Origin of the sequence: Enterobacter cloacae complex sp. P29RS, from assembly GCF_014893445.1 — a bacterium.
GTDB lineage: Bacteria > Pseudomonadota > Gammaproteobacteria > Enterobacterales > Enterobacteriaceae > Enterobacter > Enterobacter intestinihominis.
This window is the reverse complement of the sequence record NZ_JADBPZ010000028.1, coordinates 1-57,671: the sequence shown is the minus strand read 5'-3', so window position 1 is coordinate 57,671 and position 57,671 is coordinate 1. Positions and strand designations below refer to the sequence as shown.

Sequence of the window (57,671 nt, the reverse complement as noted above, 5' to 3'; positions counted from 1 at the left end):
GGGACAGAGGAGCACCCGGGCTGTGTGGTGGTGCTGTCGAATGGTGATAACGGTGAGAAGACGATCTGCCTCGGCGAGAATTACGGCAATAAGACCTGGCGGGATTTTTTAGGCAACCGCGAGGAAACCGTGACCACGGCGGCGGATGGCGAAGGGACGTTCTTCTGTAACGGGGGAAGCGTCAGCGTCTGGGTGATTGAGGACGCGCTGTAGTGCTGGAACAGTGCGGTCTTAAAGTGAACGGAATGACCACCAGAGCCGTATGTTCCCCCTCACCCCAGCCCTCTCCCTCCAGGGAGAGGGGGCCGACGGTGAAGGCATTATTTTGTGGAGATCCCTCAGACCACGGGTAGAGGGCGCAAACTCCAAAACGGTTACGGAAGCTTACTCTCCAGCGGATTCTTGCTCAGGTAATCTGCGCATTCCACCGTTGGGCGGTCAACCTTGTACAGTTCCATGCCGTCATACTCCAGCGCCGCCCCATCACGATCGAGCGGATAGACGTCTCGTTTTTCGGTCACGTTATAATAATCAGCTGAACGCAGCATGATCTTACCCGGCACCGCGATAACGCGCTGCCACTGACGGCAGTCCAGGGTATCACCCTCTGGCGTCACCACCAGCGTGGCAATCGCCTCCGGGCTCACCATCGCGCTCTGCGGCCCTTTCGACTGCCAGTAACCTGCCAGATTCGAAGGTGCCGGATGCTTAACCACTTCCTGATAGTTTTCGACCTGAACGCATCCCGCTAACGTCAGCATTGCAGCCACAATTGCTACTTTTTTCATCATCTTTCCTGCATGCGAAGAAAAAAATATTGTGGCATTAAAGCCATCAGGCTGCCAGCGTAAGATTGGAAGGTTTCACACCTGCATCGACATCACGTCCTGATACGCCGACACCAGCTTGTTACGCACCTGCAACCCCATCTGCAATGACACCGACGCTTTTTGCAGATCGGCCATCACATCGTTGAGCGCCACGCCGGGTTCACCGAGGGTAAATCTCTCAGCCTGGGTACGGGCCGCGTTTTGCTTATCGCTGATCCGGTCCAGCGCCGCATGCAGTTGACCGGCGAAGCTAATGCCCTGCGGCTGGTCAGCCACGCTCTGATTACGGGCGGTCATCGCCGTTGCCTGTAACTGACTGAGTACCCCTTCAATGCCCTGTATAGCCATGACTCTCCCCTGGATGGTTTTTTACGAGGTCAAGACTAACAGCTTGTCAATAAGATAATGGCGGTAAATAGCGTTAAAAAACCAGGTTATTTGACGCATAGAAAATCCCGAATCATCAAATAATGGCAGGGCCATCAGTATGGAACTTTTGTCGTGTTTGCCGACCCGGGAGTCAGTTTTGTTTCTCTACACGAATAACGTAAACCACCAGGATTTAAGAGGTGCGCAATGAGTGCGACAGCAGCATCGACAGCGCCGCAGAATAAATCACTCGAGTGGATGAACCGCCTTCGCGCCAACCCTAAGATCCCGTTGATTGTGGCAGGCGCTGCCGCCATTGCGATCGTTGTCGCGATGGTCTTATGGGCAAAAAGCCCGGATTACCGCACGCTCTACAGCAACCTTTCCGACCAGGATGGCGGTGCCATCGTCACCCAGTTGACCCAGATGAACATCCCGTATCGCTTTGCCGATAACGGCGGTGCGCTTGAAGTGCCGGCAGATAAAGTGCACGAGCTTCGCCTGCGTCTCGCCCAGCAGGGACTGCCGAAAGGCGGCGCGGTTGGGTTTGAACTGCTGGATCAGGAAAAATTCGGCATCAGCCAGTTCAGCGAGCAGGTTAACTACCAGCGCGCGCTGGAAGGTGAGCTGGCCCGTACGATTGAAACCTTAGGCCCGGTGAAAAGTGCCCGCGTGCACCTGGCGATGCCAAAGCCGTCCCTGTTTGTTCGCGAACAAAAGTCCCCTTCTGCCTCTGTGACGGTTAACCTCGAACCCGGTCGTGCGCTGGATGAAGGGCAGATCAGCGCCGTCACGCACCTGGTCTCCAGTGCGGTAGCCGGTCTGCCGCCGGGTAACGTTACGCTGGTGGATCAGAGCGGTCACCTGCTGACGCAGTCCAACACCGCCGGGCGCGATCTCAACGACGCCCAGCTGAAATACGCTGCCGACGTGGAAGGCCGTCTCCAGCGTCGCATCGAAGCGATTCTGGGCCCGGTGGTGGGTAACAGCAACGTGCATGCGCAGGTCACCGCGCAGATTGATTTCTCGAATAAAGAACAGACCGAAGAGCAGTACGCCCCGAACGGGGATGCTTCTCGCGCCGTGTTACGCTCGCGTCAGATCAATGAGACGGAACAGGTCGGTGGCCAGTATCCTGGCGGCGTGCCGGGTGCGCTCTCTAACCAGCCTGCGCCTGCCAACGCCGCGCCAATCTCCACGCCGCCGGCCAACCCGCAGAACGGTCAGCAAACGAATCAGCAGACGACCTCGACCGCGAACAGTGCCGGCCCGCGTAACAGCAGCCGTAACGAAACGACCAACTACGAAGTCGACCGGACTATCCGCCATACCAAACTGAACACGGGAGATATTCAGCGTCTCTCTGTTGCCGTGGTGGTGAACTACAAAACGCTGCCGGACGGTAAACCGCTGCCGCTCACGGCGGAGCAGATGAAGCAGATCGAAGATTTGACCCGCGAAGCGATGGGTTTCTCTGAAAAACGTGGCGATACCCTCAACGTTGTGAACTCACCGTTCAACCCGATGGATGAGACCGGTGGCGAACTGCCGTTCTGGCAACAGCAGGCGTTCTTCGATCAGCTGATGTCCGCAGGCCGCTGGCTGCTGGTGCTGATTGTCGCGTGGCTGCTGTGGCGTAAGGGTGTCCGTCCTCAGCTTCAGCGTCGCGCTGAAGCCGAAAAAGCCGCGCTGGAACAGAAGAACGCGCGTCCGGACGAGGAAGAAGCGGTTGAAGTTCGTCTCAGCAAAGATGAACAGATGCAGCAGCGCCGTGCTAACCAGCGTATGGGCGCAGAGGTGATGAGCCAGCGCATTCGCGAAATGTCAGATAACGATCCGCGCGTCGTCGCGCTGGTCATCCGCGGTTGGATGGGTAACGAACATGAGTAATACGCTTACAGGCACCGATAAGAGCGTCATCCTGCTGATGACCATTGGCGAAGATCGCGCGGCGGAGGTGTTTAAACACCTCTCTCAGCGAGAAGTGCAGATCCTCAGCGCGGCGATGGCCAACGTGCGCCAGATCTCCAACAAGCAACTGACCGAAGTGCTGGCGGAGTTTGAGCAGGAAGCCGAGCAGTTTGCTGCGCTCAACGTCAACGCCAACGAATACCTGCGCTCCGTGCTGGTTAAGGCGCTGGGCGAAGAGCGCGCCGCCAGCCTGCTGGAAGATATTCTCGAAACGCGCGACACCGCCAGCGGGATCGAAACGCTCAACTTTATGGAACCGCAAAGCGCCGCCGATCTTATTCGCGACGAGCACCCGCAGATTATCGCCACCATTCTGGTCCACCTCAAACGGGGCCAGGCGGCCGATATTCTGGCGCTGTTCGACGAGCGCCTGCGCCACGACGTGATGCTGCGTATCGCCACCTTCGGCGGCGTCCAGCCAGCCGCGTTGGCGGAGCTGACCGAAGTGCTGAACAACCTGCTCGACGGCCAGAACCTCAAGCGCAGCAAAATGGGCGGCGTGAGAACGGCAGCGGAAATCATCAACCTGATGAAAACGCAGCAGGAAGAGGCGGTTATTACGGCGGTGCGCGAGTTCGACGGCGAACTGGCGCAGAAAATTATCGACGAGATGTTCCTGTTCGAAAACCTGGTCGAAGTGGACGATCGCAGCATCCAGCGCCTGCTTCAGGAAGTGGATTCGGAGTCCCTGCTTATCGCCCTCAAAGGCGCCGAGCAGCCGCTGCGCGAGAAGTTCCTGCGCAACATGTCCCAGCGTGCGGCCGATATCCTGCGCGACGACCTGGCCAACCGTGGCCCGGTGCGTTTGTCTCAGGTGGAGAACGAACAGAAAGCGATCCTGCTTATTGTTCGTCGTCTGGCAGAAACCGGCGAGATGGTGATTGGCAGCGGAGACGACACCTATGTCTGATGAACTGTCGTGGAAGCGCTGGACGCCTGACGACCTCTCCCCTCCCACCGCAGAGTTCACCCCTGCCATAGTGTCGTCCGATGAGGGCGACGCCGGGGCGGGCGTGCCCGAGCTGAGTGAAGAGGAACAGCGCGCCCAGATGCTGGCCCAGATGCAAATGCAGGCGCACGAGCAGGGCTTCAACGCCGGGATGAACGAAGGCCGTCAGACCGGGCACGCACAGGGTTATCAGGAAGGGCTGGCGAAAGGTTTAGAGCAGGGCATTGAGCAGGCGCGCCAGCAGCAGGCGCCGCTGCATGCCCGCATGCAGCAGCTGGTGAGCGAGTTTCAGCACACGCTGGATGCGCTGGACAGCGTGATTGCCTCGCGCCTGATGCAGATGGCGCTGGAGGCGGCCCGTCAGGTGATCGGCCAGACGCCGGTCGTGGATAACGCCGCGCTGATTAAGCAAATCCAGGGGCTGCTCCAGCAGGAGCCGCTGTTCAGCGGCAAACCGCAGCTGCGCGTGCATCCTGATGATTTGCAGCGCGTGGAAGAGAGCCTCGGCGCGACGCTGAGCCTGCACGGCTGGCGGCTGCGCGGCGATCCGTCGCTCCATCACGGAGGCTGTAAGGTCTCGGCGGATGAGGGCGATCTGGATGCCAGCGTCGCGACCCGCTGGCAGGAACTGTGCCGCCTGGCGGCACCGGGAGTCGTCTGATGACCGCTCGCCTTACGCGCTGGCTTAACACGCTCGATAATTTTGAAACGAAGATGGCGCAGCTGCCATCCGTTCGTCGTTATGGACGCCTGACGCGTGCCACCGGTCTGGTCCTGGAAGCCACGGGTCTGCAACTTCCGCTCGGCGCCACCTGCGTGATTGAGCGTCAGGACGGGAGTGAGACGCGTGAAGTGGAAAGTGAAGTGGTCGGGTTTAACGGCCAGCGACTGTTCCTCATGCCCCTTGAGGAAGTGGAAGGGATTTTGCCCGGCGCCCGCGTCTACGCGAAAAACATTAGCGGTGACGGCCTGCAAAGCGGCAAACAGCTCCCGCTCGGTCCGGCGCTGCTGGGCCGCGTGCTGGACGGGAGCGGCAAACCGCTCGATGGCCTGCCCTCCCCTGATACCACCGAAACCGGCGCGCTGATCACCCAACCCTTTAACCCGCTGCAACGCACGCCAATCGAGCACGTACTGGATACCGGCGTGCGGCCAATTAACGCCCTGCTCACCGTGGGACGCGGCCAGCGTATGGGGCTGTTTGCCGGCTCCGGCGTGGGTAAATCGGTCCTGCTCGGCATGATGGCGCGTTATACCCAGGCGGACGTTATCGTCGTCGGCCTGATTGGTGAGCGTGGTCGCGAAGTCAAAGATTTCATCGAAAACATTCTTGGTGCGGAGGGTCGCGCCCGCTCGGTGGTGATCGCCGCCCCGGCGGACGTGTCGCCGCTGCTGCGTATGCAGGGTGCCGCCTACGCCACGCGTATCGCGGAAGATTTCCGCGACCGGGGCCAACACGTGCTGCTGATTATGGACTCCCTGACCCGCTACGCGATGGCGCAGCGTGAGATTGCGCTGGCCATCGGCGAGCCGCCCGCCACCAAAGGTTACCCGCCGTCGGTCTTCGCCAAGCTCCCGGCGTTGGTTGAGCGCGCGGGGAACGGCATCAGCGGCGGAGGCTCCATCACCGCGTTCTATACGGTACTGACCGAAGGCGATGACCAGCAGGACCCGATTGCCGACTCCGCGCGCGCGATCCTCGACGGCCATATCGTGCTGTCGCGCCGTCTGGCCGAAGCCGGGCACTACCCGGCGATTGATATTGAAGCGTCGATCAGCCGTGCGATGACGGCCTTGATCACTGAGCAACACTACGCCCGCGTGCGTAACTTCAAACAACTGCTCTCCAGCTTCCAGCGCAACCGCGATCTGGTAAGCGTCGGGGCGTACGCCAAAGGCAGCGATCCGATGCTCGATAAAGCGATTGCCCTCTGGCCGCAGCTGGAGGCATTTCTGCAACAGGGTATTTTTGAACGCGCCGACTGGGAAGATTCCCTCCAGGCACTGGAGCTGATTTTCCCGCAGGTGTAACACAGGTGGAGGGCGAAGGTCATGGCGCAGAACAGCGCGTTATCAACGCTGAAAGATCTGGCTGAAAAAGAAGTTGATGATGCCGCATTGCAACTTGGCGCAATGCGACGCGGGTGCCAGCAGGCTGAAGAACAGTTGAAGATGTTAATCGACTATCAGCATGAATATCGCACCAACCTTAACACCGACATGACGCAGGGCATTGGTAGCCAGCGCTGGATTAACTATCAGCAGTTTATCCAGACGCTGGAAAAGGCGATTGAGCAGCATCGCCAGCAGCTTAACCAGTGGACGCAAAAAGTCGATACCGCGCTGAATTTCTGGCGCGAGAAAAAACAGCGGTTGCAGGCCTGGCAAACCTTACAGGACCGGCAGATTGCAGCCTCGACCCTGGCGGAAAACCGTCTGGATCAGAAAAAAATGGATGAGTTTGCCCAGCGCGCATCAATGAGGAAACCAGAATGATCACACTGCAACAACTGCTGATGACCGACAGCGACCCGTCCGGCGGCACACTGACCGGAAAAGGCGCTGAGGGCGCGCAAGATTTTCTCTCTCTGCTGGCGGGCGCGCTGACCGAGACCACCGGCAAAGGCAAAGATGCTCCGCTGACGCTGGCCGATCTGAAAGCGGCGGGAAGCAAGCTGTCGACAGCGGCACAGCAAAAAAACGGTGATACCACGCTCCAGGCCAAAATCGCCGAGCTGCTCTCCCGCCAGGAGACCCTGACTGATGAAGATACCGCCGTCTCCCTGCAAAGCCTCGTCTCCGGTCTGAAACCCGCAGCGAATACGGATGCGCTGAAGGCGCTGACCCGGATGGACGCGAAAGCAAACAGCGAGACCACGACTGAAGAAGAGGAGCTGGCCGGGTTAAGCGCGCTGATGGCAATGTTACCGCACCAGCAGACTACCACCCCAATGGCGACGCAGCCAGCAAGCACCGGGGAGGTCGCCCCCCGTGCCGCCCTCCCCTCTGCGCTAGCCCAGACGGACAACGGCCAGCATCAGCCGCTTAGCCATGCGTTAACGGGTCAGGAAAAAACGTCGGTTCAGGACAGCGACACGTCGCTGCCCGCCACGGCAGCCGTTACGCCAGCTGTTGCCGCCGTCGCGGAGAAACAGGACGTAGTGAGCACGGCGTCGTCTGCCGTCAGCCCAACCGCGACGCTGGCACCGATCATCAGTCACCTGGCAACCCCCCAGTCTGCCGCTACCGTTGCGACCGCGCCGGTGTTAAGCCAGCCGCTGGGCACGCACGAATGGCAGCAGAATCTAAGCCAGCACATCACCCTGTTCACCAGACAGGGCCAACAGACCGCAGAGCTACGCCTGCACCCGGAAGATCTGGGTCAGGTGCAAATTTCGCTTAAGCTGGATGACAACCAGGCGCAGTTGCAGATGGTTTCGCCCCACAGCCACGTTCGTGCGGCGCTGGAAGCGGCTCTGCCGATCCTGCGCACGCAGCTTGCGGAAAACGGCATACAGCTTTCCCAAAGCAGCGTCAGCAGCGAAGGCTTTGCCGGGCAGCAGCAATCTTCATCCGGGCAACAACAGCACGCTTCGCGTTCAGGCCAGCATGGCGGGTTTAACGAGGAGAGCGAAGAGTTATTGCCAACCCCTGCCGCCCTGCAATCCGCCGCGCGCGGCAGCCGTGCCGTAGACATCTTTGCCTAAACGCCAGAGGTAACGTGATTATCCCCGTCTTTTCCACGCTTTGACCTAAGCCGGACACGGGATAATCACCGTATTAAGCTGTACCGAAACAGGAAGCTCGTATCAGATGACAGACTCCGCTATCACCAAAAAAAGCAAGCGTTCCATCTGGATCCCGCTGCTGGTGTTGATTACCCTCGCGGCCTGCGCCACCGCAGGCTACAGTTACTGGCGTATGCAGCAGGAACCCTCCAGCGCAGCCGCCAAAGCTGAAGCGCCGCCTCCACCGGCGCCGGTCTTCTACCCGCTGGATACATTCACCGTGAACCTCGGCGATGCGGATCGCGTGCTTTACGTGGGCATTACGCTGCGTCTGAAAGATGAAGCGACCCGTGCACGTCTGAACGACTACCTGCCAGAAGTGCGTAGCCGTCTGCTGCTGCTGTTTTCTCGTCAGGATGCCTCCGCGCTCGCCACCGATGTGGGCAAGCAAAAGCTGGTCGATGCGATCAAACAGACGCTGGCGACCCCGCTGGTCAACGGCCAACCTAAGCAGGAAGTCACTGACGTTCTGTATACAGCCTTCATTCTGCGGTAACGACATGGGCGACAGTATTCTTTCTCAGGCAGAAATCGATGCGCTGCTCAATGGCGACAGCGATAAGAGTGACGATCCGAAGCCGGGTCTGACCGGCGACGATAATATTCGTCCCTACGATCCCAATACCCAGCGTCGCGTGGTGCGCGAGCGTTTACAGGCGCTGGAGATCATCAACGAACGTTTCGCACGTCAGTTCCGAATGGGGCTGTTTAACCTGCTGCGTCGTAGCCCGGATATCACCGTCGGTGCGATCCGCATTCAGCCGTATCATGAGTTTGCCCGCAACCTGCCGGTGCCAACCAACCTTAACCTGATCCATCTGAAACCGCTGCGCGGTACCGGCCTGGTGGTGTTCTCGCCAAGCCTGGTGTTCATCGCGGTGGATAACCTGTTCGGTGGCGATGGCCGTTTCCCGACCAAAGTGGAAGGCCGCGAGTTTACCCATACCGAACAGCGCGTTATCAACCGCATGCTGAAGCTGGCGCTGGAATCCTACAGCGACGCGTGGAAAGCGATTAACCCGCTGGAAGTGGAGTACGTCCGTTCCGAGATGCAGGTGAAGTTTACCAACATCACCACTTCACCGAATGACATCGTGGTGAACACCCCGTTCCACGTCGAAATCGGCAACCTGACGGGCGAGTTCAACATCTGCCTGCCGTTCAGCATGATTGAACCGCTGCGCGAACTGCTGGTGAACCCGCCGCTGGAGAACTCACGCCATGAAGATCAGAACTGGCGTGAGAACCTGGTGCGCCAGGTTCAGCACTCGCAGCTGGAGCTGGTGGCTAACTTTGCCGACATCTCCATGCGGTTATCGCAGATCCTGAAATTACAACCCGGCGACGTTTTGCCGATAGATAAACCCGACCGCATTATTGCCCATGTGGATGGCGTACCCGTGCTGACAAGCCAGTACGGCACAATTAACGGCCAGTATGCGTTACGCGTTGAGCACTTGATCAACCCGATTTTGAATTCGCTGAATGAGGAACAGCCCAAATGAGTGAAATGAACAATCCGTCCGATGAAAACAGCGGAGCACTGGACGATCTGTGGGCTGACGCGTTAAACGAGCAAAAAACGACGCCGACGAAAAGCGCGGCAGACGCGGTCTTCCAGCAGTTAGGCGGCGGCGACGTCAGCGGGACGTTACAGGACATCGACCTGATTATGGACATTCCGGTCAAGCTGACCGTTGAGCTGGGCCGCACCCGCATGACTATTAAAGAGCTGCTGCGCCTGACGCAGGGTTCCGTGGTAGCCCTGGACGGTTTAGCGGGTGAGCCACTGGATATTCTGATCAACGGCTACCTGATTGCACAGGGCGAAGTAGTGGTGGTGGCCGATAAATACGGCGTACGTATCACCGACATCATTACCCCTTCCGAACGTATGCGTCGCCTGAGCCGTTAAGTATGAAAACCCAGGCAACACTGTCCGCGCCCTCCGCCGTACCCGGCTCCCCGCTGCTTCAGGTGAGCGGCGCGCTGTTCGGTATTATTGCCTTTATCCTTATCGCCGCCTGGCTGGCAAAGCGTTTCGGGCTGGCGGGGAAAACGGCCGGCACGCGCGGACTGAAGGTCAGCGCCAGCACCACACTCGGCCCACGCGAGCGCGTGGTCATTGTGGAAGTGGAAGATGCGCGACTGGTGCTGGGCGTGACCGCCTCCAGCATTAACGTTCTTCACACGCTGCCCCCTGCGCCTGTCACGGTGGAGGCTAACGCCCAGGCCCCTGCGGATTTTCAGTCCGTTATGAAGAGTTTGCTCAAGCGTTCCGGGAGATCCTGATGCGCCGTTTGTTATTGCTTACGCTGGCAGGTCTGGGCCTGTTCGCGCCTTCTGTGTATGCGCAGCTGCCGGGGCTGGTTTCCACGCCGCTGGCGAACGGGGGACAAAGCTGGTCCCTCTCCGTGCAGACGCTGGTGTTCATCACCTCACTGACCTTTATCCCGGCGATCCTGCTGATGATGACCAGTTTCACCCGCATCATCATTGTGTTTGGTCTGCTGCGAAATGCGCTCGGCACGCCGTCCGCGCCGCCCAATCAGGTGCTGCTGGGTTTAGCCCTGTTCCTGACCTTTTTCATTATGTCGCCGGTGATCGACAAGATTTACACCGAGGCGTACCAGCCGTTCAGCGAAGATAAAATTTCCATGCAGGTTGCCCTGGAAAAGGGGGCTCAGCCATTACGTGAATTTATGCTTCGCCAGACGCGCGAAGCGGATTTGGCCCTGTTTGCCCGTCTCGCTAACACGGGCGAGTTACAGGGACCGGAAGCGGTGCCGATGCGCATTCTGCTGCCAGCGTATGTGACCAGTGAGCTGAAAACGGCGTTCCAGATTGGCTTCACCATTTTCATTCCGTTCCTGATTATTGACCTGGTGATCGCCAGCGTCCTGATGGCGCTCGGGATGATGATGGTCCCGCCCGCAACCATTGCCCTGCCCTTTAAGATCATGCTGTTCGTGCTGGTCGACGGCTGGCAGCTGCTGGTCAGCTCGCTGGCGCAGAGTTTCTACAGTTGAGGAGCGCGCAATGACGCCTGAGTCGGTCATGATGATGGGCACGGAAGCGATGAAAGTCGCGATTGCCGTCGCCGCGCCCCTGCTTCTGGTTGCGCTGGTAACCGGTCTGATTATCAGTATTCTTCAGGCCGCCACGCAGATTAACGAAATGACCCTGTCGTTCATCCCGAAGATCATCGCCGTCTTCGTGGCGATTATCGTTGCCGGGCCCTGGATGCTCAATTTGCTGCTGGACTACATGCGCAACCTGTTCACCAATCTGCCTTACATCATCGGCTGACGGACGATGCTGCAATTCACCAGCGATCAGTTTGTTCAGTGGCTCGGGATCTATTTCTGGCCGATGCTGCGCATCATGGCGCTGATCTCCACCGCCCCCATACTCAGTGAAAAGTCGGTGCCTAAACGCATCAAAATTGGGTTGGGCATGGTTATCACCATTATCGTTGCCCCTTCCCTGCCGGCGGTGGATATTCCGATTTTTTCCCCGAATGCGATCTGGATTGCCCTGCAACAGGTGATGATTGGCGTGGCGGTCGGATTTACGATGCAGCTCGCCTTCGCCGCGGTACGAACGGCGGGCGAACTGATCGGTTTGCAGATGGGTCTGTCTTTCGCGACGTTCGTTGACCCGGGCAGCCATCTGAATATGCCCGTGCTGGCGCGTATTATCGACCTGCTGGCGATGCTGTTGTTTCTCTCGTTCAACGGCCACCTGTGGCTCATCTCTATGCTGGTGGACACCTTCCACACGCTGCCGATTGGCGACAACCCGGTGAACAGTAACGCTTTTCTGGCGCTGGTGCGGGCTGCCGGGCTGATCTTCCTCAACGGGCTGATGCTGGCGCTGCCTGTCATAACCCTGTTGCTCACCGTTAACCTCGCATTGGGTTTACTCAACCGAATGGCCCCGCAGCTGTCGGTATTCGTCATCGGCTTTCCGGTGACGTTGACGGTTGGCCTTTTATTAATGTCATTATTGATGCCACTTATCGCCCCCTTCTGCGAGCATTTATTCAGCGAGATATTCAATCTCTTAGCGGATATTGTCAGCGAACTTCCACACAAATAATAACCCGCAGTGTTTGCAATGTCTTTCTGAGGATATTCCTAAAAATAATCTTGAAAAACATCTACCAGGATATATCTGACGCGGTTTAAATGTTTCTAACCACCTCACAATACTTAATATTTACTTTACTTTAAGATGATTCCTGGCAAATTATACGTAACTTTACGGGATAGTGAGTTCGCCTGAAAGTCTTTGTCATGCTCACAGGTTTTATTAGATTTTTTCCATCCCGTATGGCTGTTTATGAGCTCTCAGGCAGGTGGTGAATTATCGTTACGCATTGAGTGAGGGTATGCCATGTCAACGATCATTATGGATTTATGCAGCTACACCCGGCTAGGGTTAACCGGGTACTTAGCAAGCAGAGGGGTAAGAAAGAGAGACATCAACGATGCACACACCGTTGAAGAACTCGCAGCCGCTTGTGAGACTCACAAGCCCGGCGTGGTGTTTATTAATGAGGACTGTTTCATTCACGACCCCGCTAACAGTCAGCACATTAAGCAGATCATTAATCAGCATCCCAGAACCCTGTTTATTGTTTTTATGGCGATCGCCAATATTCATTTCGATGAGTATTTGTTGGTGCGTAAAAACTTATTAATCAGTTCGAAATCGATTAAACCAGAGTCGCTTGATGACATTCTGGGCGATTATTTGAATAAAGAAGTTAAGAATGTAGGGGCGGTTAACTTACCCACTCTATCATTAAGCAGAACTGAATCAAGTATGCTAAGAATGTGGATGGCTGGACAAGGGACAATTCAGATCTCAGACCAGATGAATATCAAGGCAAAAACAGTATCGTCACACAAAGGAAATATTAAAAGGAAAATTAAAACGCATAATAAGCAAGTGATATACCATGTCGTACGCCTGACAGATAATGTGACGAATGGGATTTTCGTTAATATGCGCTAATTTGCACGGCCATGTTGTACCCTACCTTGATCTCTGGCCTGGCCAGAGATTTTGCTTTTCAGCAGCCGGGCCGGGGAGAAGACGCCCCGACGCCGCCCTATTCCGCCGTTTCCACAAAGATCCCATCCGGGTGCCCCAGTTCGTTGAAGAACCAGATGCCGAGCGGGTAATCTTCCAGCGACACCAGATACATTGTGCCTTCATTAAACTCTTCTATTGCCAGCACCACGCCCGGGCGGCGCGGCCCACCGTCCGTTTTGACGGTTACCCGATCGTTGACCTTCATACATTCCTCCTGTGGTTTTGAGCCAGTGTAGAACAAATTACCCTGGCTGGCATCGCCGCCTGACGCGAATGGCGTTTTTGTGTGCGGTCTATACTTAGCTGTTGAGACGGTTAAATGAGGAGCCCGCCATGAAGACTGACAAAGAGTACAGCGACACCATTAAGCGTGAGGTGGAAGTGGATGTCGATGCCCTGCTTGCCGCCATTAATGAAATCAGTGAGTCCGAAGTTCATCGCGCGGAGGATAATTCAGACCGTGTCGTGGTCAATGGTCGTGATTACCATACCTACCGTGAACTGGCTGAAGCATTCGAGCTGGATATCCATGACTTTAGCGTCTCGGAAACGAACCGCTAAGGCGAAAAAAATCCCGGTCATGGGGATGACCGGGATCAAACTTGCTTATGCAAGAAGCACTTGTAAATTCGTTACACCAGGAAATCTGATGCAGGTAAGACATTATCCCCAACAGATTTGTCTTACAAGCATATATTCTCTTAGCGAATATTATATTTTATACATGTGAATTTTGGTTATGAGTATAAACATGCGCTGCGTGTGGGTTTATCGGGATCGTTTCCACTTCAACGGGACATCAATGCTGAGTTTTTTTAAGACTTTTCTTAGATGAACATCATTATTCAGGAGACGTTATGCCTTCGCTAAAGGAGACTCTGCTCGTCTTTACCGATCTCGACGGTACGCTGCTGGATTTTCACACTCTCGACTGGCAGCCTGCCGCTTCCTGGCTGAAGAGATTACAGGATGAACAGGTACCAGTCATTCTGTGCAGCAGCAAAACCGCGTCCGAAATGCGTGACATCCAGCAGGAACTTGGCCTTGGCGGGCTGCCCTACATTGCGGAAAACGGCGCGGTGATCCAGCCTGACGTAAGGTGGGAAAACGCCGCACGGTTCATCTCAGAAAAGAAGCATGACGATATCTGGCAGTTTATTGCCCGGGTACGCCAGGAGATGCATCTGAAATTCACCACCTTTGACGATGTGGATGAGCGCGTGGTCGCCGAATGGACCGGGCTAAGCCGTCCCCGTGCGGCGCTTGCACGTAAACACGAGGCTTCCGTGACGCTGATCTGGCGTGACAGTGATGAACAAATGAAACGCTTCGCAGCCGAACTGGCCCGGCAGGGGCTGAAGATCGTCCCGGGTGCTCGCTTCTGGCATATTCTGGACACGAGCTGTGGCAAAGACGTGGCGGTGCACTGGCTTGTGGAACAGTATCGCCTGCACGACGGATTTGACCCGACAACGCTGGGCCTGGGCGACGGCCCCAATGATGCCCCTCTGCTGGACAGCGTAGCCTTCGCCGTGGTGGTGAAAGGCTTCAACCGGGAGGGGGTCAGCCTTAAGAACAACGATCCCACACGGGTTTATCGCACTCAGCACACCGGACCGGCCGGCTGGCGCGAGGGGCTTGATTACTTTTTAACGTGATCCTGCCAGATGACCCGGTTACGCCCGCGCTGTTTCGCCTCATACAGACGCGCATCGGCGGTGGATTGCAGATTTTCGAAGTGATAATTGCCCTTCTCCTGCGCGCCAGAGACGCCAAACGACGCGCTCACGCGCAGGGTAGTACTTTTCTTAATCAGGATCTCTTTGCTGTCGATACGCTCACGGATCTGCTCTGCAACTTCCGCCGCCTCTTCAAGCGTCATGCCGGGCAGCACCACACAGAACTCTTCGCCGCCGACGCGCCCGGCAATATCTTTAGTGCGCAGGGTACTGGCAATCAGCCCCGCAGCATGGGACAACACCTTATCACCCGCCTGGTGCCCGAACCGGTCATTAATGCTCTTAAAGCAGTCAAGATCGATCTGGATGACAGAGAAAGGCAGCGCCTGCTGTTCACACTGCTTCGCCAGTATTTTCGCCCGCTCAAACAGCGACCCACGATTATTCAACCGGGTCAGAGGGTCGTGCCAGGCCTGCCATTGCAGCGAATTCTGCAACGAATACATATTACTGACCATGCGCCGGATCACCAGCCATGAGATGAGCAGCATCGCGGTGAACAGCGCCCAAAGCAATGCCAGCACAATACTGATGCTGCCGAAATCGCCGCGCACCCCTTCTTCCAGGGTGTGCACGCGCAGGACGATGCCATCAAAGTGGTCGAGACGCTCCCAACTGACAAAACGACTCCCCAGGCGAATGCCGCCTTCGGAATCCGATTCTATTGCGTGCGCTATCTGCGCTAGTTCGGGCGCGTCAAAATGATTAACGTCCGCAGCAGATGATCCAGACGTCGCGAGCAGGGTGAGACGACTGTCATACAGCTGGTATTCCCCTTCCGGGTTATCGCCTACGGCCTCCACCAGCAGACGACGCAGGGTGGCAAAGGTGAAATCCATCGCCACCACGCCATACCAGACGTGATTGTAATAAACAGGCACACTGGCGGTGATCAGCGGCTTTTTGCCCACAAAGGAGGAAGGAGGCGAGATAAACCAGCGCACGGCACGCGCACGGTTCTCACGCTCGGACTGTTGGGTAAACCAGGGCTGAGTGACCAGATGGTAGTAACGCTGCACGATATCGCTGGCATTTTCCGGCGTATCCGTTTCCAGAAAGAATCCGGCGCGAGAGACATAAATCACGCGCTCTTCGTTGCCGGAAGAACTGGATGCCAGACGCAATAAATACCCCACTTCAAGCGCGGCGGACAGTTCATTATCAAGAAACTCATCATCGCGATTCAGAAGGGTGGTCTTTTCAACGAAGGCATCAGACACACCGTTGATCGGCAATGTGCGCTGTTTATCAACCTCAATTTGCCAGGTGGGGGATGCGCGCAAACGGGCAAAACGCTTTACCGCATCATGCAGCACGCCAAACGCCAGCGGCGTTTCCAGCGCATCACGCATGCTGTGGCGAAAAAACAGCATTTTATCGACGCTGAACTGGAGTTGTCTGTCCAGCGCACTGGCAACCGTTTCCAGATGGTTACGCTGACTGGAGATATAGGCATCTTCCAGTACCACAACTTCGCGCCAGGTCAGGAGGGTGGAAAAGATCAGGACAACGATAAAACAGAGGTTAACAACCAAACGGGGATTGCTACGCTTATGCAGCCACTGCAAAAAAGATTGTTTTACAACAAAGGTATTGTGCTGCACACGCACTCCCTGAGTGTCGCTCACCATCCGATATGATAAGTCTTCTGCCAGTAAAAACGCCCGGCAAGGCCGGGCGTTGTGTGATTAAGCCTTATCGCGTTTTTGCCTTTTATCACCAGGCTGAAGCTCATCTTCACGAAAAGCCTCCCGCTTAATGCCGTATCCGTCATGCCACCGACACTCCACCATTCCACTGGAATAACCGGTGACAATCATGCATGGACCACCATTCTTTGGCTTAACTTCATCACTGACCAAAAAGACCATACCTGCCTCCTGTATCAGGGTGAAACGTTTTCAATTTAGACGAGGAATGGTCTTTTTGCATCCGGGGTCAGCAAAAATTAATGCGATTTTCCGCGTACTTTTTCTACCAGCTTGACCACTGCCACCACAATGACACCTACGATAAAGCCCAACACAAGGTTAAGCAGCGTCGGCAGAATGGCGGCGATCACCGAACCATGTCCCGACGCCAGATGTTCAATTGCATGATGCAGCGAAGCAACGCCGTGCACGATAATACCGCCGCCGACCAGGAACATCGCCAGAGTTCCCACTATCGACAAACTTTTCATCAGCCACGGCGCCAGCACCAGCAGGCTTTTGCCGATAACGCGGGCAATGGCGCTGGATTTTTTTTCCAGCCAGAAGCCGATATCATCCAGCTTGACGATGAGACCGACCAGCCCATACACCCCAACCGTTACAAGAATGGCAATCAACGAAAGCACCATGACCTGATTCATCAGCGGTGCTTCGGATACGATCCCAAGCGTAATCGCCACAATCTCGGCCGAAAGGATAAAGTCAGTACGGATCGCACCTTTGACCTTATCGCGCTCGAACGTTTTTGGATCCTGCGCGGCCAGCGCTTCCAGACGCTGCTGGCGCATTTCCGGGGTGTCTTTCTCTTTGCGTGCGGCAAACATATGCAACACTTTTTCGGCACCCTCGAAGCACAGGAACGCCCCGCCAATCATCAGCAATGGCGTAATGGCCCAGGGTATAAAGGCGCTAATCAGAAGCGCCAGCGGAACAAGGATCACCTTGTTAATAAAGGACCCTTTCGCTACGCCCCACACCACCGGCAGCTCACGGTTCGCCCGCACGCCGCTGACCTGCTGCGCGTTAAGCGACAAGTCATCCCCCAGTACCCCGGCGGTTTTTTTCGCCGCCAGTTTTCCCATGACTGAAATGTCATCCAGCAAGGTGGCGATATCGTCCAGTAATGTTAATAAGCTACTTCCTGCCAAAATCTCTATCCTTCTTTTTTTGCTAATTAAGTGAATAGTATGGAACAAAACTCAGCGCCCGGAAACAGGCACCTCACGTCAACAAAAATTTCACATTAACAACACAATTAAAGCACTCGCCAGCCCGATAGTTTTGGCGTTAACTATGAGCGAACTTTTTATTTCGTCGTGAGGGACTATGCGTTTTCGGCATTTATTACCGCTCATTGGAGCACTTTTTTCCCTGTATATCATCTGGGGATCCACCTACTTTGTCATTCGTATTGGCGTGGAAAGCTGGCCCCCGCTGATGATGGCCGGTATTCGTTTCCTTACGGCTGGCGTGCTGCTGATGGCGTTTTTATTGCTGCGCGGCCACAGGCTACCGCCACTGCGTCCCCTGCTTAACGCCGCCATGATTGGCCTGCTGCTGCTGGCGGTGGGCAATGGCGCAGTAACCGTCGCCGAACACCAGAACGTGCCGTCGGGCATCGCCGCCGTGGTCGTCGCGACCGTGCCGCTGTTTACGCTCTGCTTTAGTCGTCTGTTCGGGATCCGCACCCGTAAGCTCGAATGGCTGGGCATCGCGATTGGGCTTGTAGGTATTATCATGCTGAACAGCGGCGGAAACCTGAGCGGAAACCCCTGGGCTGCCGTTATGATCATGATCGGCTCAATGAGCTGGGCCTTCGGCTCGGTCTACGGCTCCCGCATTGAGCTGCCCTCCGGGATGATGGCGGGTGCCATTGAAATGCTCGCGGCAGGCATCGTGCTGCTGATTGCCTCGGCGTTGACGGGTGAAAAACTGACGGCAATGCCAGATCTCTCAGGTTTCCTGGCCGTCGGGTATCTGGCGCTGTTTGGCTCGATTATTGCCATCAACGCCTATATGTACCTGATCCGCAACGTCTCACCGGCGGTTGCCACCAGCTACGCCTACGTTAACCCGGTGGTTGCCGTGCTGCTGGGTACCGGTTTTGCGGGCGAAGTGCTGTCGACGATTGAATGGCTGGCGCTGGGCGTGATTGTCTTTGCCGTGGTGCTGGTCACGTTGGGTAAATATTTACTGCCCGCGAAACCCATTGTCACGGCGTGTGAGGTGGAGAAACCGTGATCGGGTGAATGCCCTGGGTATCGATCTGCGCGGCCTGACCGCCGCCGCAGATCCACTCTTCCAGCCGCTCCGTCAGTTCCACGTCATTCAGCTTCATTCTTCCGCGCAGTGCGCACTCCCAGACAATCAGTACCCGCCAGCCCTGGGCGTAAAGCTGCGAAACATCGCGTTTATCACGCTCGACGTTCCTGCCAATCTTCTCCAGCCAGAAGTCGGTGCGTGTCGCCGGGACTTTAAACAGATAGCAGTCGTGATAATGCCAGAAACAGCCGTGGGTAAAGATGATGCATTGATACGCATCGATCACGAAATCAGGACGCCCGGCAAGCGTGGCATCCTGAACCCTGAATTCAAACCCGATGGAGGTCAGGAGGCCAGCGATCCGTTTTTCGATCGCGGTATCACGCGTGCCGATGGCACGCATGTTTTTACTCCGCGTGGCCTTATTGTGAACGTCCGCCATTGACGGCCTCACTCTGACGCAGCTGAACGGCCTTGCTGATGCGTGAGGCCAGCAGTTTTGCGACGGCGGCAAAGGCTGGCACCACCACCGAGTTGCCAAACTGACGATAGGCTTGTGTATCCGACACCGGAATGCGAAAACTGTAGCCCTGCGGCGCCTCAAAGCCCATTAAGCGGGCGCACTCGCGCGGCGTTAAGCGCCGCGGTCGGTGCTGTTGATTCTGAGGGTCGTCGAAATCTTTTTCGCCCAGCGCCTTATCCCAGCCCCGATCGATAAGAATTTCCGCGCCATCTTTGTAATAGCGCGCCGACAGCGTACGCGTCACGCTGTCAGGATTAAGCGGATTGACCATGCCAAACCCAAAGCCATTGCCTTTGGCCTGATGCTTTTTGGCATAGCGATAGAGGTATTTCCACAGCACTGGCGTCAGAATGAATTTCGCATCGACGGCGGGCTCCAGCAAATCGGCCACTGTCGGACGGCGCGCTGGATACAGCGAGGGCAAATCGCGCAGCGTAAAATCGCCTTTCAGATTGAGATCGCGGCGGAATCCCACCAGCACGATGCGCTCGCGGTGCTGTGGCAGGAAGTGTTTGCCGTCGATAATTTTCGGATCGTCCGGCCCCATATCCTCTGCATCCGCCACGTCGTAACCCAGTTCATCCAGCGTTTGCATGATAATGCGGAAGGTTTTGCCGCCGTCATGGCTCTTTAAATTCTTGACGTTCTCCAGCACAAAAATTGCCGGGCGGCGGGCATCAATAATCCGGGCAACATCAAAGAACAGTGTGCCCTGCGTATCACAGGCAAAGCCGTGTGCGCGTCCCAGCGCGTTCTTTTTCGACACGCCAGCCAGTGAGAACGGCTGACACGGAAAGCCTGCCAGCAGCACATCGTGCGCCGGAATGGTGTTGCGAATGTGCTCAGCGGCTTCTTCGTCGCTGACGCCGGTTTTGTGGCTCAGGGTGACGTCGCGGATGTCGGCATTAAACTGGTGCTCGTCGGGGTCGCAGTACCAGTTCGCCTTATAGGTGCGGACGGCATGTTTGTTCCATTCACTGGTGAACACGCACTGCCCGCCAATAGCTTCAAAGCCATGGCGAATGCCGCCAATACCGGCAAAGAGATCGATAAAGCGAAAGGCATAATTCGGATGCGCAGCAGGCGGGTGCGGCAGCAGGTTACGCAGATAACAGAACTCGCCGTCGCTCAGGCGGTGCCCTGCCCTGTCGCTTATCAGCAGCCGCTTGAGTATTGCCGGGCTCCAGTGGCTCTCGCCATGTGCCACCAGCTGGTTTGCCAGCGTTTTAGCATCATACATTTCCAGCAGCTGACGCAGGAGTGCCTGCACGGCTGCCGTTGATTTCTCAACCCGCTCAGGCGCGGGCACAGTCACTGATCGATTTTCCTGCATTCTCTTAACCGGACAATAAAGACAGAAAACAGAGTACCACAGTTCAGGATCGCACACTGCGACGGAAATGGGTCAATATCTGGCTGTCGGTTCCGAGGTAATCGCCCTGTAATTCGGCACTCAGCTTCGCCATAAACTGGATCAGAAAATCGGCATTGTGACGCGCAAGTTCGCGTCCCCGTGCGGTTTGCATGGTGTCCGGCAGGCGCAGGAGTTTGGTCTGAAAGTGATCGAGCGCGAAAGCTTTATCATCCAGCGCACGCGCCCCGGCAAACGGGTCGTCGGCATTAAACAACGCGGTGCCCAGCGCACCGGACACGGCAAAGACGCGCGCAAGGCCGATGGCGCCTAACGCCTCCAGCCGGTCGGCATCCTGGACCGTTTTGGCCTCCGGGCTTTGCGGCGCGATACCGGCACTGAAGCTGTGAGCTTCAATGGCATGCTCAACGGCCGCATACCGATCGGGCGGAAAATCAGGAAAATCGCGGCTCAGGATCTGGCGCGTTTCTCGCGCTGCCAGCCGCGAGGAGTGACTACGCTGCGGGTGATTTTTCGGCAGGCTGACAATGTCATGGAAGTAGCATGCGGTCAACACAACCAGCGGATCGCAATCCCCGTCAGCCATAATGGCCTGCGCCGTCATCCAGACGCGGCGAAAATGGGCGATATCGTGCGCCGCATCATCAGTAAAATGATTTTCGTCGAGCCAGCGCTCAAAACGGTGCTGCCACTGCGCAAGTTCCATCATTCCATCCTGTTGCTCAAAAGAGAGTGAATTATAATACACCCGAATCAAAACCCTTAATAAATAGAATTTCGAAATACTTAATAATAATTACCCGCTATATTTTCAATGAATTAATTCACGCGAAAAATAAAGAGATAAAAAGAAATATTTTGTAATATTTTTACCAGTTTAATTACATTTATTTTTGAACCTAAATAATAATCCATAGAATAGTATCAGCCATGTAGTTACGGAGGGTAATTACATATATTCAGACAATTTATATTTAAAGGGAATATATAATGAAAAGAAAAGTTCTGGCAATTCTCGTACCCGCGTTATTAATGGCTGGCGCAGCAAATGCGGCGGAAATGTATAACAAAGACGGCAACAAAGTTGACCTGTACGGTAAAGTTGATGCACGTCATACCTTCTCCGACAACCCAGGCGACGACGGCGATGAAACCTATGTCCAGATTGGTTTCAAAGGCGAAACACAAATTAATAACGATCTTATTGGTTACGGCCAGTGGGAATATAAAACCTACGCTAACGATACCGAAGGCGCAGGCGACACCTCTTTTAACCGTCTGGCCTTTGCTGGCCTGAAATACGGCGAATATGGCTCATTCGATTATGGCCGTAATTACGGCGTCGTGTATGACGTTGAAGCCTGGACCGATATGCTGCCAGTATTTGGTGGCGACTCCTATACCTGGACCGACAACTATATGGTTGGCCGTACTAACGGTGTGGCGACCTACCGTAATAATGACTTCTTCGGTCTGGTTAACGGCCTGAACTTTGCACTGCAATATCAGGGTGCTAATGAAGGTGCTAACGCAAACGAAAATCAGGAAGGCACCAAAAATGGCCATGATGATGTTCGTTTCCAGAACGGCGACGGCTTCGGTATGTCAACTACCTATGACTTCGATTTCGGTCTGTCGCTGGGTGCCGCTTATTCATCGTCTGACCGTACCAACGACCAGGTTGCTTACGGCGCAGGTACCTATAATCGCTTCAGCAAATATGCCGGCGGTGAACGTGCGGAAGCGTGGACAATCGGTGCAAAATACGATGCGAATGATGTCTACCTGGCAATGATGTATGCGGAAACCCGCAACATGACTCCGTACAGCAACGATGGCATCGCCAACAAAACTCAGAACTTTGAAGCCGTAGCGCAGTACCAGTTTGACTTCGGTCTGCGTCCATCCCTGGCGTGGGTCTATTCAAAAGGCATCGATTTGGGTGGTAACGATTATCATCCAGGCAATGGTTATGACTATGTAGACCAGGATCTGGTTAACTACATCGACGTGGGCATGACCTACAGCTTCAACAAGAACTTCTCCACCTACGTTGATTATAAAATCAACCTGCTGGACGAAGATGATGCCTTCTACAGTGACAACGGTATTGCAACCGATGACATCGTTGGCATCGGTATGATCTACCAGTTCTGATCCCCATAAATAGCAAAGCCCGCAACGCGGGCTTTTTTTATTTGACGCTGAAATATTACGGCGCTTCCTGCAAGGCCAGGCGAACAAACCCGTTATTCTGTGCCAGTAATTCATGCGCTTTCCAGGCATCCATACCCGTCAGCACCATAAGCACCGCCGTTTTACACTGATGGTTACAGCTTTCCAGCGCCGCCTTCGCCTGCGCCCGGGAGCATCCCCCCGCTTCCATTACAATGGCAATTTGTCGCTCGGCCCATCTGGTATTGCTTGCCTCCAGATCAACACGCAGGTTGCTGTACACCCGTCCTGTCCGTATCGCCAGACCGGTGGTGACCATATGCATTATCATGCTTTGCGCAATGCCCGCTTTGGCGTTGGTATACCCGGCAACCACATCCGCGCCCAGATCGGGGGCAATAACCATGCTCGCCAGCTGCGCCGCTTCACTTTGCGCATCCTCCGTAATGAGCGCGACCGTTGAGCCCAGAGACCACGCATGACGCATCGCGCCCCAAACCCATGGCGTTTTGCCGCTGACGGACAGCGCCAGCATCATGTCGTGCTCGCCGAATTTTATCGTCTGAAGGTCGGCAACGCCGCGCGCGTAGCTTCCGGCGTTATCGCCTGCTGTCATCGCAATGACCGAATGTTTTCCCGGCGCGAACGCTTCTGCCGCCTGCTTCGCCACACCTCCGGACGCGCCTGCGCCGATCAGCACCAGACGTCCGCCGTGACTAAGCGTCGCCGCCGCGTTATCCACCACGCGAGCCAGCATACTTAAGTGAGGGGTAAGTGCAGAAGAGATTTGTGCGTCATCCTGGTGTATGACATTAAGCATATCCAGCGTAGATAATCTGTCGATGTTCATCGTGCTGGCGTGCCGTCTTTCCCTGGCCGTACCGGTAAGCATAATGCTCATAAACTGCCTCCTTATTATGAGTACCCCCACACTATAAAGTGTTTTATACAGGTCACATGAGAGAAGGCTCACGAAACGCCTCTCTTTACATGGCTTTATGAAAAGCCCGTCATCAGCGATAATTAGCCCTTTCTTTTTCATCGCGGAGTGTTAATGAGCGATTTGCAGCCCTTCCCCCCGACGCGCAAGCGCCCTATGAAGCTGAATACGCTGGTTACGCTGATGGTGTGCGCCATTATCGGTTCTGTGCTGCTGGTGGTCTTCGCGCTGTACTCTGTGCAGATCACCCGTGCCACGCGCGATGACGTGAAAGATACTGCGCTGGGTATCGCCCGAACGCTGGCCGACAGCCCGGAGATCAAGCGTGGCCTGATGGTATCGCCGCAGGCCGGCATCATCCAGCCGATTGCCCAGGCGGTGACGAAGCGCAACGACCTGCTGTTTACCGTGGTTACCGACCTGCGTGGGATCCGCTATTCTCATCCAAACGAAGCGCTGTTAGGTTTGCATTTTATTGGCGACGATCTGACGCCCGCCCTCGAAGGGAAAGAGAATGTCTCCGTGAACCGCGGCGCACTCGCGGAAGCACTGCGCGTCTTTACGCCCGTTTATGACGAGCGGCACGACCAGATCGGCGTGGTCGTGGTGGGTATTTCGCTGAATAAAGTTGAAGATCAGATTGCCCGCGGTCGGCTCAATGCCGTGTGGACTATCTTATTCAGCGTTCTGATGAGCTCAGTGGCGATATGGGGTCTGGTCCGGGTTCTGAAACGTATTCTCTTCGGGCTGGAGCCTTACGAGATCTCCGCCCTCTTTGAGCAGCGCCAGGCCATGTTGCAGTCCCTGCGCGAAGGCGTGATGGCTGTTGATATGCACGGGCGCGTGACGATGATTAACCACACCGCCAGAGAAATTTTGCTCCTGAGCTCGGGTGAGCACTCCGAGAGCAGCGGCGAACCATTGCTGGTCAGCCTGCGGGAAGTGGCGAAAACCGGCATTGCTCGTCAGGATCAAGAGATCGGCTGTAACGGACGGCTACTGCTGTGCAACATGGTCCCCGTGAAAAGCCAGAATCAGGTCATCGGGGCAATCAGCACCTTCCGCGATAAGACCGAAATCAGCCAGTTAATGCAGCGTATCGATGGTATGGTCAACTATGTTGATGCCCTGCGCTCACATACGCATGAGTTTATGAACAAGCTACACGTGATCCTCGGCCTGCTGCACATGAAGCGCTACGATAAGCTGGAAGAGTACATCATCCAGACCGCACAGAATTATCAGACGGATATCGGCGCGATACAGCGCAAGGTTAAATCGCCGGTCATTGCGGGTTTCCTGCTGGGTAAAATCAACCGCGCCAAAGAGGCGGGAGTGACCCTGACGCTGGCCGAGGAGAGTCAGCTTCCTGACACCAGCAATGAAGAGCAGGTTGCGGTTCTGATCACCGTGCTGGGCAATTTAATCGAAAATGCCCTGGATGCGATGGAAGGTCAGCCGGAAGGCGAGATCGGCCTGCTGCTGCATTATCAGAACGGCTGGCTGAGCGGTGAGGTCAGCGATGACGGTCCCGGCATTGATCCCGAGCGGCTGGAGGCTATTTTTACAAAGGGCTACTCAACAAAAGGTGAAAACCGTGGCGTTGGGCTGTTCCTTGCACGTCAGCAGATCCAGAACCTGGGCGGAGATATTACCGTCGAGTCGGAGCCTGGCGTATTTACCCAATTTTTTGTTCAGATCCCCTGGGATAGCGAGAGGAATATCGCGTGATAAATGTATTAATTGTCGATGATGACGCCATGGTAGCCGACCTCAACCGTCTGTATGTTAACCGCGTTGAGGGTTTTAACTGCTGCGGCGTCGCTTCCACGCTCAACCAGGCCGAAGCATTGATCGCAAACCCAGGCCAGCCGATCGATCTGGTGCTGCTGGATGTCTATATGCAGCAGGATAACGGGCTGGATCTATTGCCCATCATCCGCGCATCGGGCCGCCCGATTGACGTTATCATGATTTCGTCGGCCTCCGACGCCGCAACGATCCAGACGTCGATGCACTATGGCGTGGTGGATTACCTGATTAAACCGTTCCAGTTCCCGCGTTTTGAAGAGGCGCTGAACGGCTGGAAGGCAAAGCGCAGTCTGATGGGCTCGCATCAGTATTATGAACAGGCCGACGTCGACAGGCTGATCCACGGCGGCGCGCCGGAGCTGGCCGACAGCAAAAAATTACCGAAAGGCTTAACGCCGCAGACGCTGCGCACCATTTGCCAGTGGATCGACAGCCATCCGGAGATAGAATTTTCCACCGACGATCTGGCGAATGCGGTCAACATTTCCCGCGTGTCCTGCCGCAAATACCTGATCTGGCTGGCGCAAATCAATATCCTGTTCACCAGCATTCACTACGGTGCCACCGGTCGACCGGTATATCGCTACCGTTTGCAGCCGGAACAGGTCGGCCTGCTCAAACAGTACTGCCAGTAATTCGGTAGCTGTCGTCCAGAAGGGTAAAACGGAAGTGGTGCATCGAGGAGATCACCACTTCTTTTGTTTTGGTGACAAAAATGGCTTCAATATCGGGGCGCGAACGCAGCGCGGCGCAGCCCTGCTCCACGCCCATGCCGTAGATCAGCGTGGTCCAGATATCGCCGTCGAGGGAGTCTTGCGAAATAATCGTCACGCTGTCCAGTTCGTTATCCAGCGGGTAGCCGGTACGCGGGTCAAGTATGTGATGATAACGTTTGCCGTTCTGCTCGAAGTAGCGCTCATAGGTGCCTGACGTCACAACCGACCGGTTTTCTACCGTTATGGCGCCAATCAGCGCATCACCGGCGAACGGTTTTTTCAGGCCGACGTGCCAGCCGTCCTCCGGCAAGCCTAACGTCTGGACGTTGCCGCCAAGGTTGATCAACCCGAGTTCGGCGCCCTCTTTATGCAAGTAATCCCGCACCCTGTCGGCGATATAACCTTTGGCGATAGCCCCCAGATCGATCTCCATTCCCTGGCGTGTAAGAAACACGCTGCTGTTGGCGTCATCCAGTACCACGTTCGCAGGATCCGTGATACTCAGCAAGGCGGCGATCTCGTCCGCGGGCGGTACAGCGTCCCCCTTAAAGCCAATTTTCCAGCGTTTGACCAGCGGACCTATCGCCAGGTTGAACGCACTGTCTGTAGGCAGGCTGGCCGCTTTCGCGCAGCGGATCAGGTCAAACACCGGGCGACTGACGACAACCGGATGCTGACCGGCAGCATGGTTGACATCCATCACCTGCGAATCCGCACGGTTGACGGTGAGGAGATCTTCGTACTGTTTGATCAGGCGAAACACGCGGGACGCGAGGGCTTCGTCATGGGAGAAGAGTTTCAGGAGGATGGGCGAGCCCATCAGAACGGCGTTGTAGCTGTAAACGCGATGGCTATCAGGCATTACATAAGTCCTCAGATGTAGCCCCGGCAAGCACCGCGCCGCCGGGGAAACAGGAGCCTTACCGTGTTTTCGAACGCTTAGCCGCCTGATGTCCGGCAAGCGTACCAAAAATAATGATATCTGCCACCGCATTACCACCGATGCGGTTACCGCCGTGGATACCCCCGACAACCTCACCCGCAGCAAACGCTCCCGGCAATACGTTGTGGTTGCTGTCCAGCACGCAGGTTTCTGTATTGATGGTCACACCGCCCATGGTGTGGTGCACGCCCGGCGCAATCTGAATGGCATAGAACGGCCCTTCGTTGATAGGCGCACGCAGCGCGGTGGTGCGGCCAAAATCATCGTCATGCTGTTTTTCCACAAAGCCGTTGTAGCGTTCCAGCGTTGCCAGGAACTGGTGGTGATCCATCCCCAGCGCTTCCGCCAGGGCTTTTGGTGAGCTGGCGCTGGTGACAAACCCTTTCGCGATGTACTCATCCGCGGCTTTGTTTTTGGCGCGAACATGCTCGTCAAAGACGATGTAAGCGTATTTCTCCGGCAGCGCGATGATTTGCGCCGAGACTTTGTCGCGGGTCGACATTTCGTTATAGAAGCGGTTGCCCTGCTGGTTTACCAGAATCGCCCCGCCGCCGCGGATGGATTCGGAAATCAGGTACGACGTTTTCTGCTCAACGGTTGGGTGGATCTGGATTTCGCCCATATCGACGGTGCCTGCGCCAATACGCTCCAGCAGCGCGATACCGCCGCCGGTTGCGCCTTTGTGGTTAGTCGTCACGAACCCTTCCAGGTCCGGACGGTATTTCACCACCATCTGGCTGTTGGCGCTGAAGCCGCCCGTCGCGACAATTACGCTTTTGGTTGCCACGGTGAGGGTTTCGTTCTCTTCGGTGGTCAGACGCACGCCGGTCACTTCGCCGTTTTCGAAGATGATGTCGCTCACGGAGGTATCCAGCATCACCTCGATGTTGCGTTTGTTGACATTGCGCACCAGGCCGCTAATCAGATATCCGCCTACCGCGGAACCATCTTTCGGACGGTGCGTACGGTCGATGCTCATCCCGCCGGTGGTGGTGATGTCGTTGAGCATAATGCCGCGCGTTGCCAGCCATTCTATGGCCTCCGGCGCGTTCTCGACAAAGCGACGCAGCAGTTCAGGGTTGTTCTTATTGCCACCGCCTTTCAGGCTTTCCTGGTAGAACAGCTCTTTGCTGTCCTGAATGCCCTTCACGCGCTGGAAGCGGGTCTCCGCCGCGTTCATCCCGGCAGAGGCTTTGATGGTGTTCCCGCCAATAGTCGGCATTTTCTCAACGATCAGCACGCTCGCGCCTTCGTCGTGAGCCTGAATCGCCGCCGCCAGACCGGCACCGCCGCTGCCGACCACCACCACGTCCACGCTTTTAGTCTCATTCGGGTCAGCGCCCTCTTCTGCCGCCAGCGCTTTGCTGGATTTCAGCATCGCCTTCGAGACCGCTTTTTTCACCGCCTCGCTCTGGCTGGTTGCGCCGGTGATAGCATCCACGTGCGGGGTATTGGCATCCAGAATTCGGGTACGGATCTCTTCGAAGCTGGTGACAAACTCGACGTCTTCACTCGGGCCGGAGGCCAGTTCGATATCGGCGATGCGGTCGGTTTCGAGGCTGACGTTAATCACCAGTTCGTTAGCATCGTCCTGCACTTTTTCAATAAAGGTGCCCGGTTTGAATTTAGATTCGCCCATGCTCATGTCGCGGATCATCGCTTCCACCAGCGAGAAGCGCCACAGCGGTTCCGGGATGCTCAGTTCTTCGCGTCGGGTACTGTCCATAAACAGCTCCAGGCTTTCGCCCGCCGCGATGCGATCGGTCCAGTCCGGATAGGCAATGGTGGCGCGGCCAACGGCTATCAGGTCGTAACCGTGATCCAGCGCTTCATTCACATCCGTGGCATTCACCACGCCGCCAACGCCCATCACCGGTACCTGCGCCAGCGTGTCAGAGCGCATGGCGCAGTATTTTTCGATAAGTGGTGTCGGGTCCTGAGTATCGACGATAGAAGGACGCAGGGCGGCGCCAAGGGAGAAGTGCAGATAATCCACCCCACGAGCGGCCAGTTTTTCCAGCAGATACAGGGTGTCTTCGAAGCGAATGCCGGGGACTTCCAGCTCTTCCGGTGAGAAGCGGTAGCCAACGATGAACGCGTCGTCCGCATACTGGCGCACCATCTTGTGGGTAATGTCCAGCACCGCCAGCGGGAATTTCGCGCGGTTATCGCGGCTTCCACCCCACTCGTCGTCGCGCTGATTAGAGTTCGGGGAGTAGAACTGCTGGATCAGATAGGTATTCGCCCCGTGGATTTCGACGCCATCGAAGCCGGCCTGAATTGCGCGGCGTACGGCTTCGCCGAACTTGCCGATCATGCCTTCCACTTCTTCTGAAGTCAGAGCAACCGGCGTCGCGGCACCGTCACGCGGCGCGGCAACCGCGCTTGGGCCAACCGGCGTGCGGCCGCCGATCAGTTTTGGGTCGACCATACGGCCGCCGTGGTAAATTTGCAGAAGGGCTTTGGAACCTTTGGACTTAATGGCGTCAGCGATTTTTGCCAGTCCGGCGATTTTTTCGTCGTTATCAATACCAATTGCGCCCGGGAACGCAAGGCCGAGATCGTCAACAAAACAGCATTCAACGATAATGGTGCCGATGCTGCCAGCGCGGGCACGGTAGTACTCCACCAGCTCGCTGGTCACGGTGCCATCGTAATACCCCGTACAGGTTGTCATCGGGGCCATTAACAAACGGTTTTTCAGTTCAGTACCATTCGGTAATGTGAAGGGGCTTAAAATACGTTCGTTAGTGCTCATAATAGAAACTCCAAACTTTAAAAATTAAGAATTCGTTATCGGTATGGATTTTTTATTTCGTGTTTTTGCCGATGTCATGACATTAATATAAAGCTTTTTTTAGTTTCTAAAGCCATTACGTTAGTTAATAAACTATTTAATCCCTGCGATAACATTAATAACACATTGGTGTTAGCGTGAATGTTTTATACGTTCACATTAATTTAAAAAAAGTTAAATCAACAATGGTAAAGCCAATACACCATGCACATCAAAAATCCTTTAAAATCAAAACCTAAAACACAACCCAAATTAATAATGTTATAAAATTGATAAATAAAATTCTTAAAAATAGCGAATAACCACACTACTCAGAGTGGTTATTATAAAAAGTATAAAATTACGTCCTCAATTCTGTTTTTTTGATCGCGATCAATAGTAATGGCATCCAAAGGCGCAATATAAAAACATCATCATTTTTTATTTAGCGCAAACAATAATGCGTTAAATCGCTATTACTGAAAACACAAAAACGCACCTTAAATAACTAAAGAAAGCAAAACGAATAAAGCAATCGAATTTGTGTTTTCGCTGTACGACGAATTTTTGACAACTTAAGACGTGAAACTATGAAAACAAAAACTGCTGTAACGCCTCCTGCGGCGAATCTGGCATCAAATGGAACAGCAAAACGCCTGCTGATGATGGCCCTGCCCGTCATTGTCGCCGTCCTGCTGTTGTTTGTCCCCGTTCCGGAAGGTCTGCCGCCTTATGCGTGGCACTACTTCGCCATCTTTGTTGGCGTCATCGTCGGGTTGATTTTCGAACCTCTGCCGGGCGCCGTAATCGGCCTCACCGGCGTGGTGGCGATTGCGCTGTGCAGCCAGTGGGTGCTCTTTAGCCCCGAACAGCTGGCTGACCCGAAATTCAAGCTGGCGGGCGCCTCCTTTAAATGGGCGGTGAGCGGGTTTGGTAACTCCACCGTCTGGCTGATCTTCGGTGCCTTTATGTTTGCCGCAGGCTACGACAAAACCCGCTTCGGCCGCCGCCTGGCGCTGATTCTGGTGAAGTACCTGGGCCGTCGCAGCCTGACGCTCGGTTACGCCATTACGTTTGCGGACCTGCTGCTGGCCCCGTTCACCCCGTCCAACACCGCGCGCAGCGGCGGAACCATCTACCCGATTATCGCTAACCTGCCGCCGTTGTACGGTTCAAAACCCAACGACCCAAGCGCGCGCAAAATCGGTTCCTATCTGATGTGGGTGGCAATCACCGCGGCTTGTATCACCAGCTCGATGTTCCTTTCCGCTCTGGCACCTAACCTGCTGGCACTGGCGCTGGTGAAAAGCACCGTTGGAATTGATATCTCCTGGGGGACCTGGTTCCTCGCCTTCCTGCCGCTGGGTATCTTGCTGATCCTGACCATGCCGCTGCTGGCCTACTGGTTCTACCCGCCAGAAGTGAAGGTAAACAATGAAGTACCACTGTGGGCGACCCGCGAACTGGAAAAACTGGGCAAACTGTCGCGCAATGAGATCCTGCTGCTGGTATTCGTGTGCTGCGCGCTGCTGATGTGGATCTTCGCCGCGGCGTGGATTGAACCGGCCATGGCTGCCCTGCTGATCGTTGGCCTGATGCTGTGGACCGGCGTGCTGGAGTGGAACGACATCACCGGCAACAAAGCCGCGTGGAATACCTTCGTCTGGTTCGCCACCCTGGTGGCACTGGCGGATGGTCTCTCCTCCACCGGCTTTATCAGCTGGCTGGGTAAAGAAGGCGGCATGCTGATGAGCGGTATCTCTCCGGGTGTGGCCACCATCGTCCTGCTGCTGGCGTTCTACCTGCTGCACTACCTGTTTGCCAGCACCACCGCGCACACTACCGCGCTACTGCCAGCGATGCTGACGATTGCCTCCACCATTCCGGGCATGAATATGGAAGTGTTCGTCCTGCTGATGGTGACCTCGCTGGGCGTGATGGGGATCATCACCCCGTACGGTACGGGCCCAAGCCCGATTTACTACGGTAGCGGCTACCTGCCAACCAAAGACTACTGGCGCCTCGGCACCATCTTCGGTGCCATTTTCCTGGCAGCTCTGCTGCTGATTGGTTACCCGTGGATGTCCATGATGTTCTGATTTCTGACCGCCGGACATTTCCTCCGGCGGTTAAATTTTTGTGGAGCAAGCTATGTCAAACAAACCCTTTATCTACCAGAACCCCTTCCCACTCGCGCATGACGACACCGAATATTATCTGCTGACCAAAGAGCACGTTTCCGTTGCCGAGTTCGACGGTCAGGAAGTGCTGAAAGTCGAGCCAGAGGCGTTGACCCTGCTGGCCCAGCAGGCCTTCCACGACGCGGCGTTTATGCTGCGCACCTCTCACCAGAAGCAGGTTGCGGCTATTCTGAGCGACCCGGAAGCCAGCGAGAACGATAAGTACGTCGCCCTGCAATTCCTGCGCAATTCCGAGATTGCGGCGAAAGGCGTGCTGCCGACCTGCCAGGATACCGGCACCGCGATTATTATGGGTAAGAAAGGCCAACGCGTCTGGACCGGCGGCGGTGACGAAGCAGCGCTGAGCCAGGGCGTGTATAACACCTATATTGAAGACAACCTGCGCTACTCGCAGAATGCGGCGCTGGATATGTATAAAGAGGTGAATACTGGCACCAACCTGCCCGCGCAGATCGACCTCTACAGCGTGGATGGTGACGAGTACAAATTCCTCTGCATGGCGAAAGGCGGCGGTTCCGCCAACAAAACTTATCTGTATCAGGAAACCAAAGCGCTGATCACCCCGGCGAAGCTGAAAAATTATCTGGTTGAGAAGATGCGGACCCTCGGCACCGCGGCCTGCCCGCCTTACCATATCGCCTTCGTTATCGGCGGCACCTCAGCGGAAGCCACGCTGAAAACCGTCAAGCTCGCCTCTGCGCGCTACTATGATGGCCTGCCAACCGAAGGCAACGCGCACGGCCAGGCGTTCCGCGACGTCCAGCTCGAGCAGGAACTGCTTCAGGAAGCGCAAAACCTCGGCCTTGGCGCGCAGTTTGGCGGGAAATACTTCGCCCACGATATTCGCGTGATCCGTCTGCCGCGCCACGGTGCCTCCTGCCCGATCGGCATGGGTGTTTCGTGCTCCGCCGACCGCAACATCAAGGCGAAGATTAACCGCGAGGGGATCTGGATTGAGAAGCTGGAGCACAATCCGGGCCAGTATATTCCTGAATCCCTGCGCCAGCAGGGGGAAGGCGATGTAGTAAGCATTGATCTGAACAAGCCGATGCCCGATATTCTGGCGCAGCTTTCCGCGCACCCGGTCTCCACCCGCCTGTCGCTGAATGGCACCATTATTGTGGCGCGCGACATCGCCCATGCGAAGCTGAAAGAGCTGCTCGATAACGGCAAAGCCCTGCCGCAGTACGTCAAAGATCACCCGATTTACTATGCAGGCCCGGCCAAAACGCCAGAAGGCTACGCGTCTGGCTCCTTAGGTCCAACCACCGCCGGGCGTATGGACTCCTATGTAGACTTATTGCAATCCCACGGTGCGAGCATGATCATGCTGGCCAAAGGCAACCGCAGCCAGCAGGTGACGGACGCCTGCCATAAACACGGCGGCTTCTACCTCGGCAGCATTGGCGGCCCGGCGGCGGTGCTGGCGCAAAACAGCATCAAGAGTCTGGAGTGCGTGGCGTATCCGGAACTGGGTATGGAAGCGATCTGGAAAATTGAAGTGGAGAACTTCCCGGCCTTTATCCTGGTGGATGACAAAGGCAACGATTTCTTCCAGCAGATCCAGAACAAGCAGTGCAAAGGCTGTTCACAGCGCTGAGTCTTTCCACAATGATGGCAGCAGCGACAGCGTTTCATTAATTAACCCGCGCTTGTCGCTGCCCGGTTTCCAGATCGTCACCATCGTTTGACCGATCCCCTGGCTGCCCACTTCGGTGTGCAGCCTTTTTACGTTTTGCCATCGCGCCGCCTGAAGATGCGTCGGCAAAAATCCCCAGCCGCACTCTTTCTCCAGCAGGCCGCGCAGCATCTCCAGTTCGTTAGTGAAAAGCGTGTGCCCTGAAATTTGCAGGCGACGGGCAACCGGCTCGTCTGACGCGGCATGCATAATCACCTGCGGAACCAGAGAGAGGTCGAGCAGCGACACCGGCGACGCAACCTCCGCAAAAAGCGCCGTTGCGGCGTAAAAATCCATTTCGATCGCCCCCAGCGCCCGCCACTCCATCTCATTGCCCACGCTGCGGTTGCGCGCCTGGCAGATCCCCAGATCGGCCTGACCGTTCGCCAGCATGGCTTCCGCCTCATCGCGCGATGCGCTGGTCAGGCTCAGGCGGATCTTTTTCGCCGCCAGTGTGGCAATCAGCGCCTGTAAAAAACCTCTGGGGGTGAACGGATCGTAAACGAGGGCAATGTCCTGCGTGGCGCTGTCCGGCACCAATCGGGCAAACGCCTCAAATGCTTTGACCTGGCGCATCAGCAGGTGCGCCTGCCGCTGAAGCTGCTCCCCCTCCGGCGTCAGGCGCAGGCTGCGCCCCTCCCGCAGGAACAGAGCGTAGCCCAGCCCATCCTCAAGAAAATCGATCAGATCCCGCAAGGTTGTACGATCTTTGCCGAGTTTACTGGCCGCCTTCATCAGGCTGCCGTGCTCAGCGACGGCGGTGAACGCTTCAAGTTGGGCAAAGGAATAGATCAGTGATGCCACGTCATTCTCCACGCGATTTTTCCGGGGGATTTTCCCCCATAACGCGTTTTTTATTATAGGCCGCAGGTTCTTAAACTGAAGTCCTTCCTGAGCCAAACGAGATAAATATGAAAATCAAAACAAACCGCACGCTGCTCGCGGCGCTGGTTGTCAGCAGCCTGCTCTCACCCGCCGTCATGGCGGCCTGCAACGGTACCGACCTTACGACCTGTCCGGCGCCTTTCGATGCCAGACTCCCGGACGCACATACCATGCTCACCTGGAGCCAGGCCGATCGCGTGGTGGGCTTTCGCAATGACTACCGCAACTACGCGGGCGATGTGTTCCGCCACGGCAACGCAACGCCGCTGCTGCCCGCAGAAAAACCGCTCACCGATGCCCGCTATCAGGTGAAGGGTAAGATTTACAATCTTCAGGATTACCTGAAGCGCCAGAACGTCAGCGGCATGCTGGTGCTGAAAAATGGCAAAGTGGCCTATAAATACCTGGGAGAAGGCAATACCAACTCAACGCTCTGGACGTCGCGTTCCGTGGGCAAATCGGTGGTTTCCGCGCTGGTGGGCGTTGCGATAAAAGAGGGTAAAATCCACTCACTGGACGACCTCATCACCCAGTACGAACCGGATTTAAAAGGCACCGCCTGGGAGGGCGTAACGCTGAAACAGCTCATCACCCACACCTCGGGCGTGGCGTGGAACGAAGATTACACTAACCCGCAGTCAGACTTCGCCCGGCTTACCGAATGCGAAGCGAAACCGGGCACCTACGACTGCGTGCGCACCCTGGTGAAAGGATTACACCGTGAACACCCAGCGGGTGAAAACTGGTCCTATTCCTCGGGTGGCGCCTGGCTGTTAGGCGATGTGCTTGAGCGCGCCACCGGCATGACGCTCGCGGCGTATCTGGAGAAAAGCATCTGGCAGCCGTACGGCATGGCGAGCGACGGCGTGTGGCATGCCTACAGCAAAGGCCAGCACGACGTGGGTGCGCATGGATTTAACGCCACGCTGGAAGACTGGGGGCGTTTCGGGGAATTTATCCTGCATAACGGTACACTGCCGGACGGAAAGCAGATCCTCCCCGAGGGCTGGGTGAAACAGTCCTCAGCCTGGACACAGGCCAAAGGATCGGTGTCCGCCGCGCATCCGAAGGGCTTGTACGGCTACCAGTGGTGGAACAACGAAGTGCCGGCCACCGCCACAAACGTGGAGCCGAAAGTCGAAAATTCGCTGAAGGATTCCCTGTGGGCGCTGGGTATTTTTGGTCAGATGATCGTGGTTAATCAGAAAGAAAATCTGGTTATCGTCCAGTGGTCCACCTGGCCGCAGGCAGAGCCGTCATTCAGCGCCCAGCCGCTGGAAGCGTCGCTGATGTTTAGCGCGATTGCGAACGCGCTGCGCTGATAATCCCAAGCCAGGCCCCGCCTGGCTTCTCACCTGCGCGGTGTCACAAAACTGATATATCAGCAACTTAGCGAAATGTGGTAAATAACAGATTACTGAAATGTTAAGTTATTGTTGAATATGTAAATACTGGTCAACGCTTTGTCATTAATGCACCACACGCATCAGTCCATGCGCGATTTGCGCTTATCAATTTCCACTTCCTGATCCAGTTTTCAGAAACAGACGAGCATAACGTCACTATAAAACTGGAGATAATTATGGTTTCCTCAACCTCACCTGCAACGGTTCGTTCGAAAGCGGGCGCGATTTTCCGCGTCACGTCGGGCAACTTTCTTGAGCAATTCGACTTCTTTCTGTTCGGTTTTTATGCCACCTACATCGCCCACACGTTCTTCCCGGCAAGCAGTGAATTTGCGTCGCTGATGATGACCTTCGCCGTCTTTGGCGCGGGCTTTCTGATGCGTCCGATCGGGGCCATTGTGCTGGGGGCTTACATTGATAAAGTGGGCCGCCGTAAAGGGCTGATCGTCACCCTGTCGATCATGGCCGCCGGAACCTTTCTGATTGTGCTGATCCCTTCTTATCAGAGCATTGGCCTGTGGGCACCGCTGCTGGTGCTGACCGGCCGCCTGTTGCAGGGCTTTTCGGCAGGCGCCGAGCTGGGCGGGGTTTCGGTTTATCTGGCGGAGATCGCCACGCCGGGCCGCAAGGGTTTCTACACCAGCTGGCAGTCGGGTAGCCAGCAGGTCGCCATTATGATCGCGGCGGCGATGGGCTTTGCGCTGAATATGGTGCTGGAAGAGAGTGCCATTCGCGAATGGGGGTGGCGTATTCCGTTCCTGTTTGGCTGTCTGATTGTGCCGTTCATCTTTTTCCTGCGCCGCAAGCTGGAGGAGACCGAGGAATTCAGCGCCCGTCGCCACCATCTGGCGATGCGTCAGGTCTTCACAACGCTGCTCGCCAACTGGCCAGTAGTCGTCGCGGGTATGCTGATGGTGGCGATGACCACCACCGCGTTTTACCTGATCACCGTTTACGCACCGACCTTCGGTAAAAAAGTCCTGATGCTCAGCGCCTCGGACAGTCTTTTGGTCACGCTGCTGGTAGCCATTTCTAACTTCATCTGGCTACCGATAGGCGGTGCGTTGTCGGACCGCTTCGGACGCAAACCGGTGCTGATCGCCATGACGCTGCTGGCGCTGGCGACCAGCTATCCGGCACTGACGATGCTGGCGGCAGCCCCGAGTTTCTCCATGATGCTGACCGTGCTGCTGTGGCTCTCTTTCCTCTACGGCCTGTATAACGGCGCGATGATCCCGGCCCTGACGGAGATCATGCCAGCAGAGGTGCGTGTGGCGGGCTTCTCGCTGGCTTATAGCCTCGCAACGGCGGTCTTTGGCGGTTTCACGCCGGTGATTTCTACCGCCTTAATTGAGTACACCGGCGATAAAGCCTCCCCGGGGTACTGGATGAGCTTTGCCGCCGTTTGCGCCCTGCTGGCAACGCTTTATCTCTATCGTCGTCGCACGTTAATTCTGCAAACCACCGTTAAGGAGTGATCCCTCATGCTTACATTCAGAACGGTGATTGCCGCCCTGACCTTCACCACCCTCAGCGCGGGCGCGCTTGCGCAGGAGGTGACGGTGATGATTTCTGGCGGCTTCAAAGCGGCGCTGGAGAAGCTGGCGCCGCAGTACGAAGCGCAAAGCGGCGACAGGCTCATTGTGGTCTCCGGCCCGTCGATGGGCAAAACACCGCAGGCCATTCCGGCCCGGCTCGCCCGGGGCGAAAAAGCGGACGTGGTGATTATGGTTGGAGATGCGCTGGCGAAACTGGAACAGGATCGCAGGACGGCGGCGGGCTCCCGCGTGGAGCTGGCGGATTCGCCCGTCGGGATGGTCGTCAAAGCGGGCACGCCGGTGCCGGATGTCAGTACGGTACCCGCCCTGCGGCAAACGCTGCTGAAGGCGCATTCCATGGCTTATTCCGACAGCGCCAGCGGCCGGTATGTTGAGAGCCAGTTGTTCCGTAAGCTGGGCATCGACGGCCAGGTCCAAAATAAAGCGCACCGGGTTGAGCGCATCCCGGTGGCGTCTGAAGTGGCAAAAGGGAAATACGATCTCGGCTTTCAGCAAGTGAGCGAGCTTCTGCCGGTCCCGGGCGTGACGTTTGTGGGTAAGTTGCCTGACGACATACAGTACATTACCCGTTTCGCCGGAGCCGTAACGCAGAAGGCCGACCATCCTGAGCAGGGAAAAGCGCTGCTGGCCTTTCTCTCCTCGCCACAGGCGGCCAGCGTCATTACGGCAACGGGCTTAACGCCCGTCAGTGCACCTCGCGATACTGCTCGGTGATCAGCGTTTCGAGTTCGGCAGCAATGTAGGACTGGATCCGCCCGCGGCGGCGAATCAACCCCACGGTTCGCCTGACCTCTGGCTCGGTTAAAGGCACCGACGTCAGCAGCGAATGCTCTGCGCGGGGCATTGACATGGCGGGTACGGCCGCAATGCCGATCCCGGCTTCAACCATCCCGAGCATAGTCGTCACGTGCCGCGTTTCGCAGATGCTGGGGCGCTCAGGCCGAATATGTCCGACCCGCTGGTCGAGAAGATTGCGGTTGCCGGAGGTCTTATCCAGACCGATATAATCCTGCTGATAAAAAGCCTGCCACGTCAGGCTTTTTCTTTTTGCAAGCGGGCTGTCTCGTCGGCAGGCGGCCACGTAGACGTCTTCCACCAGCGGGACAAACTCGATGTCGGGCTGTAAACTCCGTGCAAAGCAGATACCAAAATCCGCCTGTCCGCGGGTGACGGCCTCGATAACATTTCCGGCGCTGCTGTCGATAAGTTTAATGCGCACGCGGGGGTAACGAGACTGAAAGCGGCGGATCACATCCGGCATAAAGTAACAGGCGGCTGACGGCACCGTCGCCACGGTGATCAATCCCGTGCGCTCCTCGCTGGCCTTATCGATATCCGAAAGCATGGACTCCACGTCGACAAGCAGTTGCCCGCACCGGTCGGCAAAGGTCTGTCCATACAGGGTCAGCGTGACGCGCCGGGTAGTTCTGTCGAACAGTTTTGTCCCCAGTGCCGCCTCCAGCTTTTCAATTCTGCGACTCAACGCCGACTGGGAAAGGCAAATAGATTCTGCCGCAAGACGGAAATTGCCGTATTCCAGTAAAGCGCGGAAGGCGTAGAGATCGTTGAGGTCAAAATTGACGGGCATACTGACGGGATCCTTAAGCACGGTAGGGTAAGAAGAGATTTATCATAGCCGCGTACGACATACTTCACAAAATGAAGGGGATACCCCTAAAGCGCTATCAACCTTACGGCACATAGTGATAGTTTATGCGGGCTGGATTCCTCCTAAACAGGCTGCCAGTCTGCATGCCGCCGAAGAGGAGTGTCATACTGCTTAACAGAGTATGTTGGCATGCTAACAGCCCCTGACCTTTCCATTTTGTTCACGTGCGAGTAACGAGCAAAGCGATGATTAAGTGGCCCTGGAAAACGAACGAAGCTGGTCGAAATATGGCGCTGCCCTGGGATGAGGCTCTGGCGATCCCCGTGCTGGCGAATCTCTTGCCTGAAGAGCAATCAAAGCTGATTCAGCTGGCCGAGCGTTTTTTACAGCAAAAACGGCTGGTGCCGCTACAGGGCTTCGAACTGGATCCGCTTAAAAATTCGCGCATCGCCCTGCTCTTCTGCTTACCGGTACTGGAGCTGGGTATCGAATGGCTGGATGGCTTCCATGAAGTGCTGATCTACCCGGCGCCGTTTATCGTCGATGATGAGTGGGAGGATGACATCGGGCTGGTGCACAACCAGCGTATGGTGCAGTCCGGGCAGAGCTGGCAGCAAGGGCCGATCATCCTCAACTGGCTGGATATTCAGGACTCGTTCGATGCCTCGGGCTTCAACCTGATCATTCACGAAGTAGCGCATAAGCTGGATACCCGCAACGGCGATCGCGCCAGCGGCGTGCCGCTGATCCCGCTGCGTGAAGTCGCGGGATGGGAGCACGACCTGCACGCGGCGATGGAAAACATTCAGGATGAGATAGACCTGGTGGGTGAAAGCGCGGCCAGCATTGATGCCTATGCCGCGACCGATCCCGCCGAGTGCTTTGCGGTGCTGTCCGAGTATTTCTTTAGCGCACCTGAGCTTTTTGCCCCACGCTTCCCGGCGCTGTGGCAGCGTTTCTGCCAGTTTTACCAGCAGGATCCGCTCCAGCGTCTGCGGCAAAGTGAGGACGCAGCCAGCACCTCCTCTCATCCGTTCCACTAATGTTCAGCAGGGGTACGATCGGTCGATCGTACCCACACGCTCACCGCGAGAAACAGCAGCGCCATTCCCCATGCGGCAGTAATCAAAAACTGCTCACCGTAAAAGCGCGTCACCACGGGTACCAGCAGCGCACTGGCCCCGTACCCCAGCGTATGGCTGGTGGCGATCACCCCTGCCCCTTTGCCCGTCGTCAGCCGATCGTTGAGCAAAAGCTGGTATCCCGGCGTGGCCATGGCGGCACCCAGCGAGGTGATGACAATGCCCACGTAGAACAGGGCTAAACTGGCGAGACACATCAGCCCAAGCCCCGCCACCATCAAGACCGCGGCAATTAAGAGTAAAACCCTCGGGCTAAAATGCTGCGGGCGTACCACCAGAAACTGCGCCGCCAGGGTGGCCAGCGCGGCCAGGCTCAGCAGCAGGGCGACATGATGGCTGATTTGCACGGCATCGCCATTAAATAACGGATGAAGATGCGGCGATAAACCAAGCTGCATCAGGCTGACCAGCGCCGCCAGCAGCAGCGCCAGCAGCAGGAAAGGCATCATAGAGGCCTGTAACCGCGTCGACTGGTGCGCCACCGGCGGCAGCGGGGGATCGGCGGCTTCGCGCAGCACCAGAAGCAGCGCGATAAACGGCGCCAGCGCCATCAGCCAGAGCGGTGCGACCGGGCTGACGCTGAGCATCAGCGCGGCCAGAGGCGGTCCTAGCAGACGCCCGCAGCTAAGGCCAGAGCTTATCGTTGCCAGCGCCGCCATCCTTTTATCCAGCCCCGCGCGTTGAATGGCCCACGTCTGGGCCGCAGGCACCAGCCCCGATACCGTCAGGCCGTACAGCATGCGCGACAGAACCAGGCCCGCCATTCCCCAGAGGGCATTCAGCGCGCCGTTGGCCATCGCCCAGACCACCAGCGCCATCAGGACGAAGCTCGCCAGATAGCCGCCTAACGAGGCCAGCATCACGACCTTACAGCCGTGCCGCTCGCTCTGGCGTCCCCACCAGGGCGATGCGGGTAAAAAGAGCATCGAGCCGAACATCAGCAGCCCGGCCCAGACGGAGAGCGACAGTCCGGTCAGGGAGACCAGCTGCGGCAGCATGACCAGCAAACCGTTTTGTCCGATACCCAATAAACCGGCGCCCAGTGCAAGGGGCCAGTTTGCCTTCGGGGCCATATTGTCTGTGATGTTCTCAGTACAGGTGCGCATAGAATTGTGAAGATAATGTCAATAAATGTGTGGAAATTATGAAGTTTATGAAAACAAATATTGCAAAAATAGTTGCGGCTGTAAACAGAATGAATATCATAACGAGAATTATTATCAGTCATGGAATGAGGTACATCTATGCGTGCTCTGCCCCGCTCCGCCGGTACAGATGTTGCGGCCCAGTGTTTTTTGAACGCGCTGCTGCGCGAAACGAAGGACTGGCACTATCTTCCCGCAACCCGTGCGGATGAGTTATCGCAGATACATATCCCGCTCTCACCAACCCAGGCCATCCGGGTTCCGGTACGCTATTTCTCCCCCACGCAGCATCACCAGTATTGTTTCCCGGCCACGCTGATTCAGGCCGACAGCGACGGCGGTGACACGGTCACATTCCATCAACTGATTGATTTCATTATTGAAAAAGAGACAGTAAAAGGCGCTCTGGACGCCGATACGCTGGCCCGCTTTAAGCAGCGCGTCCTGGAGAGCCATACGCACACCTGGCAGGCCATTGATTTACGCCACAACTGGGCAAACCTGCGCGATAAGCCGCTGACCTTTGCCGAAGCGGAACAGGCGCTGCTGGTCGGCCATGCTTTTCATCCTGCCCCAAAGTCGCACGAGCCGTTTAACGAGGCCGAGGCGCGCCGCTATCTGCCGGATTTCGCCTCGCGCTTCCCGCTGCGCTGGTTTGCGGTTGAGCATGAACTGATTGCCGGGGACAGCCTGAACGTCTCCCTGCGTGAACGTCTGCTGCGCTTCGCGGCCCAAAGTGCGCCGGATCTTCTCGGCTACTTCACCGACACCCGTTGGCTGCTGCCGATGCATCCGTGGCAGGCTGCCTATTTGCTGGAGCAGCCGTGGTGCCAGCGTCTGGTTGAAAAAGGCGCCCTGCGGGATCTTGGCGAGGCGGGCGCACAGTGGCTGCCTACCAGCTCTTCCCGCTCGCTGTACAGCGAAACCAATAGCGACATGATTAAGTTTTCCCTCAGCGTGCGGCTGACCAACTCCGTGCGCACGCTGTCGGTCAAAGAAGTTAAGCGCGGCATGCGCCTGGCGCGGCTGGCGAAAACGGCACGCTGGCAGGAGCTCCAGGCGCGCTACCCGACCATGCGCGTGATGCAGGAAGACGGCTGGGCCGGGCTGCGCGATGAAAGCGGCGTCATTCAGGAAGAGAGCCTGATGGCCCTGCGCGTCAACCTGCTGTTTGATACGCCAGATACCCAAACCAACGTGCTGGTGAGCCTGACCCAGGCGGCACCGGACGGCGGCGACAGCCTGCTGGCGGCGGCGGTGCGCCGTCTGAGCCAGCGTCTGGATCTCCCGCTCGCTCAGGCCGCCCGCTGCTGGCTGGACGCCTACTGCGACCGCGTATTGCTTCCGCTGTTCAGCGCCGAGGCGGACTACGGTCTGGTCCTGCTGGCGCACCAGCAAAATATCCTCGTTGAGATGCAGCAGGATTTCCCCGTTGGGCTGATCTACCGCGATTGTCAGGGCAGCGCCTGGACCGAAGGGGCCGACGCGTGGCTGAAAGAGGCAGGCGAAACCGAGGTGGAAAACCGCTTCGGTGAGAGCCAGCTGCTGCGCTACTTCCCTTATTACCTGCTGCTGAACTCTACCCTTGCCGTCACCGCCGCGCTCGCCGCTGCCGGCTTCGACAGCGAAGAGAACCTGATGCCCCGCGTGCGTGACGCGCTGGCCAAACTGCGCATGACGGCGAAGCAGACCCGCTGCCTTGATTATGTGCTCGACAGCCCGACCTGGAACTGCAAAGGCAACTTCTTCTGCTACCTGCACGATCGCAACGAAAACACCATCGTCGATCCGGCGGTGATCTATTTCGACTTTAGCAACCCGTTTTATAAGGAGAAGGCGTGATGGCAAACGCGAACATCGTCCATTCCGGCTACGGCTTTCGCTGTACGGCCACGGAACAAAACCTGCCGCTGACGCTGGGTCTTGACGGCAGCGCGGTCCTTGCGCGTCTGGCCGGGCTCCCGGACGGCTGGCTGGTGGACGCCCTCGACCAGCTGTTTGTTGCCGCACCCGCCCTGACCGGCATTACCCTGCCGTGGGCCGCCTGGCAGGATGAACCTCAGGCGCAGGCGCTGTTTAGCCTCGCAAACGGGGATTATCTGGCGCGCGAAATATTCTGGCAGCTGCCGCTGTGGCTGAAAGGCGAACGTCCGCAGGTGAGCGGCGGAATGCAGTTTGATGAAAGCCGTCAGCTGTACTTCCCGCTGCGCCCTCATCGTCCGCAGGGCGAAGTGTATCGCCGTTACGATCCGCAGATTAAGCGCACCCTGAGCTTCCGCGTAGCGGACGTGGCGCTGGACGGCGAGCGTTTTACCCGCTGGATGAACACCCCACGCGTGAACGCCTTCTGGGAGATGGCGGGCCCGCAGGCCGAGCAGGAAAACTACCTGCGCCGTCAGCTCGACTCGACCTATTGTTACCCGGTGATCGGCTGCTTTGACGATCAGCCATTCGGCTATTTTGAACTCTACTGGGCGGCGGAAGACCGCATTGGCCGCCACTATCGCTGGCAGCCGTTTGACCGCGGGCTACATATGCTGGTGGGTGAAGAGAACTGGCGCGGGGCGCAGTATATCCGCAGCTGGCTGCGCGGCCTGAGCCACTATCTGTATCTCGATGAACCGCGCACGGCGCGCATTGTGGCGGAACCGCGCTTCGACAACCAGCGTCTGTTCCGCCATCTGGCGTCCGCCGGTTTCGACACGGTGAAAGAGTTCGACTTCCCGCACAAACGCTCCCGTCTCATCATGAGCGAGCGTCATCGCTTCTTCCACGAGGTGGAACTGTGAATGCACTCTGGCAGAAAGTGAACCGTGAGATGGTGGCGAAGATCCTCGCCGAACTGGAATATGAACGCACCCTGCGCGCCGAGCCGGTTTCGGCGGACTACTGGCGCATCAGTATGGGCAACGCGTGCTGGCAGTTTCGCGCCACGCGTGGGATCTGGGGCTGGCTGCATATTGACCCTGATACCCTGACCACCACCAGCGGCGCGGCGGTCGAAGCGGAAAACGCGCTGCTGCAACTGGCCACCGTACTGGAGATGAGCGACGCGCAAACGGCGGAGCACATGGAAGATCTCTACGCCACGCTGCGGGGCGACATGCAGCTGTTGCAGGCGCGCGAAACGCTGGATGCCGATGCGCTGATCCACCTTGACCCGGACGAGCTACAGTGCCTGATGCGCGGTCACCCGAAGTTTATTTTCAATAAAGGACGCCGCGGCTGGGGGCTGGATGCCCTGCGCCTGTACGCGCCGGAATATCGCGGGCGTTTTCGCCTGCACTGGGTCGCCGTGCAGCGCGATCGTCTGGTCTGGAGCAGCGACGCCGATTGCGATATTAACGCCCTGCTCTCCAGCGCCATGGACGATGCCGAGCGCGAGCGGTTCGACGCCCGCTGGCAGGAACTGGATCTGGATGATAGCTGGCTGCCGGTGCCGCTGCACCCGTGGCAGTGGCAGCAAAAAATTGCCATTCATTTCCTGGCACAGCTCGCGCGCGGTGAGATGGTGGAGCTGGGAGAGTTCGGCGATGAGTATCTGGCGCAGCAGTCCCTGCGCACGCTGACCAACGCCAGCCGTCGCGCGCCGTATGACATCAAGCTGCCGCTGACCATCTACAACACTTCCTGCTACCGCGGTATTCCGGGCAAGTATATTGCCGCCGGTCCGCTGGCCTCGCGCTGGCTACAGCAGCAGTTCGCCAGCGATGCCACGCTGATTCACTCCGGGGCGCAGGTGCTTGGCGAACCCGCAGCCGGATATCTGTCGCATCCGGGTTATGCCGCATTGCCTGAGGCGCCGTACCGCTATCAGGAGATGCTGGGGGTGATCTGGCGCGAGAACCCATCCTGCTATTTACAGGATGGCGAACAGGCGGTGCTGATGGCCGCGCTGATGGAAACCGATAACGACGGGCGCCCGCTGATTGACGCATGGATCAAACGCTCGGGGTTAACCGCAGACGCATGGCTGGAAAAGCTGTTTGAGGCGACGGTGATCCCCTTCTATCACCTGCTCTGCCGCTACGGGGTGGCGCTCATCGCCCACGGCCAGAACGTCACGCTGGTGATGAAAGATTACGTCCCACAGCGCATTCTGCTGAAGGATTTCCAGGGCGACATGCGCCTGGTGGACGAGGATTTCCCGCAGGCGCAGAGCCTGCCGGAGCAGGTAAAAGCCGTCACCGCACGCCTCAGTGCGGATTACATCATCCACGACCTGCAAACCGGCAACTTTGTCACGGTGCTGCGCTTTATTTCCCGTCTCACTCTGCAATGCGGCGTGAGCGAAACCCGCTTCTATCTGATCCTGGCGCAGGTGTTACGTCGCTATATGGCCGCCCATCCGGATCTTGCGGCGCGCTTCGCGAAGTTCGACCTGTTTAAGCCGCAGATTATTCGCGTGATCCTCAACCCGGTCAAACTGACCTTCTCTGAACACGACGGCGGCAGCCGCATGCTGCCGAACTACGTCTGCGATCTTGATAACCCTCTTTTTCTGGTCTCCCAGGAGTCAGCGCAATGAAAACCTATGATTTCATCGGCATTGGTATCGGTCCGTTCAACCTCAGTATTGCCGCGCTGGCAGAGGGGCTGGACGGTTTTAGCTCGCTGTTTCTTGAACGCAAGCCGCACTTCTCCTGGCACCCGGGAATGATGGTACCGGACTGCCACATGCAGACCAGCTTCCTGAAGGATCTGGTCAGCGCCGTGGAGCCAACCAACCGCCACAGCTTCCTGAACTACCTGGTACAGCGCAAAAAGTTCTACCGTTTCCTCACTACGGAGCAGCGCACCGTCTCGCGCGAGGAGTTTGCCGACTACCTGTGCTGGGCGGCGGATAACCTGACTAATCTGGCCTTCAGCCAGCAGGTGCAGCAGGTCAGCTTTGATGAGCAAAACGGTCTGTTTGAGGTCGTGACCCAGCGGGATCGCTTCCTGGCGCGCCACGTCTGCGTGGGGATTGGGAAGCAGATCAATCTGCCTGACTGCGTTACCGCGCAGGACGACACCTGCTTCCATGCCAGCGAAATGATGCTGCGCACGCCGGATTTAGCAGGCAAGCGCGTCACCGTCGTCGGCGGCGGCCAGAGCGGTGCGGATCTGTTTTTGAATATCTTCCGTGGGGAATGGGGCCAGCCGCTGAGCCTCAACTGGATCTCGCGTCGCAACAACTACAACGCGCTGGATGAAGCCGCGTTTGCTAACGAGTATTTCACGCCGGAGTATGTGGACAGCTTCTCCACCCTCGGTGACGACGCCCGTCGCCAGATGTTGCAGGAGCAGAAGATGACCTCCGACGGGATCACCACGGAGTCGCTGCTAGCCATCTATCGTGCTATGTATCACCGCTTCGAAGTGCTGCGCGAAAAACCCTGGGCGCACCTGATGCCGTCCCGCTCGGTGACGGCGCTGACGCGCCAGGAGAACGGGCAGCGCCTGAGCATCCAGCATCACCTGGATGGCGGGCGCGAACAGCTGGAGAGCGACGTGGTGATTTTCGCCACCGGCTACCGCGCCGTACAGCCCGCGTTTCTCGCCCCGCTCTCTTCCCGACTGCGTCTGGATGAGGATGAAGCCTTCTGCATCAACAACGATTTTACCCTTGAATGGGACGGCCCGCAGAGCAACCGCCTGTTTGCCGTCAATGCCGGGATGCACCGTCTCGGTATTGCCGAACCCCAGCTCAGCCTGATGGCCTGGCGCGCGGCGCGAATTCTGAATCGCGCTCACGATGACGAGCCGTTTGAACTGGCAACCACCCCCGGCGTGATCCACTGGCGGAGCACCACCAGCCCGGAGAGCAGCCAGGTTTTTAAATCATTAATGAAGACCACCGAGTACTGACACACACATTCAGGATCAACATAACAATGAAACGTTCTCATCTTTGGGTTTTAAATCCGTGCTTGCTTGCCATGCTTTCTACCTCTGCGTGGGCGGAAGAACAAAAGGAAGAAGATATTGTGGTCTCTGCCAGCCGGGCACATCGCAGCGTGGCAGAGATGGCGCAAACCACCTGGGTTATAGAGCGGGCGGAAATTGAGCAGCAGGTTCAGGGCGGGAAAGAGATTAAAGAGGTGCTGGCCCAGCTGATCCCCGGCATGGACGTCAGCAGCCAGGGACGTACCAACTACGGCATGAACCTGCGCGGTCGCTCCATGATGGTGATGGTGGACGGCGTACGTCTGAACTCGTCCCGCAGCGACAGCCGCCAGCTCGACTCTATCGATCCGTTCAACATTGACCGTATCGAAGTCATTTCCGGCGCCACCTCGCTGTACGGCGGCGGGAGTACCGGCGGTCTGGTGAACATCGTCACCAAAAAAGGCCAGCCGGAGACCGAAGTGGAGTTCCAGACCGGGGCAAAAAGCGGGTTTAACAGCCATAACGACCATGATGAGAACGTCTCAGCAGCCGTGAGCGGCGGCAACGACAACGCCTCTGGACGTCTGTCGATCTCCTATCAGCGCTACGGCGGCTGGTATGACGGCAACGGCGACGAGGTGATTATCGATAACACCCAGACCGGCTTGCAGTATTCCGACCGTATCGACGTGATGGGAACGGGCACCATCAACATCGACGATCATCAGCAGCTCCAGTTAACCACCCAGTACTACAAGAGCGAATCCGACGGCAAGCACGGCCTGTTCCTCGGAGAGAATTTCGCTGCGGTCACGGGCGATGCCAAAGCCTATAACAAAGACAACCTGAACTCTGACCGTATCCCGGGCACAGAGCGTCACCTGATCAACCTGCAGTACTCGAACACCGACTTCTGGGGGCAGGATCTGGTTGCGCAGATTTACTACCGTGATGAGAGCCTGACCTACTACCCGTTCCCGACGCTGAGCAAAGGCGCGGTGACCAGCATTGGCGCGTCCCAGCAGAAAACCGATTTTTACGGTGGCAAGCTGACGCTGAACAGCAAGCCGATGGACGACCTGACCCTCACCTGGGGTGTGGATGCCGATCACGAAACGTTCGACGCCAACCAGCAGTTCTTCGACTTAAACAAAGCAGCGGCGAGCGGCGGCATGGAGCTGGACAACGCCTACAACGTGGGCCGTTACCCGGGATACAGCATTACCAACCTCGCGCCGTTCCTGCAAGCCAGCTATGACATTGACGCTATCACCCTGAGCGGCGGCGTGCGCTACCAGTACACCGAAAACAAGGTGGACGATTTTGTCGGTTACGCCCAGCAGCAGGCAATCGCCACGGGCAAAGCCACCTCCGCTGACGCGGTGCCGGGCGGGAAAACCGACTACAACAACTTCCTGTTTAACGCCGGGATCCTTGGACGTCTGACCGAACAGCAACAGCTGTGGTTTAACTTCTCCCAGGGCTTCGAAATTCCGGACCTGGCGAAGTACTACGGCTCCGGCACCTATCAGCTGGTCGATGGTCACTATCGCCTGCAAAACAGCGTGAACGTGAACGACTCAACGTTGGACGGTATTAAGGTCAATGCTTACGAGCTGGGCTGGCGCTTCACCGGCGATAACCTGCGTACCCAGGTGGCGGCCTACTACTCGCTCTCGGATAAAACCATCACCATCAACAAGAGCGACATGACCATCAACCTGGAAGACGACAAACGTCGTATCTATGGGATTGAAGGCCAGGTGGATTATTTCTTCACCGACAGCGACTGGAGCACCGGGGCGAACTTTAACGCCATCAAGTCCGAAACGCGTGAAAACGGGAAATGGCAGAAGCTGACGGTCGACAGCGCCAGCCCGTCGAAAGCCAGCGCATGGGTGAACTGGGCGCCGGGCGACTGGGCCCTGCGCGTGCAGAGCACACAAACCTTCGACGTGTCTGACGCCGACGGTAAGAAGATCGATGGCTATAACACCGTTGATTTCCTGGGCAGCTACGCCCTGCCGGTGGGCAAAGTCAGCTTCAGCGTGGAGAACCTGCTGGACAAAGACTACACCACCGCCTGGGGCCAGCGCGCACCGGGGCTGTATAGTCCAACCTACGGTGCACCGGGTCTTTATACTTATAAAGGCCGTGGCCGTACGTTTGGTCTGAACTACTCCGTTCTGTTCTGATCCTGCGCGCCGCCTGTCTGCGGGCGGCGCGATTTGCTGTGCAATTTGAAAGCAAATTTGCTATTAAATCATCGGTTTGCTGAAATTGTCGGCAAACGAACAAAAACGGTGTTTTCCCCTTTGACAAGGCGCACTGAGGTCGATAATATGCGCCTCGTTCACACGATTCCTCTGTAGTTCAGTCGGTAGAACGGCGGACTGTTAATCCGTATGTCACTGGTTCGAGTCCAGTCAGAGGAGCCAACTTCTTGTTTTCATGCTGCTTTGCGAATCCCTATGTGATTCAGTTCCAGTAAGTTAGCGTGAAAAGTCTTCCCGATGTATTTTCGGTTTACCCTCCACATCGGGAGAATTTGGTGGTCAGATTTGGGGTTATGCTGGTTCGATGACGGCGTGACACCCAAATGTCTCTTAACGACACAAAAATCCGCAACTTAAAATCATGCGCAAAAGCCTTCAAAGTTTCTGATTCTCAAGGTCTGTATCTGCTGGTTAATCCAGGTAGTTCACGTCTCTGGTTTCTTAAATATCGCATCAATAGAAAAGAATCCCGCCTCAGCTTAGGTGCTTATCCTGATGTCTCTCTGTCTGATGCTCGTCAACAGCGTGACGGTATCCGTAAGCTACTGGTGCAGAAAATCACCCAGCACAATAACGCTCCGCTGAAAGAGCCACTGCGTTGCCAGAAGAAACCTTCAAGTCTGTTGCACTAAGCTGGCATAAAAGCAACAAAGCATGGTCTGAGAATCATGCCCTCCGTCTGCTCGACAGCATGAATAACCATATTTTTCCGATCATTGGGCATCTATCTGTCTCTGAACTAAAACCACGTCATTTTATCGACCTGCTGAAAGGGACTAAGAATAAAGGTCTGCTGGATGTTGTCAGTAACAGTCTGGTAAATGTCGGTTCTGGTTTTAGAAAATTTCGTTTTTGAGGAGCCTGACGGGTCCAGCGGGGATACGCTGGTCGCCGCTGCGGCGTTAGGGGCGCTTGTCTGGGTAGTATGCAGGGAAATCGTCATGGTTTTTTCTCCGTCTGTGTGTGATTTTCGTCTTCGTATCGCCTGAGGGTTCGCTTTCCTGGCATCGTTCTGTCCTGCAGGGGCGCAGCATGCGTGCCATTTACCCTTGCGGGACGGGTTGTGTTGGGAAACGATTAACCGGAAGCCGATACGAGAATGAAAAGCTCACAGGAGAAAAAACTTACCCCTGCATAGCCGGGCGTAGACCCCCTTACTCCGCAGTGGTGAAATAGGCTTTTGCTGTGCGCGAATAAACTATGCACCTTGCACCGCTTTGATTGGCTATGGACGGTGTGGCATCATCTTAGGGCTTACCTCATGAATACATTGTGGTAACCTGAACACCAGGTGTAGAAACACGGTCGAGCATGTGATGCTGGTAGATTCAGTGAAAATAATGAAGCATTACATTAACAAATTTTCTCAGGATGGGTTGGTCGAGCGGCTGGCAGCGTAGATGACGGCTGAATCTGGTATAGAACCATATGCTGCCTTTATCCATGCGACCTCGCGAAACATCAAAAACGCTGACTGAGTGTGGATACAGCATACCTAGAGAAAGATTACAGGACTAGCGATTGGTATTATAATGCTCGTAATCAATACGAACCGCTGTCCTCAGCGGAAAAAAGACTAATTTTAATACAGGGATAACCTTATCAATGAGGGTTATAGATTTTTTTTGTGGATGTGGTGGAGCTAGTAAAGGCTTTGAACTGGCAGGGTTTGAGGTTGCTCTCGGCATTGATTTTGATGAAAATGCAGCTAGTAGCTATAAAGCGAACTTCCCCAACACAAAGTTCATTCGGGATGACATTAGGAACGTCAAAGTAAAAGACGTTGCTAAGCTAGTACCAGATATGAAGAGTTCTGAGCTGGTCTTTTGTGCCTGTGCCCCATGTCAACCATTTTCTTCTCAAAACAAAATTCGTAACTCAAGTGATAAACGAAGAACGTTATTGGGTGAGACCAAAAGATTTATAAGAGCATTTCGACCAGCTTTTATTTTTATTGAAAATGTACCAGGTATTCAAAGCATCAAAATAGAAGAAAATGGACCATTCTCTGATTTTTTGAATTTTATTAGTAGATTCGGTTACCAGTATGATTACAAGGTTGTTTCCAGTGAATTTTATGGAGTACCTCAGCAAAGAAAACGACTTGTTGTGTTAGCAAGACTAAATGACAAACCAATATTCCCTTCTTACTCACATGGAGTTGATAATATTCCTTTCGCTACAGTAAGAGACTATATTGGAAGTCTGCCTAAATTACAAGCAGGTGAGTCAGATAGTAATGACCTACTACATGCGGCTGCTGTTATCCAACCCATCAACATTAAGAGACTACAGCATACACCAGAAGGTGGTGACAGAAGAGATTGGCCTGATGAACTATGGTTGAATTGCCACAGAAAATATGATGGCCACACGGACGTCTATGGTCGGATGAGCTGGGATAAGCCATGTAAAACTTTGACTACAAAATGTACGAGCATTTCCAACGGTCGTTTTGGGCATCCGGATACAACTCAAAACCGCGCAATCACTTTCAGAGAAGCGGCTTGTCTTCAAACATTCCCAAAAGATTTTCATTTTCTTGGTAGTAATGTATCTAAATCAAAACAAATTGGGAATGCAGTACCTGTATTGTTGGCACAGCGAGTTGCTGAATCAATATTAGAGCAGGCAAAATCTAATAGGGAGGATGGGGGTTGTTAACCCAATTATAGAATGGCAAAAATTAAAACCAAAGCGCGAGCTTTAGACATGCTGGGTAGACAACAGATTGCAGGGATTCCAACTGCATTAAGCGAGTTGTTCAAAAATGCCCATGATGCATATGCTGACAACGTAGAAGTAGATTATATAAGAAAAAAAAATCTACTTATACTGCGAGATAACGGCTTGGGAATGAGCCGAGATGATTTTGAAGAAAGATGGCTAACAATTGGCACTGATAGTAAATTCATTGATGAAGACAGTATTGGTGCACCGACTACTGACGACAAAAAGAAGAAACGCCCTATTATGGGTGAAAAAGGAATTGGACGTTTAGCAATTGCGGCAATTGGACCTCAGGTATTAGTAATTACACGCTCCCGCAAAAATGATATATTAGGAAATATCGTTGTATCTTTTGTAAATTGGACGTTATTTTCCTTACCAAAGCTTAATTTAGAAGACATTGACATACCTATTATTGAGTTAAATCATGATGAGTCTTTGAATAAAAAACATATCGATAACTTAATTTCACAAGCATTGAAAAATGTTAATAACTTAACGGGCAAGATTTCTCAAAATAAAATTGAGCAGCTTATTAAACAAATAGAATACTTTGATTATGATCCTGAGTTCTGGTCCATCGCTCTTGATAATTTAGATAAACAACTTAATCTAATTCCTTCACGCCCTCACTTAAATTTAGAAAATGAAAGTGGGACACATTTTATTATAGCGCCTGTTGATGATATATTATCTGACGAAGTTGAAGGATTTGATACCAAGAAACGTACTGATCAAGCCTCTCGTTTAGAGAAAGCGTTACTTGGTTTTACAAATACGATGTACGAGCATTCGCAAGTACCTATTATTGCCCGTTTTCGTGATCATACACTTCATGGCGAATGTATTGATAGGATAAGTGAGTCAGTTTTCTTTACACCAGAAGAGTTTTCGATTGCAGATCACCATTTTAATGGTAATTTTAATGAATTCGGCCAATTTGAAGGAACCATAAAAATTTATGGAGAAGAGAAATCTATTGTAGTACCGTGGGCAGAAAATAATAACAAAGAGGTTTTATGTGGTCCATTTAATCTCAATCTTGCTTATATTCATGGTACACAAAGAGATAGTAAGTTATCGCCTGAAATCTGGCAAGATTTAAGAGATAAGACAGATAAGTTTGGTGGGCTTTACATTTATCGAGATGGAATCCGAATTCTACCATATGGTGATTCTGATTTTGATTTCCTTCGTATAGAACAACGCAGATCTAAGAGCTTAAAAGAGTATTTTTTTTCTTATCGCAGAATGTTTGGCGCTATCGAACTGACTAAAGAATTTAACTGTGAACTTAAAGAAAAAGCAGGTCGAGAAGGTTTTATTGAAAATAAAGCCTACAAACAACTAAAAGCAATCCTTGAAAATTTCTTTATCTCAATTGCTTCAGACTTTTTCAATGATAAAAGTGAACTTGCAGCTACCTTTATCGAAACAAGAGCACGCCAACAGCGTGAATACGAACTATTAAAGAAAAGAGAAAAACTTAAGACCACTAAAAGAAAAAACTTTGAAGCAGCACTTAACAAATTCTTCACCAAGCTTGATGAAGGAAAATTAGACTCTTCAATTCTCCAGTCAAATAATAAACTGGACACTCTCTTTAATAATTTCAATCAAAATACGGATTCAATAGATGATCTTGCCTTCTCTGTTGAGTCAGTAGTAAATAATGATTTTGGTAAGTTGATTAATGATATAGAAATAAATAAACCTACTGGCATTGGCCTTAATAAAAACTTAGCTGACCAATGGGATTTATATCAAGTCAGAAAAAATGAACTTATCAATAAGATTAGTAATGTTAAGAACAACGCAAATAAAATATTAGTTAGTTTCGAAGAGAAATATGGTGATAGGACTGGGCTAAGAAGAAGATTCAATGACTCGTTAGTAAATCAAGATGAGTATCAAAGAAAACTATTGAATGAAGCTTTTAATAAGGCCACGTCTATTCTTGAAGATTTGCAACAACAAGTAAAAAAAATGATTACCCATAACAGGGAAGTTGCAAAAAAAAATACAGATGAAGTATTCAATGCGTTCAACTCCACAAGTTTCCAGGGTGTTACAGTCGAACAACTTTATCGTATTAAAAATGAACTAGAAACAAAGAGTGATAATTCCTCTTCAATGGTAATTGAAAATATTAATCTGATTACCGAAAGATTATTGACAGCAAAAGAAGATTCAGAGCAAAATATAACATCATCATCAGAACTTGTTTCTGTTCTGGAGTCAGAATATGAGCATATAAAAGAACAAAATGATAGGAATCTTCATTTAGCGCAAATAGGAATGGCTGTAGGAATTATTAACCACGAATTCAATCATAATGTTCTTTCTATTCGTCGCGGCCTCAATGAAATGCAAGTTTTCGCTAACCGCAGTGAAAATTTCAGAGCAATATATGATCGTGTACGTTCTGGCTTCGATCATCTTGATGCATATCTTAAAACATTTACACCATTGACTAGGTCGCAGTCAAGAAGACGGACGACTATAACAGGGAAAGCTCTTAGTGAATTTATAGAGTCGGTATTTGATGACCGATTTAAGAAAGAAGAGGTTCGCATAAGTTACACATCTAGTTTTATTAACCAAAGTATTCAAGCTTATACATCAACAATATATTCCGTATTCATTAATTTAATAGATAATGCGATCTATTGGGTATCGAAAGGCTCGGCGGATAAAAGTATAACTCTTGATGCTTCCAAAAATGGTTTCAAAATAATGGATAGTGGCCCAGGTATTCCTACTATCGACCATGAGAACGTGTTTGAATTCGGTTTTGGGCGCCGTATTGGTGGACAAGGAATGGGATTATATATCGCTCGACAAACATTACAGCGTGATGGTTTTGATATTACTCTTGAATCTTATCAACCTAACACTGGTGCCGTTTTTATTATAGAACCGATACAAGATAAAGAATAATTTTGGAGTTATAAATTGGAAAATTCAAATTTCTTCGCATCTTCTAAGGAAATAGTAAGTAGATTTCTTAATAACGTTATCGCTGTTGACGATCAATTATCCTTTGGAAAAGCAATTACCACAATAGATAGTTCTGTTAATGATGATTTTGCAGAGTTTGATGCAGCTAGTAATGACGTTAGTGGGTTAGGTGTCGTACCACAAACCCCACTCATACCAGCCCCAATGGATAACCCACTGAATTACCAAGATTTATCTATTGCATTCTCAGATAAAGGAATAAATTGCTGCGCTTTTAAACCTGATCCATCGAGAGATGTAAATATCCCCAACGCATCAAACCGAATAATGACAGGTTCCAAACATACAGACATTACTATTTTAGACTGGCAAATGGATTCGCAGTTTAAAAACAATCAAGATAGTCAGGAGCGCGATGGTACACTGGCTATAGCAAGCATTGCAAAAATATTACAACATGATAAAGAGCAACAAGGTCGGTTACGACTTATCGTAATTTATACAGGTTCACCAGAACTTACAGGGATTACAAAAGTAGTTTCAGATCATTTGAATTCAAAAGGTTATTCTAATACCTTTGAAAGTACAAAAATCACATTTAATGATGACGTTTTTAAATTTTGTCATATCGAAGTCATAGAAAAAATGGTTGACGCTGCTCAATTAGTTGACAGAGTTATAACATTGTTTACAAAATTAACTATTGGATTACTGTCCAATGCTACTCTTTCCGCTATAGGAGAATTAAGAGAAAAAACACATCATATATTACACACATTCAATAAACAGCTTGATCCTGCTTACTTATCCCATGTTGTTGGCCTTTTCTCTTCACCTCAAGTGAGAGAAAAAGCTCATGAAGTTGCTTTTGACTACGCTACAGACATTATTTCAGAAGAAATAAAATCCAACCTTCAAATTAGTCAATCAATAACAAATAATTTAAACTTAACTAGAATTCATGATTGGGTAGATTATATTAATAGTGAGAACCGTGATGATTTATTCCAAGTTAAAATCAATGATGGTAATAACATTTCCATCACATCCGACAGAATCAAAAGACTTTTATCCACAGAATCGGAAGATACTCTATTAAATACCTTATCAGAAGCACCTGTCATTATGAAACGTAATGGTGAGACAATTGAAAAATTTAAGAAGGCCAAAATACAGATTAGCCTAAATGGTGTTGAGTATCTCCCTCATGAAAACTTAAGCGCAATTGAGTGCAAACGTAGAGATTTAAAATCACTAACCGACTCATCCCCACTTCCGACTATAAAACAAGGCTCTATCGTTAAAAAAAGTGACACTGAATTTTATATGTGTATGCAACCACTTTGTGATAGTGTTCGTATACAGAGCCCTACTAATTTCATTTTTATAAAAATAGATAGGATGACTGCGGCTAACCCTAAATTTACTCATGTGTTACGAAGTGCAGATGATACTTTTATGAAGTTTAAAATTAAACCCGGCTCTAAGGACATCCACATATTCAAACTCATTCCAGATATAACCACCAGCTCAATAAAAGTAATTAGAAGGGATAACAGACTTGTTGTTTGTTACATTAAAGATGATGAGCAACAAGCTGAATTATCATGGATTGGTGAATTTAAAAATAGTGTAGCCCAATCTATCGCTAATAGTCTCGCCTCTAATATATCTAGAGTTGGGTTAGATACAAATGAATGGCTGAGATTGAGTTGTTAAACTCCTATTTCATTTTCGAATTGAAAAATTCAAATTGGTATAAAGACTGACAGTATTTCATATAAATAACTGTCAGTCCGCCAATGTATGATATAAAAGCGAAGGCCTATTATGGCTAGTATTTTCATTCAGAAAACCATATTTGAATATTTCAAACATAGTGTAAAACTTAAGTGCTATAATATTTTTTCTTCCATGCTTCATGTTTCTCTTTTGATGGAAATAAGTAGTATCCTTCATCTGCTTGTTGAGTGAAAATATCAGAGTTAACAGCAACCAAATCACCAGAGTAGATCAGAAACCTTTCTTCCAAGAGCTTTACAAGAATGTCTGAAAAAGTTGGGAATTCCTCTGTGAACGCTAATATATCTATTTCTGACAAACCGCCTGTATCCCAAATTTCTTTTATAATGGACAACTCATCTTCTTTTAAATACAAAGGTGCCCATATTAAAAAATCATCCCTATCTTTAAGATCATTAGGGTTATATTCACAGAAGGTAAAATTC

The 57,671-nt window shown here is 54.1% G+C and carries 50 protein-coding genes, 1 tRNA gene and 3 pseudogenes (1 of these 54 running past the window's edge); 37 read left to right on the top strand and 17 right to left on the bottom strand.

Annotation, left to right across the window (positions count from 1 at the left end):
* Nucleotides 1-213 carry the 3' portion of an alpha-amylase gene (gene amyA, locus IM282_RS19215; RefSeq protein ID WP_045622418.1) on the top strand. Its footprint begins 1,275 nt before the window's first position, so 213 of the gene's 1,488 nt are visible here — the last part of the coding sequence; the start codon falls outside the window, past its left edge; it ends in the stop codon at nt 211-213.
* Nucleotides 214-374: 161 nt separating this feature from the next.
* Here amyA and yedD read toward each other — a convergent pair whose 3' ends face one another.
* Nucleotides 375-788: a lipoprotein YedD gene (gene yedD / locus IM282_RS19210; RefSeq protein ID WP_048966296.1), complete on the bottom strand. Its 414-nt coding sequence runs from the start codon at nt 786-788 to the stop codon at nt 375-377.
* Between the two features lie 75 nt (nt 789-863).
* On the bottom strand, nt 864-1,178 hold the full coding sequence (gene fliE / locus IM282_RS19205; protein WP_023300486.1) for a flagellar hook-basal body complex protein FliE: 315 nt from the start codon (nt 1,176-1,178) through the stop codon (nt 864-866).
* 228 nt (nt 1,179-1,406) lie between these two features.
* Between fliE and fliF the strand changes: the two genes are divergently transcribed.
* From fliF to rcsA, 14 genes and pseudogenes are all read left to right on the top strand, one after another.
* Nucleotides 1,407-3,089 carry a flagellar basal-body MS-ring/collar protein FliF gene (gene fliF / locus IM282_RS19200; protein WP_192970736.1) on the top strand — a complete coding sequence of 561 codons (1,683 nt, stop codon included), beginning with the start codon at nt 1,407-1,409 and terminating at the stop codon, nt 3,087-3,089.
* Nucleotides 3,082-4,080, top strand: coding sequence for a flagellar motor switch protein FliG (fliG, locus tag IM282_RS19195; RefSeq protein ID WP_003859608.1), 999 nt, complete (start codon nt 3,082-3,084; stop codon nt 4,078-4,080). Before fliF ends, fliG begins: the two co-directional genes overlap by 8 nt.
* Complete coding sequence (gene fliH, locus IM282_RS19190; protein WP_022648550.1) at nt 4,073-4,780, top strand: flagellar assembly protein FliH; 708 nt, start codon at nt 4,073-4,075, stop codon at nt 4,778-4,780. The genes fliG and fliH overlap by 8 nt, the downstream gene beginning before the upstream one ends.
* Nucleotides 4,780-6,150 carry a flagellar protein export ATPase FliI gene (gene fliI, locus IM282_RS19185; RefSeq protein ID WP_032624018.1) on the top strand — a complete coding sequence of 457 codons (1,371 nt, stop codon included), beginning with the start codon at nt 4,780-4,782 and terminating at the stop codon, nt 6,148-6,150. The genes fliH and fliI overlap by 1 nt, the downstream gene beginning before the upstream one ends.
* Nucleotides 6,151-6,171: 21 nt before the next feature.
* Nucleotides 6,172-6,615 carry a flagellar export protein FliJ gene (gene fliJ, locus IM282_RS19180; protein WP_006811155.1) on the top strand — a complete coding sequence of 148 codons (444 nt, stop codon included), beginning with the start codon at nt 6,172-6,174 and terminating at the stop codon, nt 6,613-6,615.
* Complete coding sequence (gene fliK, locus IM282_RS19175) at nt 6,612-7,826, top strand: flagellar hook length control protein FliK (RefSeq protein ID WP_192970735.1); 1,215 nt, start codon at nt 6,612-6,614, stop codon at nt 7,824-7,826. Before fliJ ends, fliK begins: the two co-directional genes overlap by 4 nt.
* Nucleotides 7,827-7,932: 106 nt before the next feature.
* Nucleotides 7,933-8,403 (top strand): flagellar basal body-associated protein FliL, encoded by a 471-nt coding sequence (gene fliL, locus IM282_RS19170; RefSeq protein ID WP_003859598.1) that lies wholly within the window; start codon nt 7,933-7,935, stop codon nt 8,401-8,403.
* Between the two features lie 4 nt (nt 8,404-8,407).
* On the top strand, nt 8,408-9,412 hold the full coding sequence (fliM, locus tag IM282_RS19165) for a flagellar motor switch protein FliM (protein WP_006811158.1): 1,005 nt from the start codon (nt 8,408-8,410) through the stop codon (nt 9,410-9,412).
* Nucleotides 9,409-9,822 carry a flagellar motor switch protein FliN gene (fliN, locus tag IM282_RS19160; protein WP_192970734.1) on the top strand — a complete coding sequence of 138 codons (414 nt, stop codon included), beginning with the start codon at nt 9,409-9,411 and terminating at the stop codon, nt 9,820-9,822. The genes fliM and fliN overlap by 4 nt, the downstream gene beginning before the upstream one ends.
* 2 nt (nt 9,823-9,824) lie before the next feature.
* A complete protein-coding gene (gene fliO / locus IM282_RS19155) occupies nt 9,825-10,199 on the top strand; it encodes a flagellar biosynthetic protein FliO (protein WP_022648553.1) in 375 nt (124 codons plus the stop codon).
* Nucleotides 10,199-10,936: a flagellar type III secretion system pore protein FliP gene (gene fliP / locus IM282_RS19150; RefSeq protein WP_022648554.1), complete on the top strand. Its 738-nt coding sequence runs from the start codon at nt 10,199-10,201 to the stop codon at nt 10,934-10,936. Before fliO ends, fliP begins: the two co-directional genes overlap by 1 nt.
* 10 nt (nt 10,937-10,946) lie before the next feature.
* A complete protein-coding gene (gene fliQ / locus IM282_RS19145) occupies nt 10,947-11,216 on the top strand; it encodes a flagellar biosynthesis protein FliQ (protein WP_003859587.1) in 270 nt (89 codons plus the stop codon).
* Between the two features lie 6 nt (nt 11,217-11,222).
* Nucleotides 11,223-12,015, top strand: a pseudogene (fliR, locus tag IM282_RS19140) (flagellar biosynthetic protein FliR); the annotation flags it as partial.
* Between the two features lie 290 nt (nt 12,016-12,305).
* Nucleotides 12,306-12,929, top strand: coding sequence for a transcriptional regulator RcsA (rcsA, locus tag IM282_RS19135; protein WP_022648556.1), 624 nt, complete (start codon nt 12,306-12,308; stop codon nt 12,927-12,929).
* A gap of 97 nt (nt 12,930-13,026) precedes the next feature.
* On the opposite strand, the gene dsrB is transcribed toward rcsA, so the two are convergent.
* Complete coding sequence (gene dsrB, locus IM282_RS19130; protein ID WP_003859583.1) at nt 13,027-13,215, bottom strand: protein DsrB; 189 nt, start codon at nt 13,213-13,215, stop codon at nt 13,027-13,029.
* A gap of 128 nt (nt 13,216-13,343) precedes the next feature.
* On the opposite strand from dsrB, the gene yodD reads away from it, so the two are divergent.
* The gene (gene yodD, locus IM282_RS19125; protein WP_017383339.1) at nt 13,344-13,571 is read left to right on the top strand and encodes a YodD family peroxide/acid resistance protein; all 228 of its coding nucleotides are present in this window, start codon (nt 13,344-13,346) and stop codon (nt 13,569-13,571) included.
* Nucleotides 13,572-13,867: 296 nt separating this feature from the next.
* The gene (locus IM282_RS19120) at nt 13,868-14,668 is read left to right on the top strand and encodes a mannosyl-3-phosphoglycerate phosphatase-related protein (RefSeq protein ID WP_023306524.1); all 801 of its coding nucleotides are present in this window, start codon (nt 13,868-13,870) and stop codon (nt 14,666-14,668) included.
* Here IM282_RS19120 and dgcQ read toward each other — a convergent pair.
* From dgcQ to IM282_RS19105, 3 genes are all read right to left on the bottom strand, one after another.
* Nucleotides 14,653-16,353, bottom strand: a complete 1,701-nt coding sequence (dgcQ, locus tag IM282_RS19115; RefSeq protein WP_032671304.1) for a cellulose biosynthesis regulator diguanylate cyclase DgcQ — start codon at nt 16,351-16,353, stop codon at nt 14,653-14,655. The genes IM282_RS19120 and dgcQ overlap by 16 nt on opposite strands.
* Nucleotides 16,354-16,437: 84 nt before the next feature.
* Entirely contained in the window at nt 16,438-16,620 is a 183-nt protein-coding gene (locus IM282_RS19110) for a YodC family protein (RefSeq protein ID WP_022648559.1), read from the bottom strand.
* A gap of 77 nt (nt 16,621-16,697) precedes the next feature.
* Nucleotides 16,698-17,612 (bottom strand): DUF808 family protein, encoded by a 915-nt coding sequence (locus IM282_RS19105; protein WP_169441341.1) that lies wholly within the window; start codon nt 17,610-17,612, stop codon nt 16,698-16,700.
* 175 nt (nt 17,613-17,787) lie between these two features.
* Here IM282_RS19105 and yedA point away from each other — a divergent pair, with 175 nt between their 5' ends.
* On the top strand, nt 17,788-18,702 hold the full coding sequence (yedA, locus tag IM282_RS19100) for a drug/metabolite exporter YedA (RefSeq protein WP_192970733.1): 915 nt from the start codon (nt 17,788-17,790) through the stop codon (nt 18,700-18,702).
* On the opposite strand, the gene IM282_RS19095 is transcribed toward yedA, so the two are convergent.
* From IM282_RS19095 to IM282_RS19085, 3 genes are read right to left on the bottom strand one after another with little or no spacing between them, the layout of a single operon-like run.
* Nucleotides 18,674-19,165, bottom strand: a complete 492-nt coding sequence (locus tag IM282_RS19095; protein ID WP_192970732.1) for a very short patch repair endonuclease — start codon at nt 19,163-19,165, stop codon at nt 18,674-18,676. The two genes, yedA and IM282_RS19095, sit on opposite strands and share 29 nt — an antisense overlap.
* A complete protein-coding gene (locus IM282_RS19090; protein WP_114138773.1) occupies nt 19,146-20,579 on the bottom strand; it encodes a DNA cytosine methyltransferase in 1,434 nt (477 codons plus the stop codon). Before IM282_RS19090 ends, IM282_RS19095 begins: the two co-directional genes overlap by 20 nt.
* 43 nt (nt 20,580-20,622) lie before the next feature.
* Nucleotides 20,623-21,324: a phosphohydrolase gene (locus tag IM282_RS19085; protein WP_069596734.1), complete on the bottom strand. Its 702-nt coding sequence runs from the start codon at nt 21,322-21,324 to the stop codon at nt 20,623-20,625.
* A 284-nt stretch (nt 21,325-21,608) separates the two neighbouring features.
* Here IM282_RS19085 and ompC point away from each other — a divergent pair, with 284 nt between their 5' ends.
* Nucleotides 21,609-22,775 (top strand): porin OmpC, encoded by a 1,167-nt coding sequence (gene ompC / locus IM282_RS19080; RefSeq protein ID WP_192970731.1) that lies wholly within the window; start codon nt 21,609-21,611, stop codon nt 22,773-22,775.
* A gap of 55 nt (nt 22,776-22,830) precedes the next feature.
* Here the strand turns inward: ompC and IM282_RS19075 are convergent, their stop codons facing one another.
* On the bottom strand, nt 22,831-23,694 hold the full coding sequence (locus IM282_RS19075; protein WP_165715596.1) for an N-acetylmuramic acid 6-phosphate etherase: 864 nt from the start codon (nt 23,692-23,694) through the stop codon (nt 22,831-22,833).
* Nucleotides 23,695-23,847: 153 nt separating this feature from the next.
* On the opposite strand from IM282_RS19075, the gene IM282_RS19070 reads away from it, so the two are divergent.
* A complete protein-coding gene (locus IM282_RS19070) occupies nt 23,848-25,464 on the top strand; it encodes a sensor histidine kinase (protein ID WP_192970730.1) in 1,617 nt (538 codons plus the stop codon).
* Nucleotides 25,461-26,180, top strand: coding sequence for a two-component system response regulator DcuR (gene dcuR, locus IM282_RS19065; RefSeq protein WP_023300497.1), 720 nt, complete (start codon nt 25,461-25,463; stop codon nt 26,178-26,180). Before IM282_RS19070 ends, dcuR begins: the two co-directional genes overlap by 4 nt.
* Here the strand turns inward: dcuR and IM282_RS19060 are convergent.
* Together IM282_RS19060 and IM282_RS19055 are read right to left on the bottom strand one after the other, a co-directional pair.
* Entirely contained in the window at nt 26,161-27,123 is a 963-nt protein-coding gene (locus IM282_RS19060; protein ID WP_192970729.1) for an FAD:protein FMN transferase, read from the bottom strand. The genes dcuR and IM282_RS19060 overlap by 20 nt on opposite strands.
* A gap of 58 nt (nt 27,124-27,181) precedes the next feature.
* Complete coding sequence (locus IM282_RS19055; protein ID WP_155019321.1) at nt 27,182-29,962, bottom strand: flavocytochrome c; 2,781 nt, start codon at nt 29,960-29,962, stop codon at nt 27,182-27,184.
* A 608-nt stretch (nt 29,963-30,570) separates the two neighbouring features.
* Between IM282_RS19055 and IM282_RS19050 the strand changes: the two genes are divergently transcribed.
* Both IM282_RS19050 and fumA read left to right on the top strand, forming a co-directional pair.
* Nucleotides 30,571-32,079: an anion permease gene (locus IM282_RS19050; protein WP_072201094.1), complete on the top strand. Its 1,509-nt coding sequence runs from the start codon at nt 30,571-30,573 to the stop codon at nt 32,077-32,079.
* A 52-nt stretch (nt 32,080-32,131) separates the two neighbouring features.
* Nucleotides 32,132-33,781 carry a class I fumarate hydratase FumA gene (gene fumA, locus IM282_RS19045; protein ID WP_192970728.1) on the top strand — a complete coding sequence of 550 codons (1,650 nt, stop codon included), beginning with the start codon at nt 32,132-32,134 and terminating at the stop codon, nt 33,779-33,781.
* On the opposite strand, the gene IM282_RS19040 is transcribed toward fumA, so the two are convergent.
* The gene (locus IM282_RS19040; RefSeq protein ID WP_192970727.1) at nt 33,770-34,675 is read right to left on the bottom strand and encodes a LysR family transcriptional regulator; all 906 of its coding nucleotides are present in this window, start codon (nt 34,673-34,675) and stop codon (nt 33,770-33,772) included. The genes fumA and IM282_RS19040 overlap by 12 nt on opposite strands.
* A 95-nt stretch (nt 34,676-34,770) precedes the next feature.
* On the opposite strand from IM282_RS19040, the gene IM282_RS19035 reads away from it, so the two are divergent.
* The 3 genes from IM282_RS19035 (at nt 34,771) to IM282_RS19025 (ending at nt 38,423) form a co-directional block, all read left to right on the top strand.
* Nucleotides 34,771-36,066 (top strand): serine hydrolase, encoded by a 1,296-nt coding sequence (locus tag IM282_RS19035; protein ID WP_023300502.1) that lies wholly within the window; start codon nt 34,771-34,773, stop codon nt 36,064-36,066.
* 260 nt (nt 36,067-36,326) lie between these two features.
* Nucleotides 36,327-37,628 (top strand): MFS transporter, encoded by a 1,302-nt coding sequence (locus IM282_RS19030; RefSeq protein WP_126503792.1) that lies wholly within the window; start codon nt 36,327-36,329, stop codon nt 37,626-37,628.
* Nucleotides 37,629-37,634: 6 nt separating this feature from the next.
* Complete coding sequence (locus IM282_RS19025; protein ID WP_192970726.1) at nt 37,635-38,423, top strand: substrate-binding domain-containing protein; 789 nt, start codon at nt 37,635-37,637, stop codon at nt 38,421-38,423.
* Here the strand turns inward: IM282_RS19025 and IM282_RS19020 are convergent.
* The gene (locus tag IM282_RS19020; RefSeq protein ID WP_023300505.1) at nt 38,395-39,297 is read right to left on the bottom strand and encodes a LysR family transcriptional regulator; all 903 of its coding nucleotides are present in this window, start codon (nt 39,295-39,297) and stop codon (nt 38,395-38,397) included. The genes IM282_RS19025 and IM282_RS19020 overlap by 29 nt on opposite strands.
* Before the next feature lie 266 nt (nt 39,298-39,563).
* Between IM282_RS19020 and mtfA the strand changes: the two genes are divergently transcribed.
* Nucleotides 39,564-40,361 carry a DgsA anti-repressor MtfA gene (mtfA, locus tag IM282_RS19015; protein WP_022648578.1) on the top strand — a complete coding sequence of 266 codons (798 nt, stop codon included), beginning with the start codon at nt 39,564-39,566 and terminating at the stop codon, nt 40,359-40,361.
* Here the strand turns inward: mtfA and IM282_RS19010 are convergent.
* On the bottom strand, nt 40,358-41,566 hold the full coding sequence (locus IM282_RS19010; RefSeq protein ID WP_022648579.1) for an MFS transporter: 1,209 nt from the start codon (nt 41,564-41,566) through the stop codon (nt 40,358-40,360). The two genes, mtfA and IM282_RS19010, sit on opposite strands and share 4 nt — an antisense overlap.
* Before the next feature lie 138 nt (nt 41,567-41,704).
* Between IM282_RS19010 and IM282_RS19005 the strand changes: the two genes are divergently transcribed.
* The 7 genes and pseudogenes from IM282_RS19005 to IM282_RS18975 form a co-directional block, all read left to right on the top strand.
* A complete protein-coding gene (locus IM282_RS19005) occupies nt 41,705-43,447 on the top strand; it encodes an IucA/IucC family siderophore biosynthesis protein (RefSeq protein ID WP_192970725.1) in 1,743 nt (580 codons plus the stop codon).
* Nucleotides 43,447-44,394, top strand: a complete 948-nt coding sequence (locus IM282_RS19000; RefSeq protein ID WP_192970724.1) for a GNAT family N-acetyltransferase — start codon at nt 43,447-43,449, stop codon at nt 44,392-44,394. The genes IM282_RS19005 and IM282_RS19000 overlap by 1 nt, the downstream gene beginning before the upstream one ends.
* On the top strand, nt 44,391-46,133 hold the full coding sequence (iucC, locus tag IM282_RS18995; RefSeq protein WP_370553873.1) for an aerobactin synthase IucC: 1,743 nt from the start codon (nt 44,391-44,393) through the stop codon (nt 46,131-46,133). The genes IM282_RS19000 and iucC overlap by 4 nt, the downstream gene beginning before the upstream one ends.
* Nucleotides 46,130-47,455: a lysine N(6)-hydroxylase/L-ornithine N(5)-oxygenase family protein gene (locus tag IM282_RS18990; RefSeq protein WP_023306541.1), complete on the top strand. Its 1,326-nt coding sequence runs from the start codon at nt 46,130-46,132 to the stop codon at nt 47,453-47,455. Before iucC ends, IM282_RS18990 begins: the two co-directional genes overlap by 4 nt.
* Nucleotides 47,456-47,481: 26 nt before the next feature.
* Nucleotides 47,482-49,671, top strand: a complete 2,190-nt coding sequence (locus IM282_RS18985; protein WP_192970723.1) for a TonB-dependent siderophore receptor — start codon at nt 47,482-47,484, stop codon at nt 49,669-49,671.
* A gap of 167 nt (nt 49,672-49,838) precedes the next feature.
* Nucleotides 49,839-49,914: transfer RNA gene (locus IM282_RS18980), tRNA-Asn, on the top strand.
* Between the two features lie 161 nt (nt 49,915-50,075).
* Nucleotides 50,076-50,566, top strand: a pseudogene (locus tag IM282_RS18975) (tyrosine-type recombinase/integrase); the annotation flags it as partial.
* On the opposite strand, the pseudogene IM282_RS18970 reads toward IM282_RS18975, so the two are convergent.
* Nucleotides 50,549-50,695, bottom strand: a pseudogene (locus IM282_RS18970) (DNA primase); the annotation flags it as partial. The pseudogenes IM282_RS18975 and IM282_RS18970 sit on opposite strands and share 18 nt — an antisense overlap.
* Nucleotides 50,696-51,357: 662 nt before the next feature.
* On the opposite strand from IM282_RS18970, the gene IM282_RS18965 reads away from it, so the two are divergent.
* Genes IM282_RS18965 through IM282_RS18955 form a run of 3 tightly spaced genes read left to right on the top strand, consistent with a single transcriptional unit; the run spans nt 51,358 to nt 57,162 of the window.
* Nucleotides 51,358-52,416 carry a DNA cytosine methyltransferase gene (locus IM282_RS18965; protein ID WP_192970722.1) on the top strand — a complete coding sequence of 353 codons (1,059 nt, stop codon included), beginning with the start codon at nt 51,358-51,360 and terminating at the stop codon, nt 52,414-52,416.
* A 12-nt stretch (nt 52,417-52,428) separates the two neighbouring features.
* Entirely contained in the window at nt 52,429-55,422 is a 2,994-nt protein-coding gene (locus tag IM282_RS18960; protein WP_192970721.1) for an ATP-binding protein, read from the top strand.
* A gap of 15 nt (nt 55,423-55,437) precedes the next feature.
* Nucleotides 55,438-57,162 (top strand): response regulator receiver domain, encoded by a 1,725-nt coding sequence (locus IM282_RS18955; protein ID WP_224373543.1) that lies wholly within the window; start codon nt 55,438-55,440, stop codon nt 57,160-57,162.
* Between the two features lie 169 nt (nt 57,163-57,331).
* Here IM282_RS18955 and IM282_RS18950 read toward each other — a convergent pair.
* On the bottom strand, nt 57,332-57,671 hold a 340-nt coding region (locus IM282_RS18950; RefSeq protein ID WP_192970720.1), incomplete at its 5' end, for a hypothetical protein.

Excerpts from the sequence above, each read along its gene's own strand:
- dsrB (WP_003859583.1), bottom strand. The coding sequence starts at position 13,215 with ATGAAGGTCAACGATCGGGTAACCGTCAAAACGGACGGTGGGCCGCGC.
- yedD (WP_048966296.1), bottom strand. The coding sequence starts at position 788 with ATGAAAAAAGTAGCAATTGTGGCTGCAATGCTGACGTTAGCGGGATGC.
- fliE (WP_023300486.1), bottom strand. The coding sequence starts at position 1,178 with ATGGCTATACAGGGCATTGAAGGGGTACTCAGTCAGTTACAGGCAACG.
- IM282_RS19005 (WP_192970725.1), top strand. The coding sequence starts at position 41,705 with ATGCGTGCTCTGCCCCGCTCCGCCGGTACAGATGTTGCGGCCCAGTGT.
- ompC (WP_192970731.1), top strand. The coding sequence starts at position 21,609 with ATGAAAAGAAAAGTTCTGGCAATTCTCGTACCCGCGTTATTAATGGCT.
- fliJ (WP_006811155.1), top strand. The coding sequence starts at position 6,172 with ATGGCGCAGAACAGCGCGTTATCAACGCTGAAAGATCTGGCTGAAAAA.
- fliK (WP_192970735.1), top strand. The coding sequence starts at position 6,612 with ATGATCACACTGCAACAACTGCTGATGACCGACAGCGACCCGTCCGGC.
- IM282_RS19010 (WP_022648579.1), bottom strand. The coding sequence starts at position 41,566 with ATGCGCACCTGTACTGAGAACATCACAGACAATATGGCCCCGAAGGCA.
- IM282_RS19000 (WP_192970724.1), top strand. The coding sequence starts at position 43,447 with ATGGCAAACGCGAACATCGTCCATTCCGGCTACGGCTTTCGCTGTACG.
- IM282_RS19050 (WP_072201094.1), top strand. The coding sequence starts at position 30,571 with ATGAAAACAAAAACTGCTGTAACGCCTCCTGCGGCGAATCTGGCATCA.
- IM282_RS19030 (WP_126503792.1), top strand. The coding sequence starts at position 36,327 with ATGGTTTCCTCAACCTCACCTGCAACGGTTCGTTCGAAAGCGGGCGCG.
- fliI (WP_032624018.1), top strand. The coding sequence starts at position 4,780 with ATGACCGCTCGCCTTACGCGCTGGCTTAACACGCTCGATAATTTTGAA.
- IM282_RS18985 (WP_192970723.1), top strand. The coding sequence starts at position 47,482 with ATGAAACGTTCTCATCTTTGGGTTTTAAATCCGTGCTTGCTTGCCATG.
- fliH (WP_022648550.1), top strand. The coding sequence starts at position 4,073 with ATGTCTGATGAACTGTCGTGGAAGCGCTGGACGCCTGACGACCTCTCC.
- IM282_RS19070 (WP_192970730.1), top strand. The coding sequence starts at position 23,848 with ATGAGCGATTTGCAGCCCTTCCCCCCGACGCGCAAGCGCCCTATGAAG.
- fliN (WP_192970734.1), top strand. The coding sequence starts at position 9,409 with ATGAGTGAAATGAACAATCCGTCCGATGAAAACAGCGGAGCACTGGAC.
- yodD (WP_017383339.1), top strand. The coding sequence starts at position 13,344 with ATGAAGACTGACAAAGAGTACAGCGACACCATTAAGCGTGAGGTGGAA.
- fliL (WP_003859598.1), top strand. The coding sequence starts at position 7,933 with ATGACAGACTCCGCTATCACCAAAAAAAGCAAGCGTTCCATCTGGATC.
- IM282_RS18965 (WP_192970722.1), top strand. The coding sequence starts at position 51,358 with ATGAGGGTTATAGATTTTTTTTGTGGATGTGGTGGAGCTAGTAAAGGC.
- fliG (WP_003859608.1), top strand. The coding sequence starts at position 3,082 with ATGAGTAATACGCTTACAGGCACCGATAAGAGCGTCATCCTGCTGATG.
- IM282_RS19035 (WP_023300502.1), top strand. The coding sequence starts at position 34,771 with ATGAAAATCAAAACAAACCGCACGCTGCTCGCGGCGCTGGTTGTCAGC.
- rcsA (WP_022648556.1), top strand. The coding sequence starts at position 12,306 with ATGTCAACGATCATTATGGATTTATGCAGCTACACCCGGCTAGGGTTA.
- yedA (WP_192970733.1), top strand. The coding sequence starts at position 17,788 with ATGCGTTTTCGGCATTTATTACCGCTCATTGGAGCACTTTTTTCCCTG.
- IM282_RS19055 (WP_155019321.1), bottom strand. The coding sequence starts at position 29,962 with ATGAGCACTAACGAACGTATTTTAAGCCCCTTCACATTACCGAATGGT.
- IM282_RS19085 (WP_069596734.1), bottom strand. The coding sequence starts at position 21,324 with ATGGAACTTGCGCAGTGGCAGCACCGTTTTGAGCGCTGGCTCGACGAA.
- fliF (WP_192970736.1), top strand. The coding sequence starts at position 1,407 with ATGAGTGCGACAGCAGCATCGACAGCGCCGCAGAATAAATCACTCGAG.
- fliP (WP_022648554.1), top strand. The coding sequence starts at position 10,199 with ATGCGCCGTTTGTTATTGCTTACGCTGGCAGGTCTGGGCCTGTTCGCG.
- IM282_RS19025 (WP_192970726.1), top strand. The coding sequence starts at position 37,635 with ATGCTTACATTCAGAACGGTGATTGCCGCCCTGACCTTCACCACCCTC.
- IM282_RS19120 (WP_023306524.1), top strand. The coding sequence starts at position 13,868 with ATGCCTTCGCTAAAGGAGACTCTGCTCGTCTTTACCGATCTCGACGGT.
- IM282_RS19060 (WP_192970729.1), bottom strand. The coding sequence starts at position 27,123 with ATGCCTGATAGCCATCGCGTTTACAGCTACAACGCCGTTCTGATGGGC.
- fliO (WP_022648553.1), top strand. The coding sequence starts at position 9,825 with ATGAAAACCCAGGCAACACTGTCCGCGCCCTCCGCCGTACCCGGCTCC.
- fliQ (WP_003859587.1), top strand. The coding sequence starts at position 10,947 with ATGACGCCTGAGTCGGTCATGATGATGGGCACGGAAGCGATGAAAGTC.
- IM282_RS19090 (WP_114138773.1), bottom strand. The coding sequence starts at position 20,579 with ATGCAGGAAAATCGATCAGTGACTGTGCCCGCGCCTGAGCGGGTTGAG.
- fliM (WP_006811158.1), top strand. The coding sequence starts at position 8,408 with ATGGGCGACAGTATTCTTTCTCAGGCAGAAATCGATGCGCTGCTCAAT.
- IM282_RS19110 (WP_022648559.1), bottom strand. The coding sequence starts at position 16,620 with ATGGTCTTTTTGGTCAGTGATGAAGTTAAGCCAAAGAATGGTGGTCCA.
- IM282_RS19020 (WP_023300505.1), bottom strand. The coding sequence starts at position 39,297 with ATGCCCGTCAATTTTGACCTCAACGATCTCTACGCCTTCCGCGCTTTA.
- fumA (WP_192970728.1), top strand. The coding sequence starts at position 32,132 with ATGTCAAACAAACCCTTTATCTACCAGAACCCCTTCCCACTCGCGCAT.
- IM282_RS18990 (WP_023306541.1), top strand. The coding sequence starts at position 46,130 with ATGAAAACCTATGATTTCATCGGCATTGGTATCGGTCCGTTCAACCTC.
- IM282_RS19095 (WP_192970732.1), bottom strand. The coding sequence starts at position 19,165 with ATGGCGGACGTTCACAATAAGGCCACGCGGAGTAAAAACATGCGTGCC.
- IM282_RS18960 (WP_192970721.1), top strand. The coding sequence starts at position 52,429 with ATGGCAAAAATTAAAACCAAAGCGCGAGCTTTAGACATGCTGGGTAGA.
- mtfA (WP_022648578.1), top strand. The coding sequence starts at position 39,564 with ATGATTAAGTGGCCCTGGAAAACGAACGAAGCTGGTCGAAATATGGCG.
- IM282_RS19075 (WP_165715596.1), bottom strand. The coding sequence starts at position 23,694 with ATGAGCATTATGCTTACCGGTACGGCCAGGGAAAGACGGCACGCCAGC.